Here is a 56,574-nt window from a genome sequence, read left to right on the forward strand (position 1 = left end):
CGGGGTCGAGGAGGGCGTCGATGCGCTCGCGCGCCGTCATCTTGCCCTTGGCGTGCTGTCGTTCGATGGCTCGCTCGGAACCTGCGTTCACTGCCTCGTAGCGGCGGCGCTTCAGGTCGGCGAGCTTGCCCGCGGTGGTGTGGATGTCGATCTGGGCCGCGGGCAGCGGTTCGGGGGCTTCGGTCGCCATAATGCCCCAGGGTAGCCCCGTGCTCGTTGCCGGGGTGAGGCCGACCACCGTTATCCGGGGGTAAGTGCGCATCTTCGGAGAAGACCCGTGCACACGGCGACACCAGGGAGACCCTGCTCCCAAATGGGCTAGACCAATCTGGGTATCGTCTCCCCCATGACACGCGACAGCGCACGCCAGGAGATGCCCGACCAGTTGCGTGGCGACGTCCGCCTGCTCGGCGAGATGCTCGGCACAGTGCTCGCAGAGAACGGCGGGAAAGATCTGCTCGACGACGTCGAACGCCTGCGGCACGCCGTTATCGGAGCCCGCGACGGGTCGGTCACCGGTGAGCAGATCACCGAGCTGGTCGCCTCCTTCCCGCTGGAGCGGGCGAAGCAGGTGGCCCGCGCCTTCACCGTCTACTTCCACCTCGCCAACCTCGCCGAGGAGCACAACCGCATTCGGTCCCTGCGTGAGCGCGACGACGCCGACAACCCGCCGCGCGAGTCGCTGGCCGCTGCCGTGCGCGCGATCCGCGAGAGCAGCGGTGAGGAGCGCCTCGCCGAACTCGTGGACGGCATGGAGTTCCATCCGGTCCTCACCGCGCACCCCACCGAGGCGCGCCGCCGCGCCGTGTCCACCTCTATCCTGCGGGTCAGCGAGCAGTTGGAGAAGCTGCGCGCCGCGCACCCGGGAAGCACCGTGGAGGCCGAGGCACACCGCAGGCTCCTGGAGGAGATCGACCTGCTGTGGCGCACCTCCCAGCTGCGCTACACCAAGATGGACCCATTGGACGAGGTGCGCACCGCGCTCGCGGCCTTCGACGAGACCATCTTCCGCATCATCCCCGAGGTGTACCGCACCCTGGACGCCGCGATCGACGCCGCCGGCAGCGGTCAGCGTCCTTCGCAGGCCCGCCCGTTCGTGCGCTACGGCAGTTGGATCGGCGGCGACCGCGACGGCAACCCCTTCGTCACGCACGAGATCACCCGTGAGGCCATCGCCATCCAGTCCGAGCACGTGCTGCGCGCGCTGGAGAACGCCTGCGGACGCATCAGCCGCACCCACACCGAGTACTCCAATCTCACCCCGGCGAGTGGCGACCTGCGCGACACCCTGGCCACGGCCCAGGCCGGGTATCCCCGGATGATGGGCAAGATCCTCAAGCGCTCGCCCAACGAGCCGCACCGGCAGCTCCTGCTCCTGGCCACGGAGCGGCTGCGCGCCACCCGTGAGCGCAACGCCGACCTCGCCTACCCGGGGCCCGAGGCGTTCCTGTCCGACCTGCGCACCGTGCAGGAGTCGCTGGCCGCTGCCGGCGCCCACCGTCAGGCATACGGTGAGCTTCAGCACCTCATCTGGCAGGCCGAGACCTTCGGTTTCCACCTCGCGGAGCTGGAGGTACGCCAGCACAGCGCCGTGCACGCCGCGGCTCTGGAGCAGTTGCGCGCAGGGGAGGAACTGTCGGAGCAGACCCGGGAGGTCCTGGCCACGCTGCGGGTCATCGCCTGGATCCAGGAGCGGTTCGGTGTCGAGGCGTGCCGCCGCTACATCGTCAGCTTCACCCGTTCCGCCGAGGACGTCGCCGCCGTCTACGAGCTCGCCGAGTACGCGCTGCCCACCGGGAAGGCGCCCGTCCTCGACGTCATCCCGCTGTTCGAGACCGGCGCGGACCTGGAAGCCTCGCCCCAGGTCCTGGACGGCATGCTCGCCCTGCCCGGCATCATCGGCCGCCTCGATGCCACGGGGCGCCGCCTGGAGGTCATGCTCGGCTACAGCGACTCCGCCAAGGACGTCGGCCCGGTCAGTGCGACCCTGCGCCTCTACGACGCCCAGGCGCAGCTGGCGGAGTGGGCCACGCGCAACGACGTCACGCTGACCCTCTTCCACGGCCGCGGCGGCGCGCTGGGCCGCGGCGGCGGCCCCGCCAACCGGGCGGTGCTCGCCCAGGCGCCGGGGTCGGTGGACGGCCGCTTCAAGGTCACCGAGCAGGGCGAGGTCATTTTCGCGAGGTACGGGCAGCCCGCGATCGCCCGCCGTCACATCGAGCAGGTCGGGCACGCCGTGCTCATGGCGTCCACGGCAACCGTGCAGGACCGCGCCAAGGAGGCCGCGACGAAGTTCCGCGAGGTCGCCGACACCGTGGCCAAGGCCGCACACGGGGCCTACCGCGATCTCGTCAACACCCCGGGGTTCGCCGCATGGTTCTCCCAGGTCAGCCCGTTGGAGGAGCTGGGAGAGCTGCGACTGGGGTCGCGTCCCTCGCGCCGCTCGGCGGCCACCGGCCTGGACGACCTGCGCGCGATCCCCTGGGTGTTCGCCTGGACGCAGACCCGGGTCAACCTTCCCGGCTGGTACGGCCTGGGGACGGGCCTGGCCGCGGCCCCCGACGTGGACGCCCTGCGTGCGGCCTACGCCGAATGGCCGCTGTTCGCGTCGCTGCTGGACAACGCGGAGATGAGCCTCGCCAAGACCGACCGGGTGATCGCCGAGCGCTATCTGGCACTGGGTGGTCGGCCCGAGCTCACCGAGCGGGTCCTCGCCGAGTACGACCGCACCCGCGAGATCGTGCTCGGAGTCACCGGCCACACCCGTCTGCTGGAGAACCGCAGCGTGCTCTCGCGCGCGGTGGACCTGCGCAACCCCTACGTGGACGCACTCTCCCACCTGCAACTGCGTGCCCTGGAGGCGTTGCGCACGGGCGAGGCCGAGGCGCTGTCCACCGAGGACCGCAGCCACCTGGAGCGGCTGCTGTTGCTGTCGGTCAACGGCGTCGCCGCCGGGTTGCAGAACACCGGCTGACCGGCGCGGTCGCCGGGCGGGGCGGGCGCTGGTTCGCCCGCCCCGCCCCGAGGGCCGTGCGGAGGCGGTTCAATGGGCACATGACCTCGTTCGACGACTTCTCCTCGCCCTACTCCGACCTCGACCGGCCTCCGTTGAACGAGCGGGGGCTGGTGCGTGCGCTCGTGCGTCCCGGGGCCCTGTGGACCGGGGTCGAGGTGACACCTGCGACGGCCTCCACCAACACCGAGCTCGCAGCCCGGGCCAGGGACGGTCTCGCCGGGGGATCGGTGTTGGTCACCGAGCATCAGACGGCCGGCCGCGGGCGCCTGGACCGCGCGTTCCACACCCCGGCGCGTGCGGCGTTGACCTTCTCGGTACTGCTGCGCCCCGATGCCGTGACCAACGGATACGGCTGGATGTCGCTGCTGATGGGCGTTGCCGCGGTGGGCGCGCTGCGCCGGATCGCCGAGGTCAACGCCGTACTGAAGTGGCCCAACGACGTCCTGTTGGGGGACCGCAAGCTCGCCGGCATCCTCGCCGAAGCGGTGTTCGCTCCGCAGGGCAACGCGATCGTCGTCGGTATGGGCCTCAACGTCTCCCAACGCGCCGAAGAGCTCCCGGTGGACACCGCTGTCTCGCTGGCCCTCGCGCAGGCGCCCTGCACCGACCGCGATCCGCTGCTGCGTGCGGTGCTGCGCGGTTTCGCCGACCGCTACACCGCGTGGGTCGGCCACGGCGGCGACGCCGAGGCCAGTGGGCTCGCCGCTGAGTACCGCGCCTGCTGCGACACAGTGGGCCGCCAGGTCCGGGTCCATCTGCCCGGCGACGTACTCCTGCACGGCACGGCGACCGGAATCGACGCCGAGGGCCGCCTCACCGTGCGCGCCGACGACGGCGTCGAGACGGCGCTCAGCGCGGGCGACGTGGTGCACGTGCGCGGGGAGGGCTGACCGCTGCCGTCCGTATCGGATAGCACCCGGTCATAGGGGGCCGGGCGTGGTCGGGGGGCGTTCCGGGTCGAGCCGGACGAGCCGCAGGGGATGGTCCCCGCAGGCGCGCATCCGGCGAAGCAGGCTGTCAACGCTGCGAAACGATCCCCGCACGCGCGACAGATCGGGGACGACCTCCACCCGGCCGTCGGGGAATTCCTGCCCCCACACGAGAATCGCGGCGTCGTTCTCGGCTTCGTTGACCGCACAGACCGCGAAACGCAGCGGAGCTTCCTCTCGGACCATCGCTTCGGTTTCCCGGTGCAGCCGTGCCGGGCCGGATCGGTCAGCAGCCGTGGGGTTCACTGTCTCGTTCATGGATACGAGCATGTGGCAGCGGATTGACCTGGCGCGATGGCTTTGGCGTCGCGATCGGGAGTGCGACGTCGTGTCCGTGATATCCGACTCCGGTGTGGCGGGCTGTGGCAGACGCGAGAAAAGCGTGGCAACGGGGGCCTCAAGTGCGACGCGAGAAATCCTTGAACGGCCGATCGCGCCCCGCAACCGTGGGTTAGCGTGACAGGCGACCGGCCTCCTCGCGCCGTCGGCGTCTCCCACCAGCCGGTTCCCTCCTCGATTCTCCTCAGTCACCAGGAGTCCGCGATGGTCGATCTCCGTGTGGTCCCGCCGGCCGGTGAACCCGTCCTCGAACCCGGTGCGGCTGCCTACTACGGCACCGAGCTCAAGCGCTACCGCCAGGCAGCCGGTCTCACCCAGGAGCAACTGGCCGCCGAGGTCGGCTACGGCCGCTCCAAGGTGTCCATGATCGAAGGCGGCAGACGCCGCCCCGACGATCGTTTCACCCACGCCTGCGACCGTGTCCTCGATACCGGCGGCGCACTGGGCCGGATCATGCCGCTGCTGAAGAACGCGGACGCCTACGCCGCGTGGTTCAAGCCCTACACCCTGCTGGAGGCCGAGGCCACGGCCATCGACGAGTACCAGACCCAGACCGTGCCGGGACTGTTGCAGACCGCGTCCTATGCCCGCGCGGTCATCGCCTGCGGAGTGCCGGCGGCCACCCCCGAGGAGGTCGAGCGCAAAACCGCCGCCCGGATGGTCCGTCAACGGGTGTTCGAGCGCGACCGCCCGCCGTTCCTGCGGGTGGTGGTGGACGAGGTCGTGGTGCGCCGCCCCATCGGCGGGCGGGCGGTGTTGCGCGGGCAGTTGGCGCACCTGCTGGCGATGGCCGACCGCCACCACGTGACGCTGTCGGTGCTGCCGACCGACAGTCAGGAGCACGCCGGGCTCGACGGTTCGTGGATTCTCTTGGAATTCGCGGTCGAGCCGCCGCTGCTCTATGTCGAGGGACGCGGCAGTGCGACAATGACGGACCAGGCGCGCGACGTCGCCCCGGCCCGAGGCGCCTTCGTGGCGCTGTGCGGTCAGGCGCTCTCCCCGCGGGCCTCCGCCGATCTGGTCACGGCCGTCATGAGGGAGCTATGAACAGCGTGTCGCAGCAGTCCGGTCCGTCCTGGCGCAAGTCCTCCTACAGCGGTTCGCAGGGAGGGGCATGTGTGGAGGTCGCACCGCAGCAGCGTCGGATGAACGTGCGCGACTCCCAGCACCCCGAGCGGCCCCGCCTGGTGTTCGGCGCAGGGGAATGGCGGGCGTTCCTGGCGGGGGCCGTTGCCGGCCGCCTGTAGCCGCTTACCGCGCGGTGCACCGTTGTGCCACTATTCATGCCATGCCTATCGCGGACCGTTATCTCGCCGACGACGAAGAGCTGGTGTACGTCACCCGCCAACACTGGACCCTCCTGGTCGGGGAGTTCATCGCGCTGCTGCTCGTCGCCGGGATCGCGGCGGTCGCGGTGTGGCTGCTGCCCACCGAGGAACAGTGGGGCCAGTGGGCGCTCTACGCGGTGATCGGCCTGGCCGTCGTCGCCGCCCTCGCGTTCTGGCTGGTGCCGCTCCTCAAGTGGTGGAGCACCGTCTACATCCTCACCAACCGCCGCCTGCTCTACCGGCACGGCATCCTCGCCCGGCACGGCCGCGACATGCCGCTGACCCGGATCAACGACGTGTCGTTCTCCATCTCGCTGTGGGAGCGCATCATGCGCTACGGCACGCTCTCGGTGCAGTCGGCCTCCGAACAGGAGGGGCTGCTGCTGACCAAGGTGCCCCGGGTGGAGTGGTTGCAGAGCCAGATCTACCGGCAGGTGGACGAGGAACAGCGCAGGCACCACCGGCCCCCGACACAGGCGCCCTGACCGGCGCGGGGCGCAGGGGCGCGCCGCCGCCGACCGGCCGGTTTCTTGACGGGCCCACCCCCGACGTACTAAACCGGCAGTCAGGCGTGTCCGAGAACGGGCGTGCCCCGCGCTGTCGCACCTCTGGACATCCGGTCCTCGAAGGTGCACCCGAACATGAGAGAAAACATGTCGTCGCGTCCCGACCCCAAGGAGATCGAAGCCGCCCTGTTGGGAGGCGAGGCGCGATACACCCGCGCAGAGGTGGTCCGCCTGTCGGGCGCGTCCCCGGAGTTCGTGAACCGTGTCTGGCGGGCCCTGGGATTCGCGGCCCGCGGCCATGAGGTCCCCGCCTTCACCGACGGCGACGTCGAGGCGCTGAGGGTCACCACGAACCTGCTCGCCACCGGCCTCCTCGACGAGGAGTCGGCCGTGCGGCTGGCCCGGGCGATGGGGCAGACCATGACCCGGCTCGCCGAATGGCAGACCAGCATCCTCACCACGCTGTCCTACTCTCCCGGCAACAACGCCGAGGACAACCAGCTCGGACCGCTGGTCGGACTGACCAAGGAACTGATCCCCGAGGCCGAGAAACTCCTCGTGCACATCTGGCGCCGCCAGTTGGCGGCCTCCGTCACGCGGACCCTGGCCGTCATGGAGCAGAGCGAGGACGCGGCCCCCAACTACTTCCCGCTGGTCGTGGGATTCGCCGACCTCGTCTCCTTCACCACGCTCAGCCGTGAGCTCGACGAGGTGGGGCTGGCCGAGGTCGTCGAGGGCTTCGAGGCGACCTCCGCCGACATCGTCGCCTCCGGCGGCGGCCGGGTGGTCAAGACGCTGGGCGACGAAATCCTCTACGTCACCGACTCCGCCCGCCAAGCGGCCGAGATCGCACTGCAGCTGGCCGATGGAGTGAAGACGCACATCGAGGTTCCCGACGTCCGGGTCGGGCTCGCCTACGGTCCGGTCCTCGCGCTGCTGGGCGACGTGTTCGGCACCACCGTCAACCGCGCCAGTCGCCTCACCTCCTTCGCCCGCCCCGGGACCGTCCTCATCGACGACGCACTGGCCGAGCTGCTCGAAGGCGACTCCGCCTACCAGGTGGTGGGGGCCAGGGCCCGGCACGCCCACGGACTGGGCCAATTGCAGCCCCACGTCCTGCGCCGCAGCTTCGAGGTGGCCGTACCGGGGGTCTGACTCCGGGAATGAACGGGACTCTGGTGGGTAATGCCGGCTGGACGCGACCACCAAGGAGGGCGACCGGCCCGACCAGGTATGTTCACCGGGCTCGGCACACGGCCGAGCGAGGTCCTTTCCCGTGCCGGATCCGTCGGGCATGTTGGAAGGCCACACCCGGTGTCCGAGGACGAAGGAGTTTGCATGCCGCACGAGGTAAAAGCTGTCGTCGCGCGTGAGAAGAAGGCGCCGGTATCGGTTGAGACGATCATCGTCCCCGACCCCGGCCCCGGAGAGGCCGTGGTCGCGATCCAGGCATGCGGGGTCTGTCACACCGACCTGCATTACCGCGAGGGCGGGATCAACGACGACTACCCCTTCCTGCTCGGCCACGAGGCCGCGGGCATCGTCGAGGAGGTCGGTGCCGGGGTCACCGGTCTCGAACCGGGCGACTTCGTGATCTTGAACTGGCGCGCGGTGTGCGGGCAGTGCCGCGCCTGCAACCGGGGCCGCCCGCAGTACTGCTTCAACACCCACAACGCCACCCAGAAGATGACGCTGACCGACGGCACGGAGCTCTCGCCCGCGCTGGGGATCGGTGCCTTCGCTGAGAAGACCCTGGTCGCGGCGGGACAGTGCACCAAGGTCAACCCCGCCGCAGGAGCTGCGGTCGCGGGCCTGCTGGGCTGCGGGGTGATGGCGGGCATCGGCGCGGCCATCAACACCGGCGGCGTGACCCGTGGCGATTCCGTGGCGGTCTTCGGCTGCGGCGGGGTCGGTGACGCCGCCATCGCCGGCGCCCGGCTGGCCGGTGCAGAGAAGATCATCGCCGTGGACCTGTCGGACCGGAAACTGGAGTGGGCCCGCGACTTCGGCGCCACCCACACCGTCAACTCCGGTTCGACCGACCCGATCGAGGCGATCCGCGAACTCACCGGCGGCAACGGCGCCGACGTCGTCATCGACGCAGTGGGCCGCCCCGAGACCTACGAACAGGCGTTCTACGCTCGCGACCTCGCCGGTACGGTGGTCCTGGTGGGGGTCCCCACCCCCGAGATGCGCATCGACCTGCCGCTGCTGGACGTGTTCGGTCGCGGCGGCGCGTTGAAGTCCTCCTGGTACGGCGACTGCCTGCCCTCCAGAGACTTCCCGATGCTCATCAACCTTTATCTTCAGGGTCGGCTCGACCTCGGCCGTTTCGTGACCGAGAAGGTCGGCCTCAACGACGTCGAGGAGGCGTTCGCCAAGATGCACCGCGGTGATGTCCTGCGTTCGGTGGTGGTCTTCTAAATGGCCGACGAAATCGCTGCCGCCCCCATCAAAAAACTCGTCACCTCCGGGGTGTTTCGCCTGGACGGCGGCGAGTGGGAGGTCGACAACAACGTCTGGATCATCGGTGACGAGCGGCAGGCGGTCGTCATCGACGCAGCGCACGACGCCGCGGCGATCGCCCGGGCGCTGGGCGACCGGGAGTTGATGGCGATCGTGTGCACCCACGGGCACAACGACCACATCAACGCCGCCGCCGAACTCGCCGATCTCACCGGAGCCGCGATCCTGCTGCACCCCGATGACGCGGTGCTGTGGGAGATGGTCTACCCCGACCGCCAGCCGGACGCACCGTTGCTCCAGGGGGAGTGGCTGCAAGCGGGCGGTGTCAACCTCGAGGTTCTGCACACGCCGGGCCACGCGCCCGGCGCCGTGTGCCTGCACGCCCCCGAGCTCGGCGTGGTCTTCACCGGCGACACCCTGTTCCAGGGTGGCCCCGGCGCCACGGGGCGGTCCTACTCGGACTTCCCGACGATCGTCTCCTCGATCGGTGAGCGTCTGTTGGGGCTGCCGCCGGAGACCGTGGTGCACACCGGCCACGGCGACTCCACCACCATCGGGGCCGAGGCCCCGCACCTGGACGAGTGGGTGAAGCGGGGGCACTGACCTTTGACGGTGTCCGTTCGCCACGTCGGGGAACGGCACCTGCGGCGATGAACGGGCCGCCGCACACGACAACCGTGTGGCGGCCCGTTCCCGGTCGGCGGCCGACGGGGCGTGGAGGGGACCGGTCGGGCTAGGCCGGGCCGGTCGAGCGGATGAGCCCGCCGCCGCCCACGGGCAGGAACAGGGCGAAGGTCGTGGGGCGGGCCTGGACGAACTCCACGCGCGCCCCTTCCGCCTCGGCGATGTGGCGGGCCAGCGCCAGGCCCAGGCCGGTACCGTTGCCGCCGGTCACCTCGCGTTCGAAGATCCGCGGTGACAGCTCCTCGGGGATTCCGTCGCCCTCGTCGCTGACCTCGATGCGTACGGACTGCCCCGACTCCAGGCGGCGTACGGTGACCGCGCCCGCGCCGTGCTTGAACGCGTTCTCCACCAGCGTTGCCAGGATCTGGGAAAGGTCGGTGGGCACCGTCATCGCGGTGAGTCCGTCCATGCCGGCCAGGCGTAGTTCCCGCCCGGCCTGGGTGAAGACCGGCCGCCACTCCGCCACGAACTGGTCGATGACCTCGTCGATGGAAACGGCCCGGACCTCCGGGTTCTGTGTCTTACGGGCCCGGCCCAGCAGACTTTCCACGATCTGCACGAGTCGTTCGGTCTGGGCCAGTGCCGCTTCGCCCTCCTCGCGGACCACCGCGGGGTCGTCGGCCTCGGCGATGATCTCCTCCAGCCGCATCGTCAACGCCGTGAGCGGGGTGCGCAGCTGGTGGGAGGCGTCGGTGGCGAAGTGGCGTTCGGTGGAGATCAGGCTCGCGATGCGTTCGGCGCTGCGGTCCAGTACCTCCGCGACCGCGTCGGCCTCCGGAATGCCGTAACGGTGCCCCCACGGGGTGGCCACCCCCGACCCCAGACGCTCGGCGGTTGCGGCAAGGTCCACCAGCGGCAGGGTCAACCGGCGGGCCTGGAGCATCGCCAGGCCCACGGCGACGCCGATGGCCAGCAGGGACAGTGAGGCGATCCCGACCCAGGCGCTGATGATGTTCTCGCGGACACGTTCGGTGCCGCGCCAGACGATCACCCGCGTGCCCCGGGCGGAGACGGTTTCCGAGCTCAGTGCGGTGGTGGCTTCGGGGGCGCGCGGGTTGTAGTGCCAGCCCCCCGTCTGCACCGTTTCGCCGTTGCGTGGAGTGATCTCCAGATAGCGCTCGGGATAAGTCGCCGCGAAGTAGGCAGGATCGATCGTGCCGTCGCTCTCCAGCTGAGAGTCGGCCTCGGTGACGATCAGTTCGGCCTCGCGCCGCAACTGTTCGGCGTTGTCGTTGTAGACCTGCTGGTAGGTCAGCGCTCCCAAAGGGAGCCCCAGCAGCATTACCGCGATGATGGCCACCACCAGAGTGGAGAACAGCATCCGCCTGCGCATGTCACCTCATCGCCAGCGTGGCGCCCTCGTTCGTCGGTCGGTTTCGCGGGCGCCACGCCGCGGACCCGGTTTCACTCCCGCTCGAACCGGAAGCCCACGCCGCGCACCGTGGTGATGTAGGAAGGCTGGTTGGCGTCGTCGCCGAGTTTGCGGCGCAGCCAGGAGATGTGCATGTCCAGGGTCTTGGTGGAACCCCACCAGTTGGTGTCCCACACCTCGCGCATGATCTGTTCGCGAGTGACGACTTTACCGGCGTCGCGTACCAGGACACGGAGAAGATCGAATTCCTTGGTGGTCAGTTGGAGTTCCCGGTCGCCGAGCCAGGCGCGTCGGGAGTCGTTGTCGATGCGGACTCCGTGCACGACGGGGACCTCGCCGCCGCCGCGGCGCAGCAGCGCGCGGACTCTGGCCAGGAGTTCGGCCAGTCGGAAGGGCTTGGTGACGTAGTCGTCGGCGCCGGCATCCAGGCCGACCACGGTGTCCACCTCGTCGGCACGAGCGGTCAGGATCAGTATTGGGGTTCCGTGCCCCTCGGCGCGCAGGCGCCGGGCTACCTCCAGTCCGTCCATTTCTGGCAACCCCAAATCGAGGACCAGCAGATCGACGTCGCCCGCACGGGCGCGTTCGAGAGTCTCTATGCCGTTGACGGTGACATCGACCGAGTAGCCTTCCCGGCGGAGCGCACGGGCGAGCGGCTCGGAGATCGAGGTGTCGTCCTCGGCCAGCAAAACGCAGGTCATGGAGCAGATCGTAAGCCGCCGTTCACCGTTTTCCCGGTTATGCGCGCCGATTGACCAGGGGTTGACCAAAAATGCGCAAGCCTCATAGTCAACATACTTCACTTACCGTGCGGGATTCGGGGTGCCGACCCGTCCCCGGGGCGTGCCTGTGTCGGGAGGGCGGCGCTTCGGCATCGGTGTGAAAGGCGTGTTCGACCGGTCCCGGAAAACGCCGATCGGACAGGTTCCTCGGCTACTCCTGATCGGCGCGGACCGGCGGACGATCGGCCGCCCCGGCGTCATGTGATTCCGGTGTGCGAAACACCCATTTGCGGTAGGACCAGAATCGGAACAGCGAGCCCAGTCCGACTCCCACGACGTTGCCCGCGATGTTGCGGGCCAGCGGACCGTCCAGCCCGAGCAGGGACACGGTCGCCCACACGCAGGCCAGCTGGATCAGCAGTCCCACCCCGTTGAGTGCGAAGAACAGGGCGTACTCGCGCAGCAGTCCGCTGCGCGCCCGGTGCCGGAAGGTCCAGAACCGGTTGCCCAGGAACGCCACGACCGTCGCACAAACCGTGCCGACGGTCTGCCCGATCAGTACCGCGAGGACGTCCTGCCGGTCACCGGCGTAGGCGTACCAGTACAGGTTCGTCACGGCGATCTGCACCACGTATGCCAACGCGCCGACAGTGCCGAACTTCGCGAGTTCGTGCACGAGCCAGGAGAAACGCCGGTACAGGGTGGTGAATGGTCGCACGAGCCGGGTCCGATCAGGGTTCAGGGAGGTCACTACACTTTTGCGGGTGCCGCGTTGGCCGCGCGGCGAGAAGTCAACCCTCCCCGCACTGTGAACCAAGATTCGAGGCGCTGTGAGCGAGAGTAACCGTCCTGTCCCCTCCGTCGGAATGGTCGGGGGTGGTCAGCTCGCCCGGATGACCCACCAGGCGGGGATTGGGCTGGGGGTGAACTTCGGAGTGCTGGCCAACACGGCCACCGACAGCGCCGCCCTCGTTGTGGCGGCCACCCAGCTCGGCGACGACCGGGCCCTGCCCGACCTGTTGGCCTTCGCCAAGTCCTGCGACGTGGTGACCTTCGACCACGAGCACGTCCCCGAGCCGGTGCTGCGCGCCCTGGAGGAGGACGGCGTCGTCCTGCGTCCCTCACGCTCGGCGCTGCGCTACGCCCAGGACAAACTGCTGATGAGGGCCAGGCTCACCGAGCTCGGCGCGCCCTGCCCGCGCTGGCGCGCCGTCGCCACGATCGAGGACGTGACCGAGTTCGCCGGAGGCGCCGGGTGGCCGGTCGTGCTCAAGGCCGCCAGCGGCGGCTACGACGGCAAGGGCGTGTGGGTGGTCAACGACGCTGACGACGCGAGCGTCGTGCTGCGCCGCGCGGCCGACTCCGGTGTCGCGCTCCTGGCGGAGGAGCGGGTCGCCTTCACCCGAGAACTCGCCGTCCAGGTCGCCCGCTCCCCCTACGGCCAGGTCGCGGTCTACCCGGTCGTCGAGACGGTGCAGCGCGACGGCATCTGCCATGAGGTCATCGCGCCCGCGCCCGGTCTGGACGAGGAGCGGGCCGGCCGCGCCCAGGAGCTCGCCATCGAGTTGGCGCACGCCCTGGAGGTCGTGGGCATGCTCGCCGTCGAGCTCTTCGAGACCACCGACGGCGTCGTCGTCAACGAGTTGGCGATGCGGCCGCACAACTCCGGGCACTGGACCATCGACGGCGCGTGCACCTCCCAGTTCGAGCAGCACCTGCGGGCCGTCCTGGACCTTCCGTTGGGGTCGCCGCGGGCCGTCGGTCGTTACACGGTGATGGCGAACCTGCTCGGCGGCACGGATCCCGACGTCCACGGCCGCTACATTCATGTGATGGCGAAGGACCCCGAGCTGAAGGTGCACTTCTACGGCAAGGAGGTCCGCCCCGGTCGAAAGATCGGCCATGTCACGGTCGTGGGGGACGACCACGCCGACCTGTTGGCGCGGGCCCGCGACGCAGCCGAATACCTCAAGGGAGACCAGCAGTGACGCAGACCGGACCCGCCGTCGGGATCGTGATGGGCAGCGACTCCGACTGGCCGTTCATGCAGGACGCGGCAACGGCGCTGGACGAGTTCGGTGTCTCGTTCGAGGCCGATGTCGTCTCCGCGCACCGGATGCCGCACGAGATGATCGCCTACGGTGCCGAGGCCGCCGACCGTGGCCTCAAGGCGATCATCGCCGGTGCCGGCGGTGCCGCACACCTGCCCGGCATGTTGGCGTCGGTCACCACCCTCCCGGTCATCGGGGTGCCGGTTCCGCTGAAGTACCTGGACGGCATGGACTCCCTGCTGTCCATCGTGCAGATGCCCGCCGGGGTCCCGGTCGCCACCGTCGCAGTGGGTGCGGCGCGCAACGCCGGGCTGCTCGCGGTGCGCATGCTGGCCGCCCACGACGAGGCGTTGCGCGAGCGGATGGCGCGCTTCCAGGTCGAACTCAAGGAGCAGGCGCACGCCAAGGGTGAGCGTCTGCGCCGTCAGGTTGCCGAGGGGCCGTCCTCGTTCGGGTTTGGAGCGCGGTAGCCCAGGAGGTCGCCGGGCTGGCAGCCCAGGACCTCGCACAGCCGGGCCAGGGTGGAGAACCGTATGGCCTTGGCCCGGCCGTTCTTGAGGATCGAGAGGTTGACCACTGTCACTCCCACGCGATGGGAGAGTTCGACCAGTGTCATTCCCCGCTGGGCCAACAGCGTGTCCAGGTGGACCGAGATGAAATGCCCGGGACCCTCGGCCTCGGGCGCCATCAGACGGTGCCTTCGAGGTCCTCGCGCATGGACAGGCCGTGTCGCACGATCTCGGCGACGGCCAGAACCCCGAGGCCGCACGTCAGTGGAAGCAGGGGCACCGACCAGGACGCGGACAGCCCGGAAGCCAGTGCCTGGGCGCTCAGCGCCAGCGTAGTGACCAGCTCCAGCACGGAGTGCGCTAGCGCCCCGAGCACGGTGAAGACTCCCAGCGTGCGCAGCCCTCGGGACACCTGCTCGGTGAAAGCCCCCTCGCGAAGGGCTGCACCGGCCACCCGGTTCAGCATGATCAGCCCGACCGTGAGCAGCAGCAGTGAAACCACCGGTCCGGTCGCGCCCAGCAGCCGCTGTGTCCAGGTGGGGTCGGTGAACACCAGGTCCACGTCACCGCCCGGCGCCACACCGGTGGCGAGCGCGCCGGGTGCCGTGGCCAGCCCGTCCACCAGCGACGAGGAGACGCGCACGGCGACAGGGGAGTCGAGAAGCCCGAAGGCGCCGCATAGGGCGACCACTACTGTCGCCACGGCGAAGATTCCGGTGATCAGAGCGAGGGCCTGGACAAGGCCGCGCAAGGGGCGCAGCCGCGAATTGATGGGTGTCTCCGGAAACATGAGCCTTGCCTATCGTTTTTCGATAACAACGAAAAACGATAGGCATCGATATTCGATATGTCAATCGGTGCGTCGGGTCTCCGTCCGGCCCCGGGGCGAAACGTCGCTTGCCCACCGGTGACGCCGCTCGGCCGGCGCGCGCCACGAACCGGCCGTTCTTCGAGGGAGCGACGACGCTCAGCCCACCAGGCGCGGCCACTCGATCGCCGGGCAGCGGTCCATGGCCATGGCGCGGCCCGCGGCCAGGACTCGCCCGGCTGCCGCGTCGTCGGTCACCCCGAGCTGGAACCACACGCCGCCCACCTCGGGACGGGCCAGCGCCTCGTCGGCCACGGCACCGGCGTCCGCCGAGCGGCGGAAGACGTCCACCACGTCCACGTCGAAGGGAATGTCAGAGAGGCGCGCATAGCCGGGCTCCCCGTGCACGGCAGCAGCCAACGGGTGGACCGGGACGATTCGCTTGCCCTTGGACGTGAGGAAGCGGGCGACTCCGTACGCCGGGCGGGCCGGGTTGTCACTCAGGCCCACCACGGCCCAGACCTCGCTCTCGGTCAACATGCGGCGCAGTGCGGCTTCGTCGTTGATCAGTTCCATGCGTCCATTGTCGTCCCGCGTCGCCGGGATCGGCTCAGGGGCGTCCCAGCGCCCGGTAGATCCAACCGTGCCCGCGCCAGTGCTCGGGGTCCAGGGCATTGCGCCCGTCCACGATCTTGGTCTGGGAGACCACCTTGGCCAGTTCGTCGGGGTCGGCGTCGCGGAACTCGGCCCACTCGGTCAGCAGCAGCACCACATCGGCGTCGCGGACCGCTTCCAGCATCGAGTGCGCGAAGGTGAGGTCGGGGTGTGCGGCCCGTGCGTTCTCCAACGCCTCGGGGTCATAGACCATGACCTTCGCGCCCAGCGAACTGATGGTCGCGGCGACGTCCAGGGCGGGGGAGTCCCGGATGTCGTCGGAGTTGGGTTTGAACGCCGCACCGAGCACGCCCACGGTGCGTCCGGCGAAGTTGCCGCCGATGAGTCCCCGCGCGATGTCGATGGTGCGTGCGCGGCGGCGCTGGTTGATGGCGTCCACCTCGCGCAGGAAGGACAGCGCGGGCTCCACCCCCAGTTCGTCGGCGCGCGCCATGAACGCCCGGATGTCCTTGGGCAGGCAACCCCCGCCGAAGCCGAGCCCCGGGCCGAGGAACTTGCCGCCGATGCGGTCGTCGTGCGACAGCGCCGCGGCCAGCTGGATCACGTCGGCGCCCGCCGCCTCGCACACCTCGGCCATGGCGTTGATGAACGAGATCTTGGTCGCAAGGAAGGCATTGGCCGACACCTTGACCAGTTCGGCGGTTTGCAGGTCGGTCACCAGGAAGGGGATGCCCGCCGCGATCTGCCTGGCCGACACCTCGCGCATCACGGCCTCCGCCCGCTCCGAGGACGTGCCGAGCACGATCCGATTGGGGTTGAGGGTGTCCTCCACCCCGAACCCCTCGCGCAGGAACTCCGGGCTCCATCCGACGGAGACCTCCTGGCCGGCAGGCGCGGTGCCGTGCAGGCGGGCCATGACCCGGGAGGCGGTGCCCACCGGCACGGTGGACTTGCCGATGACCACGGTGGGCTTGGTCAGGTACGGCGCCAGCGTCTCCACGACCGCGTCAACATAGGTGAGGTCCGCGGCGTTGGAGGTGGCCTGCTGGGGCGTGCCGACACAGATGAAGTGCACGTCGGCGAACGCGCTGACCTCGGCATAGTCGGTGGTGAACCGCAGTCGGCCGGAGGCGAGATTGCGTTTGAGCACCTCTTCCAGCCCGGGCTCGTAGAACGGCACTCGACCGGCCGACAGGCTGTCAACCTTGGCCTGGTTGACGTCCAGGCCGATCACGTCAAATCCCAGCTCGGCCATGCAGGCGGCGTGCGTGGCACCAAGGTATCCGGTACCCAGCACCGAGATCTTCAGGCGCTGCTTCTCGACCAATGGATTTGTCCTTCCTCGCTACGGGCTTTGGCATGGTACCGGCGTGCTCGGGTTGCGGCGCGGGGGGAGGGCCCGGCGCGCATAGGGACACCGCGGATGCGGTGTGGTACCCGGAGTCCGTGCCGGAGACATTGCCAGTCGCGAGCCCGCCAATCCCGAGACGAACCCGAAGAGAAAGATTTCATGATTCGTTCGGAAAGCAGTCGTCCTGTCGCGTTGTGCGGGCGGGCCGTTCAGCGCGGCGGCTCCGGCTCGTCGGTGATCCGCGGGATGGGGCCGGTGCCGTACAAGTGCATCGGCTCGGCCGGAATCTGCGGGATGGGACCGGTGCCGTACAGGTGGGGGACCGGTGCGTCCTGCGGCTGCGCGGCTTCGACGACCTGCTTTTGCTGCCACGGCGGGGTGGGGCTCTGCCACGGCTGCGCGTCGAGGGGGCGGGGTGCCGGTGCGGCAGGTGCCGGCGCAGAGGAGACCGCACGCCAGCGCGAAGGCGTCAGGGAAGCCCCCACCAGCAGCACGCCCAGCACCGGATAGAAGATCACCGCGTACGAGTACTCCAGCGGCAACAGGCGCAGGAACAGCATCGAGGTCATGGGCAAAAAGGCGCACACCCCCCATACCGTCAGTACGACCCCCGGAACCAGTGACCCCAGAGGGGAGAGCCGCGACCCCGCGAGCAACCCGATGAGCAGGCCGGTGGTCGCCAAGGCCAGCAGTCCGGGCAGCGTCACCGCCAGGTCCAGGCTGAACCGCGTCAGGACCTGGGCCAGCTGCATGCTGCCCCATCCCGTTCCGGCGACGATGAGGGGGGTCGCGACAAGGCCAGCGACACCGCCGATCGCATGCCGCAGTGCGTTGGACATGGGTGACCTCCTCGATGATCTGGTGAACCGCGCCCCTGATACGGGGGTGGGCCGAGGGCACCATGATCCCGCGCGGCCGTCACCCGTGCCACACCGATGCGGTACTGGCCCACTGACGCTCGGCGGGCTCAGCCGTCGCGGAAGGTCCGGGTATGTTCCTCGCCCTTGGGCTCCACCGCCTCGAACCCGTCCTCGCTCCGCCGGAACGGCGTGGTGGTCCGGGTCGGATCGTCGGAGCCGGCCGTGTAGCGGTCGTCGGCATAGCGCGGCCGCGCGGGCTTGGGCGTCCACCTGCGCCGCGGAAGCGGCTGGGGCTCTTCTCGTTCGGGCGGCGCGGAGTAGTCGTAGTCGGGGGTTGCCTCTACGACGGGCGGTGCAGCGGGTTCGGGCGCCGGTGCGTAAGGCATCGGTGCCTCCTCGGTCCTGCGTGCGGAGCGCCACCGTGACGGGATCAGGGCAGAGATGAACAGCAGCGTCCCCACCCCCAGGAAGACCGGTAGGCCGGGGCCCAAGGGGTGGAACAGCGAACCCGGCTCGAACCAGGACGGCAGTACCGCGGCCATCGACGGGTAGTTGAGCAGTGCCCAGAGGCTGCCGCCCAGCATGGACACCCCGGGGAGGAAGGCGGCCAGGGGAGAGATTCGTGAGCCGGCGAGCAGGCCGGCGGCCAGACCGACCCCCATCATCGTGGCGCAAGCGGTCAACAGCAGCGGATCACTGAACTGCTGGTTCTGTAGATGCGAGCCGATCTCGGCCGTTGACCACGCGGCGCCGGACCAGAGGAGAGGTGTGATGAACAGCCCGACGAGCAGGCCGAGCGGGTGGCGCAGCAAGGGATCCTCCCGAGGGCAGGTTTGCCCTTCCTCCTACCACTTTGCCGGCTGAACTAACGTCGGCCGGTCGGGGAGCTCCCCGACCGGCCGACGTGCTGCCCGGGCTAGCCGCAGATGTTTTCCGCCGCCGTAGTGGTGTTCACGGAGTCCCGTCCGCCCGATCCCGTTCCGTCCGGCGCGGACGCCTCGGCGCTCGGCTCGGGAACCGAGCCGGCCGCCGGCGCGGCCACCCGCGTGTAGTTGAACCCCACGACCAGCTGTACCCGTGCGGCCAGGGTCGCGTCCTCCTCGAGGCGCGCTCCGGGAACGGCCTCCAGCACGGCCCGTGCCGCGGCCTCCTGCCCCGGCGCGTAGCGCACCAGGGACTCGGCCACGTCCCGGGTCGGCCAGTTCTGTGCCTCCCCGGCGACCGCGAATCCCGCCGTGGTGAGCTCGGTGCGCACGGTGGAGCCCAACCCCGGCGTGCCCACCCCGTTGAAGACCTCCAGAGCGATCTCGCCGGGAGCGATCGCCTCGTCGGCGGTCGGCGCACCGGCCTCCTGTTCCGGGGGCGCGGCCAACGGCTCGTCGCGGCTGATCTTGGTGAACATCTCCCGGGCCCGCTCCTCGTGCCACTTGATGGCGAGGTCGCCGTTGGGCGTCCAGTAGTCCAACTGCCCGATCGGAACCTGGGTGAAGGACACGTCGTCCAGGGTGATGGAACTCAGCTGATTGCCCAGCTGGTTGATGGTGGTGGTGTCCAGACCCTCGTCCACGGTCACCGAGCTCAGTGAACTGTCGAGAAACCGGGTGAACTTGGCGGGGTCGGTGAGGGTCTCGGTGCTCAGCGCCTTGTTCAACAGTGCGGCCAGCACCTGCTGCTGGCGGTCGATGCGGTCCAGGTCGCCGTCGGAGGTCTTGCGGGTCCGCGCGAAGGCCAGCGCCTGGGCGCCGTCCACCTCGTGCGTCCCCGCCGCCATGTCCAGGTGCGCCTTCTCGTCCTGGATCGCCTCGGGCAGGCACACCGTGATCGTGCCGAGGGCGTCCACGACATCGACGAACCCGCTGAAGTTGACCTCGACGTAGTGGTCGATTCGCACCCGGGAGGCCAGCTCCACCGTCTGGATCGCCAATTGCGGGCCGCCGTAGGCGTAAGCGGCGTTGATCTTGTCCCCGCCGTGCCCCGGAATCTGCACCCAGGAGTCGCGCGGGATGCCCACGACCGTGATCTGGTCACGGTCGTTGTTGACGTGCACCAGCATCATCGTGTCCGAGCGCTGTCCGTCGGTGTGGCCGACCCCCAGTTCGTCCTGGCGCTCGCGCTGCATATCGCCGCGACCGTCCGAACCGATCACCAGGATGTTCAGTGCGCCTCGGGGGCCTGCTTCCGGGCGGTCGGCGTCCAGCAGCCCGGCGAACACGTCGTCGCGGTTGAGCCGTCCTGAGACCCAGCCGGTGATCGCCCATGCCGTCCCCGACGCCAGCAGCACCACCATCGACATGACCCCGGCCAACAACAGCGTCAACCGGCGCCGCCTCGCCGCAGCACTGGGCAGCCACGCGGGACTGCCCACGGCTGCTGCTCCCCGACGCGGACCGGAGCCGCTGCCGTCCACAGGAGGGACCGGCCCCGAACGCACCCGGCGAAACTCCGGGGCGCCCCCCGTCGTTGGGTCACCGTCACCGTTCACCAGTTGGCCTCCGCCCCATCGACCATTCCCCCAAGGCCCAATGTGTGCAACCCCTACAGGTTGTCAGGAATCCGGCCAGTGGATCGAAGAAGACACCCGCGGCGTGTTGCCTGCCAATTCGCCACGATGCCGGATGCACAAGACGTTCCCAGCCGCCGCTTACCGGAATCTTTCACCCCCCGCGCTCGGGGGTGTCGAAACCCGCGGGAGCGCGTGCGCGGCCGCGGTCGGCCCGTTCGACGCGCACTGCCTGCGAGCAGGGTGCAGTACCGTTGCGACTGCGCATCCCCCCGTCTCTTTTCTCCCCTGCCGCCCGAACTCTTTGGACATGCCCGTGACCTGGCCGGCCGTCTCGGTAGTAACCCCCATCCTCAACGAGGAACGCCACCTCCAAGCCGCTGTTCGCCACGTGCTCAGCCAGGACTATCCCGGTGAGCTGGAGGTCGTCCTCGCGGTCGGTCCCTCCACGGACCGGACCCAGGAGGTCGCCGACGCCCTGGCCGCGGACGATCCGAGGGTCAAAGTCGTTCCCAACCCCACCGGGCGGACCCCAGCGGGACTCAACGCGGCCATCGCGGCCTCCTCCCATGACATCGTCGCGCGTATCGACGGGCACGCCATGATGCCCGCCGACTACCTCCGCGTGGCCGTGGAAACGCTTGAGGAGACCGGTGCCGACAACGTCGGCGGAATCATGGCCGCCGAGGGCGAGACCGACTGGGAACGGGCCGTCGCCGCCGCCATGACGTCCAAAATCGGAGTGGGCAACGCCCGTTTTCACACCGGTGGCCAGGGCGGCCCCGCCGACACCGTCTACCTGGGGGTCTTCCGTCGTTCCGCGCTCGACCGCGTACAGGGCTACGACGAGGCGTTCCTGCGGGCCCAGGACTGGGAGATGAACCACCGCATCCGCGCCACCGGCGGCACGGTGTGGTTCCAGCCCCGTATGCGGGTCTCCTACCGGCCGCGCCCCAGCGTGAAGGCGCTCGCCAAGCAGTACTTCCACTACGGCCGTTGGCGCCGGGTCGTGGCCCGCCAGCACAAGGGCACCATCAACCTGCGCTACCTCGCCCCACCGATCGCCCTCACCGGGGTCGTCGCCGGTCTCGTCGGGGGTTTCCTCTTCTGGCCGGCCTGGCTGGTCCCGGCCGGTTACGCCGTTGCGATCACCGGCGCATCGGTCCTGCTGGGCGCCGGCCTCCCGGTCAAGGCCCGAATGGCCATCCCGGTCGCCCTGGGCACCATGCACATGGCGTGGGGAGCGGGTTTCATCACCAGTCCGCCCGGTTTGGGCAAGGACTCCCGCACGGCGCGCACCCGTACCCAGAACGCCTGACCGGTGACGGCGGCCGGGCCCCGGCGCAGGCCGTCGTCCCGCTTCCCCCGTGCCTTCGAGGCGCGGCCCCGTCCTAGCGGGTGCCGGACGCGACCCCGGTCCTGCCAAGGGCCTCGATGACACCTGGGACGTCGTCCACGACGACGGCGTCCATCCCCGCCGCGGCGAAACGCGCCGCGTCCGCCGGGCCGGGGCACCACGAAAGAACCTGCAATCCGGCACGGTGCGCGAGTTCCACGGTGTACCCGACCGGGCGCGCACCCGGGCGCGGTGCCTCGCCGAGCAGCCCGAAGGACCGGGCGTCGATCGCCACCAGCCGACATCCCAGGCCCGCCGCTCCGGCGACCGCCTGGTCCAGGGGGCCGCGCACGAAGGGCATCCATGCCGTCGCCACTTCCGGGGCGCCCTCATGGACCGCGGTCAGCACTCCCGGGTCGAACGAGCACACCATCACCCTGCGCCGCGCCGCCTCACGGCGCAGGTGGGGCAGGACCAGGGAGGTCGTGCGACGCGCGGGGGCGTCCACCGCGTCCTCCATGACCGTCTTGACGTCCACGTCCAGCCCGATATCGGTGGGGAGCACCTCCAGGATCTCCTCGAAGGTGGCGAGTCCGGCGGCGCGCGCCTCCCGTGCGGGAAGGTTGACGACGGCCCGCCCGTCGTCGAGGGCCGCGTTGTGGTGGACCAGCAGCACGTCGTCGGCGCTGCGCCGTACGTCCACCTCCACCCAGTCGACTCCCGCGGCCACGGCCGCGGTGAAGGATTCCCGGGTGTTCTCCACCGCGCCGGCGACAATTCCGCGGCCGGCACCGCGATGCCCGATGACCTCGGTCGGAGTGAAGATCACGATGCCCCCTCACGCTCGCGCAGCAGCGACTCCGCCACGGCGACGTCACCCGGATGGGTGACCTTGATATTGGACTCCTCGCCGGCGATCAGCCGCACCGGTTCCCGGGGAAGGTAGCGAAGGACCACCCCGCAGTCGTCGGTGGCCACCAGAGCGGGGTCGGCCAGTGCAAGCGCGTAGGCGCTGCGAATGACGTCCAGCCGGAACCCTTGCGGCGTCTGCATGCGGCGCAAGGACGCGCGCGGCGGGACGTGCCGAATGACCTCCGCACCGTCCGGGCCGAACTCCGCCTCCACCACCGTGTCGCTCGACGGCACCGCGACCCCGACCGCGCCGAACCGTCCCAGTGCCTTCACGCACGCTGCGATGGTGGCGGGGGCGACGAGCGGGCGCACGGCGTCGTGCAGGAGCACCAGGTCGGTGCCGGGACGGTCCTGGAGCAACCGCAGAGCCGCCGCAGAGGTGCCGGTGCGGTCGGTCCCGCCCGCAGCGATCCGGGCGACCTTGGTGTAACCGCCGGAGGCCACGATCTGCTCCACCTCGGTGATCCTGTCGGCGACCATCAGCACGACCACCTCGTCAACCTCGGGGGCCGCGCAGAACGCGGCGATGGAGTGCTCGATGATGGTCCGTCCGGCCAGCCGCATCAACTGCTTGGGGCCGGGGGCGCCCATCCGGACGCCCACCCCGCCCGCGAGCACCGCCGCTGTCACCCGCGGTCGCCCGGCCGGCTGCGGACCGGTCGGTCCCACGTGCCCCTCCATGTGCGGGACTCCCTTCTCAGCTGAGAACAACTGTTGACATTAGCGGACCTCGTCCTCGGTCCCACGTGCCCAAAAGCCAACAATTCCCGAACAACCGCCATGCAATGGGCCGGTCGGTCCGCCGTCCCGGTACCCTGATAGGCGCCCGGCGCGGTGACCGGTTGACGAATTGTGAAAAGATCGGTCGCCGAGACCCGCACCCCCAGCGCGCGACGCCGGCTCAAGGCTCGGCTGGTCAACCGGCGACACAGCCGGGTTTCCGAAAAGTCAGCCGTCATGGCGACGCCCTGTTGCGGCGCACGGCCGCTCGTGCTCGATAGCGCGTCGTGGTCGCCCCCCAGACGCACCCGACATGGTCAGGGCACGCGAGAAGAACGCGACCTCGCCGTGGCATGCACGCGGTGCGATCGACTCAATACGACTGCACACCCCGAGGAGGTGGCGGTGGCGTCTAGGGCGCTGGCCGTCTGGCAGAACCGGAAAGTTGTAGGACTCCTGGTTCGCCGTGACCTGAAGGTCAAATACCAGCAATCGATCCTGGGCTACGCCTGGTCGCTTCTGGAACCGCTGGCCATGGCCAGCATCTACTTCTTCGTCTTTGGTGTCCTCTTCGTGCCAGGGGAGGGCAGTGCCCGCTCGGCACCCGGAGGCCCCGACGCACCAGGCGGTTACGCACTCTTCCTGCTGTCGGGGCTGCTTCCCTGGCTCTGGATGAGCGGCGCCCTCACCGACGCGTGCAAGGCGCTCATCACGCACGCCAAACTCATCACGACCATGAAGGTCCCCCGCGAGATCTTCCCGCTCGCCATCGTGCAGACCAAGTTCGTCGAGTACCTGCTCACCTGGCCGATCCTGCTGGTGTTCGTGTTCGTCCTCGGCGGCCAGACCGGCTGGAGCCTGCTGTGGCTTCCGCTGGCCATCGTCCTGCAGTTCGCCATCACCCTCGGTTTCACGCTGCTGCTGTCCTGCATCAACGTGCTGATGCGCGATGTCGAACGGGTCATCCGCATCCTCACCCGGGTGCTGATGTACAGCTCGCCGATCCTCTATCCGCTCTCCATGGTGCTCAACTCGGGACTGCCCGACTGGTTCAAGCTCGTCTACGAGTTGAACCCGCTGGTCGGTATCTTCCAGTTGCATCACGCCGTGTGGTATCCCAGCGAGGCCCCAGGCACACTGTCCCTGTGCACCACCATCGGTGGGGCCTTCCTTATGCTGTTGATCGGGTACCTCACGTTCCGGCGGCTCGAGAGCGCCGTCCTGAAGGAGTTGTAATGGCCCAGCCGGTCATCGAGGCCAAGGGGCTTGGCGTCAAGTTCGCGATGAACCGCCGACGCAAGCGCAGCATCCGCGAGATGTTCATCCACGGCACCAAGCGCGACCCCAACAAGGCCGCCAGCGACTTCTGGGCGCTGCGCAACGTGTCCTTCGAGGTCGCCAAGGGCGACTGCGTGGGCATCGTCGGCAAGAACGGAACCGGTAAGTCCACGCTTCTCAAAATGATCGCGGGCGTGCTGTTGCCGGACGAGGGCACCGTGACCGTGCGCGGCAAGGTCGCCCCGCTCCTGGAACTGCGTGCCGGCTTCAACGACCAGCTCACCGGCCGGGAGAACGTGCACCTGGTGGGGTCGCTGCACGGGATGACCCCCAAGATGTTGGAGGACCGCTTCGAGGAGATCGTCAACTTCGCCGAGATCAAGCCCGGCTTCATCGACACTCCAGTGCGCCACTACTCCAGCGGCATGAAGGTCCGGCTGGGGTTCGCGCTGATCTCCCAGCTCGAACACCCCATCATGCTTGTCGACGAGGTCCTTGCGGTCGGGGACAAATCCTTCCGCGAGAAGTGCTACAAGGCCATCGAGAAGATGCTCGAGAACGAGCGCACCATGGTCCTGGTCTCGCACAACGAGGGCGACCTCAAGCGGTTCTGCAACCGCGGCCTCTACGTCAAGCAGGGCGACCTCGTGCTGGACAGCGACATCACCGAGGCGTTGAACGCCTACAACGTTGACACCAAGGCCGAGATCGCGGCCCGCAAGAAGAAGGACGGCGGCAAGGCCGCCTGAGTCCGCAGCCCACCCCTCTCCTCCGCGCGTCGATACTTGCCAACCGTCCCCCACTGGGAGACGGTTGCGCAGTGGCGCGCGGAGGGGGACACGGTTGGTGACGGAGACCGGTGTACTCACCCTCCGCGGTTTCGCGCCGCTCGCTGGTCCCGTCGCGCGCTGGTCCCGCCGTAGGGGCGTCACACCTGCGGGCGCGGCGCGAATCGGCCTCTTCATCACCGTTGCGGCCGCCGTCTGGTTCACCGCGCCGGGAGTGCGGAGCAGCCTGGTGGGATCCGTCCTGCTCGCTGCTGTGCTGTTCACCGACGCGGTGGGGTTGCGCCTGGCCCGGAGCCGCCCGTGGGATCCACTGACCGCCTGGGCGGTTCCCCTGCTCGCCCAGCTGCGCGAGTGCGTGCTCTGCGTCGGACTGGCCATCGGCGGCGTCGTGGCCGGAATCGCCGACGCCTGGGCCTGGGCCGCGGGAGCTCTCATCGCCCTGGCGCTGCGCGAGGCGGTCCGTACGGCCCGTGCAGCCGCTCTGGCCTCTGGTCCCTCGCGCGAGGTCCGGCAGGCGCCCGGCCGGGTACCGGGGCAGCGTCGGCCCTCGCCCATCGACGCCGTGGATCCGAGCCGGCACGGACGCGTTCCCGCGGACGCCTCGTTCACCGACGAACTCCTGGGCAAACGGGTATCGAACGACGACCGTCCCGGTGCCGAGGGCAATCCGGTGATCCCCATCCGGACCACGCCGCCCACCCGCGGCGAAGGGCTGCGGCCGTTGGCCGCCGGTCCTGACCGTTCCGTCCCGCCGCGGGCACGGGCGGGGATCGCGCCTTCGACCCCACTGGGTCCTCTGCGTGCCCTGGGGCGCTTCGCGCAGTCCGAGCGCTTCTTCCTCATCGCCGTTACGGTAACGATTTGGGACGTTCGCGTGACCTTTATCGCATTGATCGTAGGGTCCGTCCTGGCTGTCGCCGGTGAGCTCGCGGATCCGGTTCGTCCTACCTCTTGAGGCGGATATGACCTCGAAGCCTTTGGTTGCGCCACGGAATTGTGCAGACCTGCGTTTTCTTCGCGATGACGGCCATCTGAGCAGTGGAATCGGTACCCTCGTCCAGGGGGCGCTTCCTCCGCTGCTTCCCGTTTTGGCGGGTTCCCTCGTGCTGGCGGCACTCCTCGTCGCCGGGTTGGGCGACCTCGCCGGGGCCACCCTGTTCGCACCTGCCGCAGCACTCCTGTTGTCCGGAGTTGCCTCCGGGCACCCCCATGACGGACGATTTGATTGGCTGGTGCCCCCCCTCCTGCGCGCAGCGGAGTACCTATATCTCTTCGCGCTGGGCTACGGTGCAGGCGTACCCGGGCCGCTGGTGTTCGCACTCATGACCGTGGTCGTCGTGCATCACGGTTCGGCCGTGCGCAGAGCGACCTGTGGTGTGCGGCCTTCCCGGCGGACCATGCGCGCCATGCTCGGTTGGGACGGGCGGATGCTGCTCATCGCCATGGGCGGGGTCCTGGGCTGGCTCCCCTTCACCTACGGGCTGCTGGCCGGATACCTGGTGGTCCTGCTCGTGTGGGAGTCCGCTACCAGTTGGCTCGACGCCCCCGTTCCCACGGAGGCCGGCGAGCCGCGCAACGAAGCAGGAGGCATTGACGCCTCCGCGATCTGAAAAACGAAGGAAGGCGTCTCCATGCTCGGTATGGTCCTCGCTGCGGGAGCGGGCCGACGGCTCCGCCCCTACACCGACACCCTGCCCAAGGCCCTCGTCCCCGTCGATGGTGAGACCACCATCATGGACATCTCGCTGCACAACCTCGCGGCCTCGGGTCTCACCGACGTCGTCGTCGTGGTCGGCTACCGCTCCGAAGCGGTGGAGCAGCGCAAGGAGGCGCTGGAGCAGCGCCACGGCGTCAGCATCACCCTCGTCCACAACGACAAGGCAGAGGAGTGGAACAACGCCTACTCCCTGTGGACGGCCCGCGACCACTTCGCCGAGGGCGTCCTCCTCGTCAACGGCGACACCGTGCACCCGGTGAGCGTCGAAGAGACGTTGTTCGCCGCACGCGGACCGGAACTGCTCCTCGCGGTGGACAACGTGAAGACGTTGGCCGAAGAGGAGATGAAGGTGACCCTGGACGAGGCCGGCCACGTCGCGCGGATCACCAAACTCATGGACCCGGCCACCGCCGCCGGCGAGTACATCGGGGCCACCCTCATCGAGGGCTCGCTGGCGGGTCGCCTCGCCGACGCTCTGAAGGCCACCTGGGAGCGCGACCCCGACCTGTACTACGAGGACGGCTACCAGGAGCTCGTCAACCGTGGCGGCAAGGTCGCCGTCGCCCCCATCGGCAAGGTGGACTGGGTCGAGGTCGACAACCACGACGACCTCGCCCGCGCGCGGGAGATCGCATGCCGCTACTAGCCCGGATGGTTTCCTCCCCCCTGGCAATCGACGTGCGTCGCGGCGCGATCGCCGACCTCGGGGTGCTGCTGGCGGACCGCCGCATCGCCAACGAGGGCCGCATCGCCGTGGCGGTCGGTCCGGGCCAGGGGGCCCAGATCGCCGCCGACCTCGATCTCCCGCACTGCGAGATCTTCCAGGTCGAGGGCGGCAGCGTCAACGTCGCCAACGAACTGGGCAAGAAACTGCGCGCCGGCGCGTTCGAGGCGGTGGCGGGGATCGGCGGCGGCAAGACCATCGACGTCGCCAAGTTCGCCGCCTCCATGGCCGGGATCCCCATGGTGGCCGTGGCCACCAACCTCTCCCACGACGGCATCGCCTCACCGGTCAGTTCGCTGGAGCACGAGAGCGGAAAGGGCTCCTACGGCGTCGTCATGCCCATCGCGGTCATCGTCAACGTCAACTACGTGCGTGCGGCGCCCCCGCGCCTGGTCCGCTCCGGTATCGGTGACGTGGTCAGCAACCTCTCGGCCATCGCCGACTGGGAACTGGCCGGACGCGAGCAGGGCGAGCCGGTGGACGGCATGGCCGTCACCTTCGCCCGGGTCGCGGCCGAGGCCATCCTGCACCGCCCCGACTCCATCGAGTCCCAGGAGTTCCTCACCGTCCTGGCGGAGGCACTGGTGCTCTCGGGTATGGCGATGTCGGTCGCCGGGTCGAGCCGGCCCGCCAGTGGCGCCTGCCATGAGATCCTGCACGCCATCGACCAGCTCTACCCCGGCACCAGCAACCACGGCGAGCTCGCCGGTCTGGGCGCGCTGTTCGCCACCTTCCTGTGCACCACCCGCCTGGACGAAGGCCACCAGCGTTTCGCCGACGTGCGCGCCTGCCTGCTGCGCCACGACCTCCCCACCACCCCCGCTGACGTCGGTCTGGGAGAGGAGGACTTCGCGCGCGCGATCGCCTTGGCACCCGCCACCCGCCCGGGACGCTTCACGGTCCTGGAGCACCTCAACCTGACCGAAGACGAGATCGCCCGGAGCGTCCGTGACTATGTCCAAGCCCTCAGTCGCTGAGGTCCGCTCCGGCGGCCAGCCGGAAGGGATCAAGGAGCGCGTCAACGAGGAGCACTGGGCCGGTCGGCTCTACATGCGCGACCTCTCGCCCTACCTGAGCACCGTCTTCGTGCGCATGGGTGTTCCGCCGAACCCCATCACCTACCTGATGATGGCGTTCGGCGTCCTGGCCGGGGTCGCCCTGGCCTTCGGTGGCCTGTGGTCGGCGATCCTCGCCGCCGTGCTGATCCAGATCTACCTGCTGCTCGACTGCTCTGACGGCGAGGTGGCCCGTTACACCGGGCGCACCAGCGTCGCGGGCATCTACCTGGACCGTATCGGTCACTACCTGTCCGAGATCGCGCTGCTCATCGGGCTTGGCATCCGTGCCCAGGGCGGGTTCGAGGCGGGGATCTGGGTCATCGCCGGCATGGCTGCCGCCATTGGTGCCGCGCTGATCAAGGTCGAGACCGACAACGTGGTGGTGGCCCGCGCCAAGGCCGGACTTCCGGAGAAGATCGCCGACTCCGCGATGCAACCGCGTTCGGCCGGACTGGGCCTGGCCCGCAAGATCGCCTCCGCGCTGCTCTTCCACCGCGTGATCCAGGCCGTCGAACTGTCGCTGCTGGTGGTGGTCGTGGCCGTCGTGGACCAGTTCCGCGGCGACCTGCTCGCCACCCAGGTGCTGGTCGTGGTGTGTGTCGCCGTGGCGGCCCTGCAGACGGTGCTGCACCTGGTCAGCGTGCTCGCTTCGCGCCGACTGCACTAGAACGCGCCGATGTGCCCGCAAAAGCCGAAAGTCAATCCTCGATTTATTCGATCGTTACCCGCTGTGTGCGAGCGTAGACTCCCTCTATCTCGCTACCCTTGGCCATCCAACTCGACGAACGGTTGCAGATGAGCAGTTCTGTCCCCTCGAGCGCCCCTCGGCAGACCGACGAGTCCGTCGTGGCGGGAGTGTCCATCCAGGACGCCGCAGAGGTTTCGCATCCGGTCGCAGGAGAACAGGCCGGTTCGGGGGATCGTGAAGGTGTGCAGCGGTTGAAGATCTCGGTGATCCTGCTGACCATGGGAAATCGCCCGGCGGAGTTGCGCCGGGCGATCCAGAGCGTCTTCGAGCAGGAGGACGTTGACACCGAGGTCATCGTCGTCGGCAACGGCTCGGACCTCCCCGAACTCGGAGAGGGCGTTGTCACGCTGCGCCTGCCCGAGAACATCGGAATCCCGGCGGGGCGCAACGAGGGCGTCAAGATCAGTACCGGCGACATCGTGGTCTTCCTCGACGACGACGGCTGGTACCGATCGCGTGATCTCGCCCGTCACGTGCACGACCGTTTCGCCGCCGACCCCGAGCTGGGGGCGCTGTCGTTCCGTATCGCCGACCCCGACGGCGGGCCCGACCAGCGCAGGCACGTCCCCCGGCTGCGCGTGGGCGACCCCCGGCGTTCCAGCAGGGTCACCACCTTCCTGGGCGGCGCCTCAGCGGTTCGACGCACCGCCTTCGACATGGGCGGGGGGCTGCCCGGAGCGTTCTTCTACGCCCATGAGGAGACCGACCTCGCCTGGCGCATCCTCGATGCCGGTTTCCACATCGAGTACGACGCCGAAGCGGTCATGTACCACCCTGCGGTCGCCCCCACCCGGCACGCAGACTTCTACCGCCTCAACGCCCGCAACCGGGTATGGCTGGCACGGCGCAACCTCCCCTGGCCGCTGGCACTGGCCTACCTGGGCACGTGGGTGGGGATGACGGTGCTGCGCGAGCGTTCCCGCCCCGCGCTGCGCTCCTGGTTCTCAGGGTTCGGCGAGGGCTGGCGCAGCGATGCCGGACCCCGTACCCCCATTCGATGGTCAACCGCCTGGCGCATGACCAAGGACGGCCGGCCCCCCGTCATCTGATCCGGCTCGGCTCCTCGACGCCTCAAAGCTCGGCGACGATCTCGTCGTATTCCAAGCGGGGAGCCGTGCCTGCCAGGCGTTGGGGCCGGGGCGGCCGATGTTCACCACGACCAGGTTCCGCAGCCGTTTGTCGGGATGGAACTCCGCGTCCACGCCGGCAAAATCGGAGCCGGTCATCGGGCCTGCGGCCAGACCTGCGGCCCGTACTTCACCAGCTCGTAGATCGCGCGCACCTGCCCGTCGGTGACCGGTTCACCGGTGAACGTCTTGGCGCTGTGGGCTTCACCGAACAGCGGGTCCTGGGCTTCTCCGGCGAGTTCCAGGGGGGGCGGGGTGGAACACGACCACCTCATCGGACGGGAAAGCGAAATCTTCTGCTTCCCGATTCACAAATCGCTGTCCGAGGCGGTGATTCCGGCCCCGCGGCGTGGCCCCCGCCATTGTTGTGTCCCCGCCTGCTGTGGCAACCCGGGAACCTCCGGGCCTTCGGGCTCGCCCGCCGACTCGCCGCGTTCCCGGCGCACGAACACCTGGGGCTGCGTCGGACGTTCGCACCCCGCCCACTCCTCCAGCGTCCGCACGAACGCCTCGGCCTGCACCGGCCAGTGGAACCGGTCCCGCGCGATCGTGTGCCCGGTACGGGCGTAGTCGCCGCGCAGTCGGGCGTCCTTGCGAAGCCGCAACACCGCCTCGACCGCGGCATCCGCGTCGTTGAACGGAACCACGATCCCGCACTCGCCCTGCGGCTGGTCCGTCACCAGTGCCGCGGCCGCGGGATTGGGCGAAGTCACCACGGGCAGGCCGTGCGCCATGTACTCCACGACCTTCGTCGGCAGGGAGTGGCGGTAATTGGGGGTGTCGTGCAGCAGGGACAGTCCCGCCAACGCGCCCCCGACCAACCGCAGCGCCTGGTCGTTGGGGACGAACCCGTACCAGCGGATCGCATCCTCCAGCTGCGCCTGACGCAGCATCGGCCTGACCTCGGCGTCGGCCGCGCCGATCACCTCCACCGAAACCCCGTGCGGGCGCAGCCGCCGCCCCAGCTCGACCAGCTCGGCCGCGCCGCGCGCCATGGAAAGCTGCCCCAGGTAGACGACCCGATCGGCACCTGGCTCGCGTCCGGGCTGCCCCGGCACGTAGGTCGTGTTGGGTACCACCGGGTGCTCACCGCGGAACCGCCCCCGGTAGCCCTCCTCGGCCAACAGCAGCCGCATCCTGCGCTCCGCCCGGCGTTCGAAACCGCGCACCACCGGCCCCAGTGGTTGACGCAGCCAGCGCGGTACCCATGGTTTCGTCAGCAGGGCAGCGGCCGGGTCCTCGTGCACGTCCCACACCGTCACCGGTCGGTTCGACGGCAGGGCGAGCAGGAGCTCCGGATCATGGAAGAGCAGGACGTCGGCCTCCGGGGTGTGTTCGGCCAGCACCCGCCGCGCCGCGCGCAGCGCGGCCAACCGCCGCCGCCCGGCCGCCCTGGGCACGTCCACCGCGACCAGCTCCGGCCAGGGCGTCACACCCCGAGCCCGAAACGGAGCGACGTAGGTGACCGTGTGTCCCGCGTCCAGCAGCGCCCTGATCTGGCGGTGCAGAATGCGGGCGTCCTCCGGGTGGTGCACCACCGTTGCCACGAGCACGTGCATATCCGTCGCCTGCCTCTCTGCCAGCCCGTCGTGCGGCCCCACGCTAAGGAATGGGGGAAACAGCCGGTGAAAAGCAGGGTTACGGGGGGGCGTTGGCTGAGTGAACCTCGGACCGGTCCACCGCGAGGGGCCCACCACGACCATCCGTTGTGGTGGGCCCCTCCCGGCAGGCACTGCTCAGGTCACAGGACCTGGATGCCCTCGCGCGCGATCGGCGTCGTGATCCGGTGGTCCAGCTGCGCGTCCGGTCCCAGCCGGCGCAGCACGCCCCGGGTGTCCAGGAGCAGCTTGGCGTTCCGGGTCAACAGCTCCGCCGAGTACTCGGAGTGGTCGGTGAGCAAAATGGTGAGATCGGCCTCGGCCAACGCCCGCTCCAGGTCCTCGGTGCGGGGCACCGCTGCACCGTTCACCGTCCACTCCGCGACCCGGGGGTCGTGGTAGCTCACCGTGGCGCCCTTGCCGGCGAGCTTGGCCGCCACCGGGCGCGCCGGCGACTCGCGCTGGTCGGCGATATCGGCCTTGTAGGTCACGCCCAGGAGCAGCACCGTGGAGCGCGACAGCGCGAGACCGGCGTCGTTGAGCATCTCCTGGGCCCGCTGCAACACGTAGGAGGGCATCCGCGCGTTGATCTCCTGCGCGAGCTCGACGAACCGGAACGGGTACCCCAGCGTCTTGACCTTGTAGGACAGGTAGTTCGGGTCGATCGGGATGCAGTGCCCGCCCACCCCGGGGCCGGGATAGAACGCCTGGAAGCCGAACGGCTTGGTCCCCGCGCACGCGATCGCGTCCCACAGGTTGACCCCGAGCTCCTGGCAGAAGATCGCCATCTCGTTGACCAGCGCGATGTTGACGTGCCGGTAGGTGTTCTCCAGCAGCTTGGCCATCTCGGCCTCGCGCGTCCCGTGCGCCTGGACCACCGTCTGCACGAACTTGCCGTAGAAGGCGCCGGCGGCGGCGCCGCAGCTTTCGGTGTGCCCCCCGACGACCTTGGGGGTGTTGGCCACACCGTAGACCGGGTTGCCCGGGTCGATACGCTCCGGTGAGAACGCCAGGGAGAAGTCCTCACCGGCCACCAGGCCCGACTGCTCCAGGATCGGTCGCACGATCTCGTCGGTGGTGCCCGGGTAGGTGGTCGACTCCAGGACCACGAGCGTGCCGGGCTTCAGCTCCGCGCGGATCGCCTCGGCGGCGGCGGTGACCGCGCCAAGGTCCGGTCCGCCCTCCGCCGACAACGGCGTGGGAACGCAGATCACGATCGTCTGGGTCGATCCCAGAACGGTCGGGTCGGACGTGGCCTGGAAGCCCGCGGCGCGCATGACGGCGATGTCGGCCTCGGAGAGGTCGTTGACGTGCGACCGGCCGGCGTTCAACCCCTCGATCACCCGTGGGCTCACGTCGAGTCCGGTGACCTTCAAACCGACCTTGCTGGCCTCGTGCGCCAGAGGCAGCCCCACGTAACCGAGGCCGATGACGACCAGATCTGATGGTGCGGTCGAGACGCCCACAGTTCTCTCCCTTGTGGTGAATTCGCGATTGCCGGAGAGGTCGAAACGGCAATTCAGTGAACTAGACGTCTGAGGTTAGTTCTGCGTTGCCGGTGTCCAGGAGGTATGGCCTGGTTCGGACAATCCACGATTGACCGTGGTGTACACATCGATGTAGATGTATGCGGCCGCACGCCATGTGCGATGCGCGCCCACACTCTCACGTGCTGCTAAGCCGTACGCCTCTCGTACATCAGGACTGTAAAACAGTCTTTCCAGGCAATTCGACAGGGTTTCCGAGTCGCCTGCGGGAATTAACTCTCCCGTCACTCCGGGTTTCACAATTTCACTGAGCGCCAAAAGATCACTTGCGACGACAGGAAGCCCACTCGCCATCGCCTCCACCGGTTTCAACGGCGTCACCAAGCGGCACACCCGGTCGTCCCGGCGGGGGACGGCGAACACGTCCAACGCCGCGTGGTGGACCCGAACCTGCTCGGCCGGGACCCGGCCCGGGAAGTGCGCGTATCCGTTTAGCCCCGCTGCCGCGGCCCGCTCGCGCAGCGCACCCAACTCCGGGCCGTCCCCCACCACCAGGGCATGTGCGGGCACCCCGCGCTTGCGCAGCAGCGCGGTGGCGTCCACCAGCGACTCCAGTCCCTCGTAGCCGTAGCAACTGGTCGTCGTGCCCACCACGAAGTCGTCGGGCCCGATACCCAGCTCCCGTCGCAGGTCCGCCCCATCGGGGAGCGGGGCCAGGAACGCCTCGTCCACTGCGTTGGCCACGACGGCCACCTTGGCCGGATCGATCCCACGGGACACGATCTCGGCGCGCATGGCCTCGCCCAGCGTCACCACCGTGTCGGCTTCACGCATGCAGGCGGTCTCGCGTTCCCGCTCCGCCACGAAGAACGCGTCGTCGGGGCTGCGCGAGGGGTCCCGGGACAGCCACGACTCCTCCAGGAACCCCCGCACCTCGTAGATCACCGGCAGACCGAATCTGCGGCCCAACTCCAAGGCCAGCCGCGCGTTGCGGTAGTCGCTCGCCGCGTGCAGCACCCCCGGGCGCAACCGCCGCACCAAGGGCTCCGCCAGCCGCAGACCGGCGGCCAGCGCCTCGGCGTCGTCGGCCGGGGCCCGCCACGGCAACAGCCGATGGTAGGGGATCCCGTCCACCTCCACCGTGGTCCGCGCGTCCAGCACCCCCTTGGTGAGAGGAAAACCCACCCGCGTGACCACGTGCGGATCCAGCCCGGCCGCGCGCTGGCCCAGCACGATCCGGTGCGTGCGCTGGGTGTAACCCGCGTTCGTGTGCGGTAGGGCATTGCTGACGATATGCAGTACCCGAGCGTTCACCGGTTGGTAGCTCGGAGTTCTCCGCACCCGGTCTACGCTGGCGTTGACCCACCGGCTAGGTGTTTGGACAGGAATGGTCCGTCCTGTCCGGACGCTCAACCGGTGCGCCAGCGCGGCGCGGCGCGGCCCCTCCGGGAGCCGGGCCAACAGGAGGTCCGCCAGACCGGGGCGCTCCACCGCGATCGCGAAGGCGGTCAGGCGCGCCAGCCGGCGAGGCCCGGCCGACTCCGCGGCGTCGCGCACCACGGCCTCGGCATCGGTGCGGCGGCCCGCGTCCCACAGGGCGTAGGCCCTGGGCAGCGGTCCCAGCCCCGAACCGGTACGGCGCGCACCGCGCCGCATCGGCCCGGGGAGCAGCCGCAGGGCCAGGAGCGGCAGCCGGGCGGGTTCGTCCCGCAGGTGGCGCAGGGTCAGGGACGCGGTGAAGGTGGCCGCTTTCACGATGTCGTACACGGTCCGGAATGAAAGCACCCGATGATGACCACCCGGTGACGCACAAGCGTCGTGCACGGGACGGTCGGATTCACTTCCTGAGAGGCGAGATCCCGCATGTCCAACGAGGTCGTGCATATCGTCGGCGCCCGCCCGAACTTCGTCAAAGCCGCCCCCGTGGTGGCCGCACTGCGGGAGAGGGGTGTGCGCCAGGCAGTGGTGCACACCGGTCAGCACTACGACGACCGCATGTCGGCGGTGTTCTTCCGCGAACTGGGTCTGCCACGGCCCGACGTTGACCTCGGAGTGGGCTCGGGATCGCACGCCGAGCAGACGGCAGCACTGCTGGTAGGGCTGGAAGCGGAGTTCATCTCCCGTTCACCCGCCTTCGTCATCGTCTACGGCGACGTCAACTCCACGCTCGCCGCGGCCCTGGTCGCCGCCAAGCTGCACATCCCGGTCGCCCACGTGGAGGCGGGACTGCGCTCGTTCGACATGACCATGCCCGAGGAGGTCAACCGCCGGGTCACCGACCAGCTGAGCGACCTCGCCTTCGCAACCAGCCCCGAAGCGGTCGGCCACCTGGTCAACGAGGGCGTGGCGGTCGACCGGGTGCATCTCGTGGGCAACCCGATGATCGACACCCTGCTGGGCAACCTCGACCGCTTCGACACCGCGGCCCTGCGCGAGAGCCTGGGGCTGCCCGACGTCTACGCCGCGGCGACCCTGCACCGCCCCGCCAACGTTGACGACCCCGCGATCGTCGCGCGCCTGGTGGCGCGCCTGCACGAGGTCGCCGACGGGGTTGACGTGGTCATGCCGGTCCACCCGCGCGGCCAGGCGGCGTTCGAGGCGGCCGGCCTGGCCGACCACCCGCGCGTACGCCTGCTGCCCCCTCTGGGCTACCTGGACTTCGTCACCCTGGTCCGCGGTTCCACCGCCGTCATCACCGACTCCGGCGGCGTCCAGGAGGAGACCACCATCCTGGGGGTGCCCTGCCTCACGCTGCGCCCCAACACCGAGCGGCCCATCACCATCACCCACGGGACCAACCGGCTGGTGACCGACACCGAACTCCCCGGTCTCATGGCCAAGATCCTCGCCGGGGACCGCCCCAACGGGGCGGTCAACTCGATCCCGCCGCTGTGGGACGGCCGCGCCGGCGAGCGCATCGCCGCGGTCATGGTGGGCGAACTGGACCGCCGTGGCTGAGCCGGACGCGCGCCGAGGCGGCGCGGTTTTCGCGACACTCGCAGGAGAAGCACCCCCGGTTGTGGACACCACCCCCGTCCGGAGCACGAGGATGGACCGGCCAGGGCCGGACCGTATCTCTCAGTGGCACGTGAAAGGAGGTTCGGCGCCAGCACCCCGCCGCTGCGGGCGGGACGCGCGCCGACAACGCTATGAAACGACGTGACCAGAGCCAGACCGAGCAGCTGCGCAAGGCACTCGCCGACCGGGAGGCACAGCTCCACGAGGCCCAGACCCGACTCGCCGCACTGGAGGGGTTGACTTCGCTCCAGGTGGGGCGGGCGCTCACCGGGGCCGCCAAGCGGCCCGCGCGCGGGCTCGTCCGGCTGCCCCGCGAGCTCTACCGTCTGTGGCGCGGCAGCACCCGGACCAACCAGATCGGTGCGCGTCGCCGTCGGACCGCAGAACCGTCGCGGTCCTACGACGCCGAGCGCCAGGAGGCGCGGCTGCTCTCGGGAACGCCCGGCACTCACGACAGCCGCATCGTGGTCGCCGGAGTGCTCTCGCCCGAAGCACGCGCGGCCATCGAGCCCTACGCGCGCATCGTCCCGCTCCGCCCGCACGACGCCCAGGTCGTCTTCGACTCCGTGGACGTCAACCTCGTACTGGTCACGGCTTCCGCAGCCGAGCCGGGAACCGCGTGGGCGCACATAGGAGACCCGGCCGCGGCCGACCGCACCCGCGCGCTGCGCTGGGTGATCGATGCGGCCGCCTCCCGAGGGGTTCCCTCGGTCCTGGTCCAGGACGCGCCGGCTCCGCCCGCGCTCGCCACACTCGGGTTCGACCACGTCCACGACGACGACCTCGGCGTGCCGCTGCACCGTTTCAACCCGGTTGCGGCCGAGCCCGAACGCGTGCCCACGCCCGTGCACGTGCCCTCCGCGGGCCGTCCCGTCCCGCTGCCGCCGGCGCTCGCCGAGCAGGACCTCACCCGCGCGACGGTGCGCTGGGACGGTCTGCCCGAGACGCTGCGTACGGCCTCCACGGCAGTCGTCGGCACCGCGTGGCTGGCCGATCGCGCACTGGCGTGCGGAGCGCGCGCCCTGCTTGTGGGAGCCCGCCCCGAATCCGGTCTGCCCGAACAGGCGACCCGAACGGGGGCCACCCCACAGGACCTGGCCGGCGTGGTCGCCGACGGACCGCTCACCCCGGGCGAGACCCGCCGGGCACTGCGCGCGATCTTCCTGGCAAGGGCCACGCCGGTACGCCTGGCCGAGATCCTCGGCCAGGTGCACCTGGCACCCGGCTCCGGAGCCGACACCCTGCCGTTGACCGGACGTGCGGTGGCCGTGCTGGCCGCCCCCGCCGACGACATCGCCTCGCTGGCCTTCGCCGACGACGTGCTCCGCCAACTGCATGCACCCACCGAGGTCGTGGTGCCCGAGGCGTGCACGGAGTTCGCCGGGGTCAAGCGGTTGCAGGCCCGCGGTCTGACCGTGCGGACCGTGGCCGACGCGACCGTGGGCCGCTCCCGTGCGGACTGGGCCCGGCTCGCCGAAACGGCCACCACTCCGTGGGTGGCACTGTGGACCGGACCGGTCGGCGAGGCGTTCCTCGCTGACGCGCTGTGCGCGGCAGAATGCTCTGGAGCCGACGCCGTGGGCCCGGCGGTCACCCCCGGAGGAGCGGTCGAGGACGGGGCGCGCCCCGACGACCTCGATTGGGCGGTCGCCGGACAGGAGTACGTGTTCGTCAGCGAGATCAGACCCGACGTCGCCCGGCGTGAACTGGTGCGCAAGGCCCTGCACCCCGGGGTGTGGAACCGCCACGGCGCCAGACTGCTGGCCCTTGGTCGGCTGCGCAGTGCAGGCCGCGACAACGAACCCGACCACGCCCACGCGGCCTGAGCGGGCTAGAGAGCAGGGGGTAGGGGCACACGCCCCTAGCCCCGGAGCGCCCCGGGGGTAGGGGGAGGTTTTCTGCCCCCACTCACAATCAGATCAGATTTCGCCAGGCCCGCACGGCGGGACAACTCCTCTTGTGGAGAACCCGCCGCCCCGACCCTCTCGAAGGTCGGCAGGCCAGTACCGGCCCCGTGGGCCGCCCCGACCGGGGAGGGCACACACGGGAAAGACCGAAGGGAACCACGTGAGTATCCGCGCACTCGTCTACGGCGATGTCAACCTCAACATCATCGACGGGTCGGCCATCTGGGCGCAGTCCATGACCCAGGCCCTGGCCGCGGCCGGATGTGACACCACGCTGCTGCTCAAGTCCCCGGTCAGGACCGACCGCCTGGTCGCGCCCCTGGTGGGGCTGCCCGACGTCACGGTGCGCCGCCCCTACGAGGAATCGCTGGCCCGCGACCTCGGCCCGCGGGGGCTCACCCCCGAACAGGCGATCGAACTGATCACCACCCTGGACGGCCGGCAGCGCTTCGACCTGATCGTGGTGCGCGGCAAGCGCCTGGCCTCGGTCGCAGCCCACACCGACGCCCTCAAGGGCCGGCTGTGGACCTACCTGACCGACGTCCCCCAAAACGTCCCCGACCTCTCGGTCACGGCCGTCACCGAGCTGACCGATATCGCCCTGGCCTCCCGGTTCCTGCTCTGCCAGACCGAGGAGCTGCGCGGTTTCCTCGAATCGGCGGTTCCCGCTGCCTGTGGCAAGAGCGTGCTGTTCCCGCCGACCGTGGTCGTGCCCGACGGGCTCACCGCCTCAGGGACCGCGCACGCCCCGCTCAAGCTCGTCTACACCGGCAAGTTCGCCCAGGCGTGGAACACCCTGGAGATGACCGAGCTGCCCGCCGCCCTCGCAGCCCGTGGCATCCCCGCCGAACTGCACATGATCGGCGACAAGATCCACCGCGATTCGCCCGAGTGGGCCAAGCAGATGGGCAAAGCGCTGGAGAACACGCCCGGGGTGGTGTGGCACGGCGGGCGCCCGCGCGCCGAAGCCCTGGAGTTGTCGGCCCAGTGCGACATCGGGTTGTCCTGGCGCGCCCCCGAACTCGACGCCAGCCTGGAGCTGTCCACCAAGGTGCTGGAACTGGGAGCCTTGGGGCTGCCCGTCGTCCTCAACCGGACCCCCATGCACGAGTCGTTGCTGGGCGCCGACTACCCCCTCTTCGCAGACGGGGACCTCGACGCCGTCGCCGACACGATCGCCCTGGCCGCGGACCCCGACACCTACCGCACGGCCGCGCGACGCTGCGCGGAGGCCTCGGCCCGCTTCACCCTGGACCGCGCGGCCGAGCGACTGCGCTCCTACCTGGGCCTTGCCTTCCCGCCCCGGCCCGAGGGCACCGACGCCGCGCTTCCGTTGAAAGTGGTCATCGCCGGCCACGACCTCAAGTTCTTCACCCGCCTCGCCGACCACCTGATCTCCCTGCCCGGCCTGGAGGTCCGGCTCGACGAATGGGAGGGACTGCGCACCCACGACCAGTACCGCAGCCGAGAGCTCGCGGCCTGGGCCGACGTGGTGATCTGCGAGTGGTGCGGACCCAACGCGCTGTTCTACGCCCAGCACAAGCGCCCCGGGCAGCGACTGCTCGTCCGGCTGCACCGGTTCGAGCTGTACGCGGAGTGGCCGCGCAAGCTCGACATCGACAAGGTCAACGCGATCATCTGTGTCAGCCCCTACTACGCCGACCTCACCCGCGAGCTCGCTGGCTGGCCCGCGGACAAGGTGGTGGTGGTCCCCAACTGGGTGGACGTGGAGCAGTTGGCGCGTCCCAAACTGCCCGGAGCCGAGTACACCCTGGGGATGATCGGGATCGCCCCCTCCCGCAAGCGCCTCGACCGGGGGCTGGACGTGCTCGCCGAACTGCGCAAGCGCGACCCCCGCTACACGCTGGCGATCAAGACCAAGCAGCCGTGGGATTACTGGTGGATCTGGAACCGGCCCGAGGAGCGTGACTACTACGAGCGCGCCTACCGTCGGATCCAGCGCTCGGAGGCCCTTTCCGAAGGTGTGGTGTTCGACCCGTTCGGCCCCGATGTCGCCGTTTGGCTGCGCAGGGTCGGGTTCATGCTCTCCACCAGTGATGACGAGAGTTTCCACCTGGCGCCCGCCGAGTGCGCCGCGTCCGGCGGGGTCCCCGTGGTGCTGGGCTGGCCGGGCGCGGACACCATCTACTCGCGCCGTTGGGTGCACGAGAGCACCGAGGCGATGGCCGACGCCGTACACGCGATCGTCACCGAGGGCCGGTTCGACGCGGCCAGGGACGCGGCCCGTGCCGAGATCACCGAGAACTACTCGCTGCGCGGGGTGAGCCATGCGTGGACCCGCCTGATCGTCGCGGGCGAGCACCCCGAGCCGGTGCGCCTGGCGAACGTGGGCGGCGCGCTCACCCAGCCCTGACCCCAAAGCCCCGGCCGATGCGGCCCGCGCGTCGTACCGACGCGCGGGCCGCGTGCGTTGGGTGGGGCTTCGGTCCGTCCACGGTGGTTCGGCGGCCGTTCGGGGCCAGCTGGACAACAAGTGCCGTGTGCCTTGAGGGCCCGTGCGGGCCCGGGGCGCGCTGGGCCCGCCGCCCTGTTGCGCGCCCTTCGGCTCTCGCCCGGCCAGGTCGGGCGGGGCGGCTCCGTAGCGGCCGGCGAGCGTGTCGGATCGCGCAGCGACGCCGTTGTGGTGTTCGGGCCGGTTGATGCCGTGCCCGAGGGTGTGACGCCGCCGGTGGCCGATCGCGCAGAACTCCGGTGGCGGTCCACCCGGGTCCGCGGCGACGGCCGGTAACGGTACGGGCCGTGCCCACTGCTCATCGGCCGGGTCGAACCGTCCAGTCGCCGCCAGGGCGGCCACGAGGTCCCCGGGACCCAGGTTCTTCCTGGCCGATGAACCCTCTACCGGAGACCTCGCCGCTCAGCGGGAACGACGCCCCGTCACGCAGCGGACCTGGGAACAGGTCCTAGCCGCAGACGTCCTCCGTCGCTTCGGCGGTCTTGCCCTCGACCGACGAGGGGAGCGCGCCGCCCCCGCCCTTGATGCCGTCCCAGTCGGCTGCGATGACCAGCTGTACCGTCGTTGAACCGGCCAGCAGCGGGTTCTCCTCGACGATGGCGGTCTTGAGTTCCGCGGCGACCGACTTGGCGTGGCTCTCCTGGCCGGAACCGTAGTAGACGGTGGTCTTCGCGGGGACCGTTCCCTCGGCGGGATTGCCGGTCCCGGTGATCTGGAAGCCCTTGGCGCCCAGGGCGTCGGCGACCTCGCTGCCGCGTCCGTTGACGCCGCTGCCGTTGAGGACCTCGACCGCGACCTGTTCGGCGGGGACCGCGCTCACCGAGTCGTCCGCGGCGCTGTCGTCCTTCTCTTCCTTCTCCTTGTCGTCGTCCTTCTCCGCGATCTCGGTGTCGTTGGCGATCGCCTGGAAGAGACGGTCGGCGTCGGGCTGGGTCCAGGCGACCCGGTTGGGGTCGGCGGGGTCCTGGCCGTTGGGAACGGTCACGAACTGGATGTTGCCCATGTCAACCTCGCGCATGGAGATGGCGATGTCGGTCATCTTGTCCAGGGTGAGCTCGTCATCGGTGGTGATGGAGTCGGTGACGGAGCCGAGGAAACCGTAGATACTGGCGGGACTGCTCATGATCTCGCCGCTGGTGACCTTGCGCAGCATCGCGCCGAGGAAGTCCTGCTGGCGATCGATGCGGCTGAGGTCGCTGCCGTCGCCCTGGCCGTAGCGCGAGCGCATGTAGCCCAGGGACTGCTCACCGTCGAGGACCTGCTTGCCGGCCTCCAGGACCAGGTGGGCCTTGTCGTCGTCCACCGCGCTGGGGATGCACATCTCCACGCCGCCGATCGAGTCCACCATGCCCTTGAAGCCGGTGAAGTCGAGGCTGATGAAGTGGTCGATGTGGATACCGGTGGTCTGCTCGACTGCCTTCCACTGGCACTGCACGCCGCCGAAGGTCATCGCGGAGTTGACCATCCCGTACTGCGCGGCCATCCCGGGCTTGTCGCCGTTGGCCTCGCAGGCCGGCAGGTTCACCATGGAGTCGCGGGGCAGGTTGATCAGGGTCGCGCCGTCCTGGTTGGGCGAGATGTGCGCGATGATCAGCGAGTCCGGGCGCTCGCCCTCGGCCTTGCCGTAGTCGCCGTTGTCGCCGCTGCGGACGTCGGAACCGATGATCATGATGTTGAGCGCGCCCTCGACCTTGCCGGGGCGGTCGCCGAAGGCATCGGTGTCGATGTTCTCCTGGCTGATGTTGCCGTAGATGTCGTAGTAGGCGCCGTAGGCGGTCAGGCTACTGCCGATGACGAGGGCTGTCGTGGCTACGGCCACCCATCCGCCGGCGGTGAGTCCACGCTGCGCAGCCCGGGCTCTGGAGGATCGGCGGGAGGAAGATCGTGTCGGCATCGAACACCAAAGGGGGTAGGCGTCAGGTCAGTGACTTGAGAGGGGAGCCGGAGGGGAACCGGCGGCCGACAACGGCCGTGACACGCTCCATGCCCAGTCGCGATTGCAGGCTAGCCGAATCGAGGTCTGGGGTGAGCACGACCGCCGCCGCACCGGCCAGCACGGCGGAAAAGCGGGACAGATCGGGGCCAAGCGCCAAAAGGGGGTCTGTCGTGGAAGCGATGATAGCCACTCGGTCAACTGCTGTCAGCTCCCACTCCTCGGCTCGGATGCGGGCCGCCTGTGCGATCTCGGCACCGGTGAAACGTGCCGCGCCGTGTTCCAGGGCGCTTCCGGCGGGATCCACCGGGCCGGCGAAGAACTGGTCGCCGTACCCCCGGACCTCGACCGAGTAGTCAACTGCCGCGGGCGGGCAGTCGGCCAGCGGCAACCCCAGCGGGTGCAGGGACGATCCGACGACCTCACGCGCCCCGGTCGCCAGTGCTGCCTCCAGCCGGGCGGCGTCGGCGACGACGATGTCGGCCTCGGGGACGGTCCCCGGCTCGGCCGCGACCACGGTCAGCCCGGTTGACCAGCAGGCCAGTACCCAGGCGAGACTCTGCCAGTGCAGGGGCAACGCGATCGCCACCCGGTCGCCGGGTTCGGCGGCCAGTCCGTCCACCAGCATGTTCGCGGTCTTGGACACCCAGTTGTCGAAGGTGGCGTAGGACAGCTCCACCCGACCGCCGGTCGCCTCGTCGTAGGCGGTGATGAACGGGCGCGCGGAGTCCGCGGCCTTTGCGGTGCGCCACAACTCCAGCGGGGTCTGAGCTGACACGGCTGCCTTCCTGCCAGGTGGTGGAGAAGAGGGATTCGGCCACATGTTACCGACCCTGCGTCGTGGACCGGTTCTCCGCTCGGCCCGCTGGACCCGAGGTAACGGGCGTCGAGTGGCACAGCCCTCCCTGTTTCGGTCACCTCGTGCGATCGCGGTGGCATCTCCGCGCCACACGCGGGGCGTCCAACTGACATCGTTACCCCATGCGCCTGACTCCTGGACGCCTCCTCTCCCGCGTCACCCTCGCCCCCGTCGTCGCGCTCTGTGCATGGCTGTCAGTGGCGTTCCCGCTGCTCCTGCTGGGTGTCTTCACCCCCGTCACCGGACTGGTACTGGGGCTGCCCGCGGTCGTGGCGGCGCTGGCGCTGGCACCCAGGCTCGTCCCGGAACCCGAATCCGACGACACCCCCTGGTGGCCCGTAGTCCTGGTCCTGGTGATCGTCGTCGCGTTCGCCGTGGTGCAGATCGTCTACCACTCCGAACAGTTCGTGATCAGACGCGACGCGGCGTCCTACGCGCAGTACACGGCGTGGATCGCCCAGAACGGGTTCCTGCCGATCCCGCAGCACCGCGAGCTCATCGCGGGCGACTACCCCGGCCTCAGCTACAACAGCCTCGCCTATTACCAGGTGGACGACGTCGTGTGGCCGCAGTTCCTGGCCGGGGCCCCACTGGTCTACGCGCTCGGCTACTGGGCGGGCGGTCTCAACGGCATGGTGGTCGTCCCCCCGATCATCGGGGCGCTGGGCGTGCTCACGCTGGCCGGCCTGACCGCCCGTCTCGTGGGCGCCCGGTGGGCGCCGTTGGCCGCGCTCCTGCTCGCCGTGACCCTGCCCCAGCAGTGGGTCAGCCGCTCCACCTACTCCGAGCCCGTCGCCCAGGTCCTGCTGTTCGGCGCGCTCGTCCTCGCCTACGAGGCCCTGGCCCGCCGCACCCCGGCGCGCGGGCGTTGGGGTTCCCCCCATGCGCTCGCCCTGGCGGCGGGGCTGGCCTTCGGGCTCGCGCTGCTCGTCCGCATCGACGGGATACGCGACATCCTGCCGGTGATCGGTTTCCTGGGTCTTCTCCTGCTCGCCCGCCGGGGACAGGCCCTGCCCATGGCGATCGGCCTTGCCGTGGGAGCGGGGTACGGACTCGTCGCCGGGTTCGTCCTGTCCCGTCCCTACCTGGAGTACCTGTCGGCGTCGCTCGACCCGCTCCTGCTCCTCGCAGGGGGTGTCATCGCGCTGACCGTCCTGGCCACGATCGTGCTGTGGCGTAGAGGGGTGCCCCGATTCGACCGTCCGGGATGGCTGCCCACCGGCCTCGCGGTGGCGGTCATCGTGGTCATGACCGGTTTCGCGGTGCGCCCGCTGCTGTTCACCCAGCGCGGGCACGGCGACGACGCCACGGGCCTCTACATCGGCCAGGTCCAGGAGATCGAGGGGCTGCTCGTGGACCCCCACCGCACCTATGAGGAAATGAGCCTGTACTGGGTGGGGTGGTACGTCGGCCTGGCCGCGGTCCTGCTCGCCACCCTGGGGGTCGCCCTGCTGCTGCGCCGGGTCGCCATGCGCGGGCAACCGCAGTGGGTTCTACCGCTCATGGTGTTGCTCTGGACGGTGGCCACGACGCTCGCGCGTCCGGCCATCACTCCGGACCACCCCTGGGCCAGCCGCCGCCTGATCGTCCTGGTGATCCCCGCGTTCATCCTGTTCGCCGTGTGGTTCCTGTCCTGGGCGACGCGCTACCTGCGCGAGCACCCCGCGCGGGTGCCGGAGTGGGCGGTCAGCGGTGTCGCGGCGGTGGGCGCGATCGCGCTTCTCGTGCCCACCGCCGTCACCGCCGGCGGGATCATGACCTACCGGACGGACGTGGGCTCGGTCGCCGCCACCGAGCGGACCTGCGCCGCCATCGGCCCCGATTCCAGCGTGGTCATCGTCAACCCCTCGACCGCCAGCAAGTTCATGCAGCTCATCAGGGGAATGTGCGGGGTGCCCACCGCTCACCTCAACGATCCCGACCCCGTGTCCGTGCGCGAGGTCGTCGAGCAGATCCATTCCAGGAACCGGACCGCTGTGCTCGCCGCGGCCGGCCCGGAACTCATCGAGCCCTACCTTCCGGCGGGGACGGTGCCCACCCACCCCTTCGACGTGCACACGGAGCAGGACCCCAGCACCCTCATGGAGCCGCCCACGGGCGCCTGGGCGTTCAACGGCGACGTCTGGGTCGCCGTCCTGCCCGTGCCGGAGTCATGACGCAGTACCGCCATCATCGCTATCCTTTGCCTACCGTGAGCGAAATCAGCCCTGAACCCGACGCCGACCCCTACGTCACGATCGTGCTGCCCTGCTACAACGAGCAGGACCACGTGGTGGCCGAGGTCGAGCGGATCTGCGCGGCGATGGACACCAGCGGCTACCCCTACGAGCTGCTGGCCGTTGACGACGCCTCCACCGATGCCACCCTGGCCAGACTCCAGGGGGTCGAGCACCTGTTCCCCCGCATGCGCATCATCCCGTTCCGCACCAACGGCGGTTCCGGGACCGTGCGGCGGATCGGGACCCAGCGGGCGCGTGGCGAGATCGTGGTGTGGACCGACGCCGACATGTCCTACCCCAACGAGCGCATCCCCGAGTTCGTCTCGATCCTGGAGAAGGACGAAGAGGTTGACCAGGTAGTAGGTGCGCGCCACCAGGAAATGGGCAGCCACAAGTTCCTGCGGGTGCCCACCAAGTGGCTGATCCGCAAGATCGCCGAGCGCCTCAGCAACACCAAGATCCCCGACCTCAACTCAGGGCTCCGGGCGTTTCGTCGTGAGGTCTCGCTGCCCTACCTGCGGCTGCTGCCGCCGGGGTTCTCCTGCGTCACCACGATCACCTTGGCCTTCCTGTCCAACCAGCACCACGTCCACTACGAGCCGATCACCTACGCCAAGCGGGCCGGCACGTCCAAGTTCCACTTCGTGCACGACGCCTACCGCTACATCCTCCAGGTGCTGCGAATGGTCATGTACTTCAACCCGTTGAAGGTGCTGATGCCGCCCGCGCTGTGGTTGATCGGCATCGGCGCGGTCAAGGTCGTCTACGACGTCGTCACCGACCCCGTCTACATCCGCAACAACACGATCATGCTGCTCATGACCGGATTCATGGTCGCGTCGATGGCGCTGCTGGCCGACCTGATCGTCCGCTCCCGCAACGGCGTCTGACGAGGGGTCCATGCGCATCGCCCTGGTTGGTCCGGCCTACCCCTACAAGGGCGGGGGCGCCCGCCACACCACCGAGCTCGCGCACCGGTTGACCGCAGCGGGCCACGACGTGGTCATCGAGTCGTGGCACGCGCAGTACCCGGCCGCCCTCTACCCGGGGCGCCAGACCATCGACGTCCCCGAGGGCGCCCTGTTCCCGGGCACCCGGCACCGGCTCGCCTGGTATCGGCCGGACGGCTGGTGGCGCGTGGGTCGCGCTCTCAGCCGGGAGGTGGACCTGGTCGTGGTGACCGTCCTCTCGCCGGTCCAGGTGCCGCCCTACCTCACCCTGTTGGCCGGGGCGAGCCGTGACGCCGAGACGGTGGCGCTGTGCCACAACGTCCTCCCGCACGAGCGAGGGCGGATCGACACGCTCCTGATGCGCAGTCTGCTGGCCCGGGTGGACGCCGTGCTCACCCACTCGCCGGAACAGCAGGAACTGGCCAGGGAGCTGCGACCGGGAGCCATCGCCTCGGTCCGGTTGGCCGAGCTCCCGCCCCACCTGCCCGACACGCCGCCCCCCAGTGCCGTGGAGCCGCGCGGTGTACGCCACCGGCTGCTGTTCTTCGGGATCGTGCGGCCCTACAAGGGCGTGGACGTCCTGCTGCGTGCCTTGGCGGCCGGCCCCCCGCAGGTGTCGTTGACCGTGGCGGGAGAGTTCTGGGGCGGCTCGGAGGAGTTGCGCGCCCTGGCCGCCGAACTGGGGGTGGGCGAGCGCGTCCGCTGGCACGAGGGCTATGTTCCGGCCGCGCAGCTCGCCGCCCTGTTCGCCGACGCCGACGCCGCCGTGCTGCCTTACCGTTCCGCGACGGCCACCCAGAACGTCTGGCTGGCGCAGGAGCACGGACTGCCGGTGATCGCCACCCGTGCGGGCACCATCCCCGGCCACGTCACCGAGGGGGCGGACGGCCTCCTGTGCGAACCCGGCGATCCCGCTGACCTCGCCCGCGCCATCACCGACTTCTACCGTTCCGGCGAGCCCGAGCGACTGCGCGCGGGTGTGCGCCCGGTTGACCCCGGCCCCTACTGGAAGCGCTACCTGACGGCGCTGCTGCCCAACTGAGCCGCCCGGCTCACGGCCGGGGCCGGGCGGGAGAACGCGTCGTCGCCAGGGCGGTCAGGGCCCAAAGGATGTCCGCTGCCGTCATCACGACCCGCGACAGGGCCGCGACCACCAGGGCGGCCCCCGGAGCCAGGACCGGAGCCAGCGCCACCACCAGTACGAGCTCGCGGACCCCCAGCCCGGCCGGTGCGAAGACGACGAGCAGGCCCAGCGTCCAGGCCAGTGCGTAGGCGCCCGCGGCCACCGGAAGCGACTCGGCCCCGCCGCCGCCCACCCCCGCTACCAGGGTCCACACGTGCAGCCCCAACGGAATCCAGGACAGCGCGGACCAGCCCACCGCCGCGGTCATTCCGCGCCCGCTGATCCGTTCCAGCTCCGACTCGGGGACGTCCTTGCCCCGGCCGGTCAGGCGCAGGACCCGATGCAGCAACCAGGTCACCACCCGCGGGTGCAGCGCCGCCAACAGCACCGGTGCGCAGGCCAATACCCACCACCAGCGGGCCGCCGCCTCGGCCGAGGCCAACGGCAGAGTCACCGCGGCCACCAGCAGGTTCACCGTCAGTGTCACTCCCACGGCGAGCACGGTCGCGCTCACGCCGCGCCGACGGGGGACCGCGTAGTCCTTGGCGAGTTCCACCTGGGCCACGAACGCCCAGACCGACCCCGGCAGGTACTTGCCGAGCTGCCCCACGAACATGACGCGTGCGGCCACGGGAAGGGGGAGCGGCGATCCGAGGTCGCCCAGCAGCGCGCGCCAGGCCAGCATCTGCGCGCCGAGGCCGGCCAGTGCGGCGACCAGCGATCCCGCGATCACCCAGGTCGGGAGTGCGGCCAGTGCCTGACTCGCCTCGTCCCAACGCGCGTACAGCGCCAGCCCCGCACATCCGAGGACGAGCAGGACGATCCCGGTGCGCACCCAGGGGTTTGCGCGAAGGCGGCTCAGCACCCGGTCAGGTTAGCCCCGCCCGCGCCGTCCACGGACCGTTTCGGGGCCGGCAGCCGCGCCCGACCGAGACGAAGACGTATGACTGACGCACTAGGGTGTTGGCGTGCTCTTGCCTGATGTCGTCGCCTTCGCCGGCCACCAGATCCACGTCTGCCGCTATCGCGAGGCAGGGACCCTGCTCCGTTGGCTCGGTCCCGACCTCACCGGTCAGGTCGTCCTCGACGTCGCCGGTGGAGACGGCTACTGGGCTGCCCAGGCCCGCAAACGCGGCGCGCGCGCGATCTCGGTGGACCTCGCGCGCGCCAAGATGGTGCGGGGGAGCCGGCTCGGCCACGCCCCCGCGCTCATCGAGGGCGATGCCCTGCGCCTGCCCATGGGCGACGCCACCGTTGACAAGGTGATGTCGATCTGCGCCATCGAGCACTTCGACGACGGTCCGGCCGCACTGCGCGAGATGGCCCGGGTGCTCAAGCCGGGCGGCGAGCTGGTGATGTCGGCCGACTGCTTGTCCCGGCGCGAATCCTGGCCGAAACTGTTCGACGCCCACCGCCGTCGCTACCACGTTCAGCGCACCTACACACACGAGGACCTGGGCGTGCTGCTGGCCGAGTGCGGACTGGACGTGGCCGAGCACAGCTACCAGTTCCGCGGCAAGGCGGCAGAACGCACCTACCTCGGTCTCTCGGCGCACGGCGGCCGGGTCGGCTTCAACCTCGCCGCACCCCTCATCCCCTTCGTGTCGTTGAGCGACCGCCGCGAACCCAATACCCGTGGAAGCATCGTCCTGCTGCGTGCCCGGCGCCGTTCGGACTGACGCCCCACCCCACCCCCTGCCCGCGCATCCTCCGCGCGTCAAAGGACGCGCCCCGGTACGTCTCCCCCAACGATCGGAGTACCTCCCCCATGGCGCGCACGACGCCGGCCATCGCCCTGTTGCTGTCGGGAGCGTTGCTCCTCAGCGGGTGCAGCCTCTTCGAAGACTCGGGCCCGCCGCAGGTCCGGGAGAACTTCCCCTACGTCAAGGAAGGGACCATCTTCCAGGACACCGGCCAGGACGAGGTGATGCGTTTCTCCATCACCGGCCTGGAGCGCACCCCCGACTACACGGTCATGCACTACGAGGTGGACTATCCCGACGGGTTCACCGGCAGCAACCGCAACCTCAGCATGGCCCACACCCTCGTTGACCCGATGACCGGCCGGGTCTACCGCCAGTACCACGACGGCGACGGGTTCAAGTACGGCTCGGTCAGCCCCGGCCCGCCCGGGCTGTACCCGGTGCACGACGGCGCGGTCAACGAGTACCGCAGGTACTTCCCGCCGATCCCCGAACGGGTCGAGCAGGTCACCTTCATCGGCAGCGGACTGGGCGCCATGACGGGCATCCCGATCCAAGACGTCGAGGAGGAGCGCCCCGACCCCGAGGCGCCCAACGGAGCCGACCATCTCTCGCTCGCCGAACCGCCCCCGGCACGGGAGAACCTCACCTTCGAGAACCGCCGCCCCGACGACGACGCGGTGGCCGACGAGGGGTGGGTGGAGAGCTTCGTGGACTCCGAGATCGCCTCGATCACCCGTGACGGGGACACCGAGACGATCTCGCTGCACTCCGACGTGATGTTCGAGTTCGACGAATCCGACCTCACCGAGGAGGCCGCCGATGTCGTGCGCCAGGCGGCGAAGTCGCTGGTGCGCAACGTTGACCCCGACGACCCGAAGATCACCGTGATCGGGCACACCGACGGACTGGGCAGCGACTCCTACAACAAGGCGCTTTCGGTCCGGCGCGCCGAGACGGTGCGCGACCTGCTGGCCGAGGAGATCGGTCCGGGTTACGACTACGAGGTGCAGGGGCGCGGCAGCACCGAGCCGGTCGCGCGGGAGGGCGGCCCCGACGACGAGCAGGCACGCGCCCGCAACCGGCGGGTGGAGTTCGCCTACAAGCTCGGTGGAGCACCCGACGTGGAGGAGGAGTCCGACGACGACGGACTGGGCGTCGCCCAGCGCACCGTCGGCTGGCCCGCGCCCTTCACCGACGACAACGGCGACATCGTGGCGAGTGTGGAACGCGAGGGGGTGCGCCTGGACGTCTACCCGCTGCGCCGCGACGGTTCCTACCTGATCGGGACCGTGGCCCTGACCAACACCACGAATGAGCCGGCCGACCCCGACATGGGCGGGCTTGAGTCCCTCCAGGCGGGCGGCCCGGAGAAGTTCAGCAAGGGCACCCTGGGCGGTTTCCAGCTCCTGGAGCCCGACACCGGCCTGGTGCGCTACGTCGCACAGATGAACTTCGGCAACGGCAAGTACGACGGTTTCGCCGAAGAGGTGCACGAACTCCAGCCCGGTAACACCTACGAGCTGGTGGCGGTCTTCCCCGCACCCGGTGAGGGAGTCGAGGAGCTCACCCTGCGGGCCGGTCCCTTCGGGGAGATCCCGGAGATCCCCGTCGGCGAGTGATCCCGCTGTTCGGGTCGGCCCCCGCGCGGGGGCCGACCCGAACCGGCCTGTCGTTAACGGCGGGCCTGCTCCACCGCCTGGACGAGGATCCGCTCCATGTCCTCCTGGGTGGCGTCGGAGGACACCGCGATGACCGACACGTGGAACTCGCCGGGCAGCGACAGGTGCAGCTGCCGGTTGGAGCCGTCCACGGTCGAGACGGACTTCAGTTCCCCGCCCAGGGTGTCGGTGTCATCGGTGCGGTAGGTGTCCACGTCCACGTTGACGTTGACCTCCCAGTTCATTTCCTCCTCGCCGCCGGCTGCCTGCACCACTTCGGCCCGGTCGCTGGGGTTGACGTTGATGGTGAAGACGAGCGCGATGGACTCGACACGGGTCACCGCCGCCTCGTCGCCGGGTTCTTCCTCCGCCGCTCCCGACGGGTCGGCCGCCTGGCCGCCGGACCACACGCACGACAGTTGCCGCGCTTCGTCCGCGCCGGACACCTCGCCCGCCTCCTCCTCGACGGTCGTGTTCTCCGGCACCAGCGAGCCGACCAGTTCCGTGGCGCCGACATCGGCGCAGGACTCGGGTACCGCGTACGGGGCCTCCTCTGCGCTGGGTTCCGTGGAGGGCGCGGCGGCCTCGCCGGAGGGCTCCGCTGATGCGCCGTCGAAGAAGTCCAGGTCGAAGGGCATCGTGCTGCATCCGGTGAGCAGCGAGCCGGCCACCATGAAGGCACCGGCGGCCAGGGCGCACCGGGCGGCGGGGGAGGGGGGATGAGATCGCATGGGCGGCTTTCGGATTCGGGGGTGGGAGCGGGCGCCGGGTACGACTGGGCGTCGGCGCGCACGACACACGAAACCGTAGCAAGGGCGGCGGGTTCCGGCGGTGCCCGTCGATCCCCGGTTGAGCGGGTCACCGCGACCCGGTGGCCGCGGTGCCGCTTCACGCGCTCGGCCGACTACCGTTTGGAGGTGGCCGGATCGCCGTCCGGCTGACACTACGTCGTGTACGGAGAACCTGGTGACCGCACGCTCCACCCCTGCCCCCGACCCCGACCGGAGTTGGGGCGGGGCCGACCTCGACCTCGACGCCTACCTGGCCAGGATCGGCTACCGGGGCCCGCTCGCCCCGACCGAGGAGACGCTGCGCGGGCTGCACCGCGCCCACCTGGCCGCCATTCCGTTCGAGAACGTCTCGGTGCTCCTGGGTGAGCAGCCCCGCCTCGACCTGAAGTCGGTGCAGGACAAGTTGGTGCGCAGGGAGCGCGGGGGCTACTGCTACGAGCACAACGGCCTCTTCGCCGCCGTCGCCGAGCGGGTCGGGTTCGGTGTGGCCTGCCTCGCCGCGCGGGTGAGCGTGGGCGCGCACGGGCTGCGTCCTGCCACGCACGTGGTACTCGCGGTCGTGGACCTCCAGGGCATGGCCTGGGTCGCGGACGTCGGTTTCGGCGGCACCGGGCTGCTGGAGCCGATCAGGCTCGCGGACGGTGCCCGGGAGCAGCAGGGCGATCGGGGCTTCTCGGTGCACCGCGTGGACGCCGGGGAGTGGGTGCTGCGCACCACCACGGACGAGCAGACGACCGATCTCTACTCCTTCACGCTGGAGCCGCGCTACCGCGTTGACCACGAGGTCGGCAACTACTACACCGCCACCCACCCCGACTCGCCGTTCGTGCGCGGCCTCACGGCGCAGCGCACCAGCGCCGGGGAACGCAGCGTCCTGCGCGGAACGCGGTTGGTGACGTCGCGCGCCGGTGGCGAGGAGGCCGTCGAGCTCGCGCCGGCCGAGGTGTTGACGGTCCTGGCCGACGTCTTCGGGATCGTCCTGGAGCCTGCCGAGGCCGCGGCCCTGGCCGGGAAGGTCGAGGCCGCGGCGCAGGACTGAGGGCAGGTTGGGCGGCGGCCCCCCGCGACCGCCGCCTGCACGCGGGGGGCGGGCCGGCTCCACCGGCCCCCGGCGGCCCCGAACGAACCGCCCGCGGTCGATCGGCGCCCCGCCCGGGCCCGGGGCGTCGGTGTGGGCAATCAGGCGTCCGGGAGATGGGGTTGCGGCGCGCGTCGTCGGCCCCTGCCACGTATCGTGCGCCTATGAGTGGTGCTGGAAACGCCAAAATCGAAGACGCCCCGTCCCCTTCGGCCATGCGGCGCGCGCTGGCCCGGGCGAGAGACGGAAAGGCACTGGACCGTGCCGAGGCGGAGGTCCTGCTGCACGCCAGGGGAGCGGATCTGGAGACGCTGCTGGGGCACGCCGCACGTGTCCGGGACGCCGGACTGGAGGCTGTGGGGCGTCCCGGGATCGTCACCTACAGCCGCAAGGTGTTCATCCCCTTGACCCGCCTGTGCCGTGACCGCTGCCACTACTGCACCTTCGCCACCGTCCCGGGACGGCTGCCCGCCCCGTACCTCTCCCCGGACGAGGTCCTGGACATCGCCCGCCAGGGCGCGGCCATGGGGTGCAAGGAGGCCCTGTTCACTCTGGGGGACCGCCCCGAGGACCGGTGGTCCCAGGCTCGCCAGTGGCTCGACGAGCAGGGTTACGACGACACGCTCTCCTACGTGCGCGCCATGTCCATCATGGTGCTGGAGGAGACCGGTCTCCTTCCCCACCTCAACCCGGGCGTGCTCAGCTGGAGCGACTTCCAGCGCCTCAAGCCCGTCGCCCCCTCCATGGGGATGATGCTGGAGACCACTTCCGAGCGTCTGTTCACCGAGCGGGGACAGGCCCACTACGGCAGCCCCGACAAGGACCCGGCGGTGCGGCTGCGCGTACTGGAGGACGCGGGCCGCTCCACCGTCCCCTTCACCACCGGGATCCTGATCGGGATCGGCGAGACCGTGGCGGAGCGCGCCGACGCGATCTTCGCCATGCGCGCCACCGCCCGCGAGTACGGCGCCGTCCAGGAGGTGATCGTCCAGAATTTCCGGGCCAAACCCGACACCGCGATGATGCACCGGCCGGACGCCGAGCTGGCCGAGCTGGCCGCGACCATCGCCGTCACCCGCGTCGTCATGGGGCCGAAGGCCCGGATCCAGGCCCCGCCCAACCTGATCGGCGACGAGTTCGCCCTGATGCTGCGCGCCGGTATCGACGACTGGGGCGGGGTCTCCCCCCTCACCCCCGACCACGTCAACCCCGAGCGGCCCTGGCCCCAGATCGAATCACTGGCCCAGCGCACCGCGGAAGCGGGCTTCGACCTGCGCGAGCGTCTCACGATCTATCCCGAGTACGTGCTCCAGGGCGAGCCGTGGCTGGACCCGCGGCTCTTCGCCCACGTCGCGGCGCTGGCCGACCCCTCCACCGGTCTTGCCCGCGAGGACGCGCAGGTCCAGGGCCGCCCCTGGCAGGAGCCGGAGAGCGGGATGACCGCGACCGGCCGCACCGAACTCCACGTCCAAGTGGACACCGAAGGGCGCACCGGCGACCGTCGCGGCGACTTCGACGCGGTCTACGGCGACTGGGACCAGTTGCGCGGGCGCATCGCGCGGCCCGCGCTGGGGGTGGGCGAGCCGCGCCGCTTCGACCCCGAGATCAAAGCCGCGCTCAGCCGGGCCGAGACCGATCCGGCCGGGCTGACCGACACCGAGGCGCTGGCCCTGTTGTACGCCCACGGCCCCGAACTGGAGGCGTTGGCGGGTCTGGCCGACCAGGTGCGCCGCGACACCGTCGGCGACGACGTGACCTTCGTGGTCACCCGCAACATCAATTTCACCAACGTCTGCTACACCGGTTGTCGATTCTGTGCCTTCGCCCAGCGCCGCACCGACGCCGACGCTTACACGCTCTCGCTGGACCAGGTCGCCGACCGTGCGGCGGAGGCGTGGCAGGCGGGTGCGACCGAGGTCTGCATGCAGGGCGGAATCCATCCGGACCTGCCGGGGACCGCGTATTTCGACATCGCCGGCGCGGTTCGTGATCGTGTACCCGATATGCACGTCCACGCCTTCAGCCCCATGGAGGTGATGAACGGCGCGGCCAGGACGAACCTGCCCGTGGCGGAATGGCTGACCCGCGCCCGTGCGGCCGGACTGGGCTCCATCCCCGGCACCGCCGCCGAGATCCTCGACGATGACGTCCGCTGGGTGTTGACCAAGGGCAAGCTGCCCACCCGGGAATGGGTCGAGGTGATCACCACCGCCCACGACCTGGGCATCCCCACCACCTCCACGATGATGTACGGGCACGTGGACACGCCCGAGCACTGGGTGGCCCATATCAAGCTGATCCGTTCCCTACAGGAACGCGCGGTCCAGCGCAACGGCCGACGCGGCTTCACGGAGTTCGTGCTGCTGCCGTTCGTGCACACCAACGCACCGATCTACCTCGCCGGGCTGGCCCGGACCGGACCCACCGAGCGGGAGAACCGCGCGGTGCACGCACTGGCCAGGCTGCTGCTGCACGGCCACATCGACAATATCCAGTGCTCGTGGGTCAAGCTCGACGACGACGGCTGCCGTCGCCTGCTCGGCGGCGGTGTCAACGACATCGGCGGCACGTTGATGGAGGAGACCATCAGCAGGATGGCGGGCTCCGACAACGGTTCGTTCAAGACCATCAGCGACATCCGCGCTCTGGTCGAACCGACCGGGCGTCCGCTGCGCCAGCGCGACACCCTGTACGGCGAGGTTGACGCGGAGCGGCAGGCCGTCGCAGCGGCCAGTGACGGCGTCGCCGCCAGTGTGCGCAGGACCCGCCTGCCCGTGGTGTGAGTCCACGAAGAACCCCTGGACTCCTCAAGGGCCATTGAGGAGTCCAGGGGCCGATCAAGGCGACCCCGCCGCGCGGGCCCACCCCGGGAGGAGGGGGGCGCGTTCGCCGAGCCGCTGGGCCCTAGGGGCTCGGCGCGCCACGGCGGGGTCTCATCCGGTTCGGACCTGGATGGCAGGCCGGGTCCGAACCGGGGTTTCGGCGGCCTCTGGTCAGCAGGCGCCGAGGTCCTTCCAGACGCCCCACTCGCTGGGGGCGGGGGAGTCGCCCTGGGTCCACCAACGGGCTTCCCAGGTCTTGCCGCCGTGGGAGACACGGTCGCCGCCGACATAGATGGTTCCGGCGCTCCACGCGGGGGCGGTGCAGTCGCCGGGCTCAGGCTCAGGCTCGGGGCTGGGCTCGGGGTCCGGGCCGGGTCCGGGGTTGGGCTGTCCGCCGCCGGTGCTCAGGCGCTGGCCGACCGTCGTGG

Annotated in this window: 52 protein-coding genes and 1 pseudogene (2 of these 53 cut by a window edge); 29 read left to right on the forward strand and 24 right to left on the reverse strand. The window is 69.9% G+C overall.

Annotation, left to right across the window (positions count from 1 at the left end; translation table 11 throughout):
* A protein-coding gene (locus AC0VYP_RS03175; protein WP_475472389.1) for an acyl-CoA carboxylase subunit beta crosses the window boundary here: on the reverse strand, positions 1-190 show its beginning. The gene continues 1,415 nt to the left of window position 1, outside the view; 190 of the gene's 1,605 nt are visible here — the first part of the coding sequence; the start codon lies at positions 188-190; its stop codon lies beyond the left edge, outside the window.
* A gap of 183 nt (positions 191-373) precedes the next feature.
* Between AC0VYP_RS03175 and AC0VYP_RS03180 the strand changes: the two genes are divergently transcribed.
* Both AC0VYP_RS03180 and AC0VYP_RS03185 read left to right on the forward strand, forming a co-directional pair.
* On the forward strand, positions 374-2,974 hold the full coding sequence (locus tag AC0VYP_RS03180; protein WP_475474145.1) for a phosphoenolpyruvate carboxylase: 2,601 nt from the start codon (positions 374-376) through the stop codon (positions 2,972-2,974).
* A gap of 80 nt (positions 2,975-3,054) precedes the next feature.
* Positions 3,055-3,906 (forward strand): biotin--[acetyl-CoA-carboxylase] ligase, encoded by an 852-nt coding sequence (locus AC0VYP_RS03185; RefSeq protein ID WP_475472391.1) that lies wholly within the window; start codon positions 3,055-3,057, stop codon positions 3,904-3,906.
* Between the two features lie 30 nt (positions 3,907-3,936).
* On the opposite strand, the gene AC0VYP_RS03190 is transcribed toward AC0VYP_RS03185, so the two are convergent.
* On the reverse strand, positions 3,937-4,263 hold the full coding sequence (locus tag AC0VYP_RS03190; RefSeq protein ID WP_475472392.1) for a hypothetical protein: 327 nt from the start codon (positions 4,261-4,263) through the stop codon (positions 3,937-3,939).
* 285 nt (positions 4,264-4,548) lie between these two features.
* Here AC0VYP_RS03190 and AC0VYP_RS03195 point away from each other — a divergent pair, with 285 nt between their 5' ends.
* From AC0VYP_RS03195 to AC0VYP_RS03220, 6 genes are all read left to right on the forward strand, one after another.
* On the forward strand, positions 4,549-5,391 hold the full coding sequence (locus AC0VYP_RS03195; protein ID WP_475472394.1) for a helix-turn-helix domain-containing protein: 843 nt from the start codon (positions 4,549-4,551) through the stop codon (positions 5,389-5,391).
* Positions 5,388-5,591 carry a DUF397 domain-containing protein gene (locus tag AC0VYP_RS03200; RefSeq protein WP_285761136.1) on the forward strand — a complete coding sequence of 68 codons (204 nt, stop codon included), beginning with the start codon at positions 5,388-5,390 and terminating at the stop codon, positions 5,589-5,591. Before AC0VYP_RS03195 ends, AC0VYP_RS03200 begins: the two co-directional genes overlap by 4 nt.
* Before the next feature lie 41 nt (positions 5,592-5,632).
* Entirely contained in the window at positions 5,633-6,157 is a 525-nt protein-coding gene (locus tag AC0VYP_RS03205; protein WP_285761137.1) for a PH domain-containing protein, read from the forward strand.
* 168 nt (positions 6,158-6,325) lie between these two features.
* Positions 6,326-7,333 carry an adenylate/guanylate cyclase domain-containing protein gene (locus AC0VYP_RS03210; RefSeq protein WP_285761267.1) on the forward strand — a complete coding sequence of 336 codons (1,008 nt, stop codon included), beginning with the start codon at positions 6,326-6,328 and terminating at the stop codon, positions 7,331-7,333.
* A gap of 183 nt (positions 7,334-7,516) precedes the next feature.
* Positions 7,517-8,602: an S-(hydroxymethyl)mycothiol dehydrogenase gene (locus tag AC0VYP_RS03215; RefSeq protein ID WP_475472396.1), complete on the forward strand. Its 1,086-nt coding sequence runs from the start codon at positions 7,517-7,519 to the stop codon at positions 8,600-8,602.
* Positions 8,603-9,247 carry an MBL fold metallo-hydrolase gene (locus AC0VYP_RS03220; RefSeq protein ID WP_475472398.1) on the forward strand — a complete coding sequence of 215 codons (645 nt, stop codon included), beginning with the start codon at positions 8,603-8,605 and terminating at the stop codon, positions 9,245-9,247.
* A gap of 130 nt (positions 9,248-9,377) precedes the next feature.
* On the opposite strand, the gene AC0VYP_RS03225 is transcribed toward AC0VYP_RS03220, so the two are convergent.
* The 3 genes from AC0VYP_RS03225 to AC0VYP_RS03235 all read right to left on the reverse strand — a co-directional run bounded on the left by AC0VYP_RS03225 (position 9,378) and on the right by AC0VYP_RS03235 (position 12,140).
* The gene (locus AC0VYP_RS03225; RefSeq protein WP_285761140.1) at positions 9,378-10,661 is read right to left on the reverse strand and encodes a sensor histidine kinase; all 1,284 of its coding nucleotides are present in this window, start codon (positions 10,659-10,661) and stop codon (positions 9,378-9,380) included.
* Between the two features lie 71 nt (positions 10,662-10,732).
* Entirely contained in the window at positions 10,733-11,401 is a 669-nt protein-coding gene (locus AC0VYP_RS03230) for a response regulator transcription factor (RefSeq protein ID WP_475472400.1), read from the reverse strand.
* A gap of 232 nt (positions 11,402-11,633) precedes the next feature.
* The gene (locus AC0VYP_RS03235) at positions 11,634-12,140 is read right to left on the reverse strand and encodes a GtrA family protein (protein WP_285761142.1); all 507 of its coding nucleotides are present in this window, start codon (positions 12,138-12,140) and stop codon (positions 11,634-11,636) included.
* Positions 12,141-12,288: 148 nt separating this feature from the next.
* On the opposite strand from AC0VYP_RS03235, the gene AC0VYP_RS03240 reads away from it, so the two are divergent.
* Positions 12,289-13,410 (forward strand): 5-(carboxyamino)imidazole ribonucleotide synthase, encoded by a 1,122-nt coding sequence (locus tag AC0VYP_RS03240; RefSeq protein WP_475474147.1) that lies wholly within the window; start codon positions 12,289-12,291, stop codon positions 13,408-13,410.
* On the forward strand, positions 13,407-13,943 hold the full coding sequence (gene purE / locus AC0VYP_RS03245) for a 5-(carboxyamino)imidazole ribonucleotide mutase (RefSeq protein WP_285761144.1): 537 nt from the start codon (positions 13,407-13,409) through the stop codon (positions 13,941-13,943). The genes AC0VYP_RS03240 and purE overlap by 4 nt, the downstream gene beginning before the upstream one ends.
* Here purE and AC0VYP_RS03250 read toward each other — a convergent pair.
* The 7 genes from AC0VYP_RS03250 to AC0VYP_RS03280 all read right to left on the reverse strand — a co-directional run bounded on the left by AC0VYP_RS03250 (position 13,898) and on the right by AC0VYP_RS03280 (position 20,098).
* Positions 13,898-14,161, reverse strand: coding sequence for a helix-turn-helix domain-containing protein (locus tag AC0VYP_RS03250; protein WP_285761145.1), 264 nt, complete (start codon positions 14,159-14,161; stop codon positions 13,898-13,900). The genes purE and AC0VYP_RS03250 overlap by 46 nt on opposite strands.
* Complete coding sequence (locus tag AC0VYP_RS03255) at positions 14,161-14,772, reverse strand: hypothetical protein (protein ID WP_475472403.1); 612 nt, start codon at positions 14,770-14,772, stop codon at positions 14,161-14,163. The genes AC0VYP_RS03250 and AC0VYP_RS03255 overlap by 1 nt, the downstream gene beginning before the upstream one ends.
* Before the next feature lie 177 nt (positions 14,773-14,949).
* Positions 14,950-15,366, reverse strand: a complete 417-nt coding sequence (locus AC0VYP_RS03260) for a CoA-binding protein (protein WP_475472405.1) — start codon at positions 15,364-15,366, stop codon at positions 14,950-14,952.
* 34 nt (positions 15,367-15,400) lie between these two features.
* On the reverse strand, positions 15,401-16,732 hold the full coding sequence (locus tag AC0VYP_RS03265; protein WP_475472407.1) for a UDP-glucose dehydrogenase family protein: 1,332 nt from the start codon (positions 16,730-16,732) through the stop codon (positions 15,401-15,403).
* A 233-nt stretch (positions 16,733-16,965) separates the two neighbouring features.
* A complete protein-coding gene (locus AC0VYP_RS03270) occupies positions 16,966-17,595 on the reverse strand; it encodes a hypothetical protein (protein WP_285761149.1) in 630 nt (209 codons plus the stop codon).
* Positions 17,596-17,723: 128 nt separating this feature from the next.
* Complete coding sequence (locus AC0VYP_RS03275) at positions 17,724-18,428, reverse strand: hypothetical protein (RefSeq protein ID WP_285761150.1); 705 nt, start codon at positions 18,426-18,428, stop codon at positions 17,724-17,726.
* 104 nt (positions 18,429-18,532) lie between these two features.
* Positions 18,533-20,098: an LCP family protein gene (locus AC0VYP_RS03280; RefSeq protein ID WP_432707509.1), complete on the reverse strand. Its 1,566-nt coding sequence runs from the start codon at positions 20,096-20,098 to the stop codon at positions 18,533-18,535.
* Positions 20,099-20,432: 334 nt separating this feature from the next.
* Between AC0VYP_RS03280 and AC0VYP_RS03285 the strand changes: the two genes are divergently transcribed.
* Positions 20,433-21,434, forward strand: coding sequence for a glycosyltransferase family 2 protein (locus tag AC0VYP_RS03285; protein WP_285761269.1), 1,002 nt, complete (start codon positions 20,433-20,435; stop codon positions 21,432-21,434).
* Between the two features lie 73 nt (positions 21,435-21,507).
* On the opposite strand, the gene AC0VYP_RS03290 is transcribed toward AC0VYP_RS03285, so the two are convergent.
* Complete coding sequence (locus tag AC0VYP_RS03290) at positions 21,508-22,281, reverse strand: glycerophosphodiester phosphodiesterase (protein WP_475472410.1); 774 nt, start codon at positions 22,279-22,281, stop codon at positions 21,508-21,510.
* Positions 22,278-23,045 (reverse strand): IspD/TarI family cytidylyltransferase, encoded by a 768-nt coding sequence (locus tag AC0VYP_RS03295; RefSeq protein ID WP_285761152.1) that lies wholly within the window; start codon positions 23,043-23,045, stop codon positions 22,278-22,280. Before AC0VYP_RS03295 ends, AC0VYP_RS03290 begins: the two co-directional genes overlap by 4 nt.
* A gap of 444 nt (positions 23,046-23,489) precedes the next feature.
* Between AC0VYP_RS03295 and AC0VYP_RS03300 the strand changes: the two genes are divergently transcribed.
* The 8 genes from AC0VYP_RS03300 (at position 23,490) to AC0VYP_RS03335 (ending at position 30,446) form a co-directional block, all read left to right on the forward strand.
* Entirely contained in the window at positions 23,490-24,320 is an 831-nt protein-coding gene (locus AC0VYP_RS03300) for an ABC transporter permease (protein WP_285761153.1), read from the forward strand.
* A complete protein-coding gene (locus AC0VYP_RS03305; RefSeq protein ID WP_475472412.1) occupies positions 24,320-25,111 on the forward strand; it encodes an ABC transporter ATP-binding protein in 792 nt (263 codons plus the stop codon). The genes AC0VYP_RS03300 and AC0VYP_RS03305 overlap by 1 nt, the downstream gene beginning before the upstream one ends.
* A gap of 97 nt (positions 25,112-25,208) precedes the next feature.
* Positions 25,209-26,105: a hypothetical protein gene (locus AC0VYP_RS03310; protein WP_475472414.1), complete on the forward strand. Its 897-nt coding sequence runs from the start codon at positions 25,209-25,211 to the stop codon at positions 26,103-26,105.
* A gap of 7 nt (positions 26,106-26,112) precedes the next feature.
* On the forward strand, positions 26,113-26,760 hold the full coding sequence (locus tag AC0VYP_RS03315; protein WP_285761156.1) for a DUF5941 domain-containing protein: 648 nt from the start codon (positions 26,113-26,115) through the stop codon (positions 26,758-26,760).
* A gap of 21 nt (positions 26,761-26,781) precedes the next feature.
* On the forward strand, positions 26,782-27,513 hold the full coding sequence (locus AC0VYP_RS03320; RefSeq protein ID WP_285761157.1) for a phosphocholine cytidylyltransferase family protein: 732 nt from the start codon (positions 26,782-26,784) through the stop codon (positions 27,511-27,513).
* A 5-nt stretch (positions 27,514-27,518) separates the two neighbouring features.
* On the forward strand, positions 27,519-28,568 hold the full coding sequence (locus AC0VYP_RS03325; RefSeq protein ID WP_475474148.1) for an iron-containing alcohol dehydrogenase family protein: 1,050 nt from the start codon (positions 27,519-27,521) through the stop codon (positions 28,566-28,568).
* Positions 28,546-29,316 carry a CDP-alcohol phosphatidyltransferase family protein gene (locus AC0VYP_RS03330; RefSeq protein WP_285761159.1) on the forward strand — a complete coding sequence of 257 codons (771 nt, stop codon included), beginning with the start codon at positions 28,546-28,548 and terminating at the stop codon, positions 29,314-29,316. Before AC0VYP_RS03325 ends, AC0VYP_RS03330 begins: the two co-directional genes overlap by 23 nt.
* Positions 29,317-29,615: 299 nt before the next feature.
* Positions 29,616-30,446, forward strand: coding sequence for a glycosyltransferase family 2 protein (locus tag AC0VYP_RS03335; protein WP_285761270.1), 831 nt, complete (start codon positions 29,616-29,618; stop codon positions 30,444-30,446).
* 22 nt (positions 30,447-30,468) lie between these two features.
* Here AC0VYP_RS03335 and AC0VYP_RS03340 read toward each other — a convergent pair.
* The 5 genes and pseudogenes from AC0VYP_RS03340 to AC0VYP_RS03360 form a co-directional block, all read right to left on the reverse strand.
* A pseudogene (locus AC0VYP_RS03340) lies at positions 30,469-30,653 on the reverse strand (malonic semialdehyde reductase); the annotation flags it as partial.
* Positions 30,620-30,799 (reverse strand): hypothetical protein, encoded by a 180-nt coding sequence (locus AC0VYP_RS03345; protein ID WP_475472416.1) that lies wholly within the window; start codon positions 30,797-30,799, stop codon positions 30,620-30,622. The pseudogene AC0VYP_RS03340 and the gene AC0VYP_RS03345, both read right to left, overlap by 34 nt.
* Before the next feature lie 33 nt (positions 30,800-30,832).
* The gene (locus AC0VYP_RS03350; protein WP_475472418.1) at positions 30,833-32,083 is read right to left on the reverse strand and encodes a glycosyltransferase family 4 protein; all 1,251 of its coding nucleotides are present in this window, start codon (positions 32,081-32,083) and stop codon (positions 30,833-30,835) included.
* A gap of 182 nt (positions 32,084-32,265) precedes the next feature.
* Positions 32,266-33,588, reverse strand: a complete 1,323-nt coding sequence (locus tag AC0VYP_RS03355) for a nucleotide sugar dehydrogenase (protein WP_475472420.1) — start codon at positions 33,586-33,588, stop codon at positions 32,266-32,268.
* Between the two features lie 75 nt (positions 33,589-33,663).
* Positions 33,664-35,394 carry a glycosyltransferase family 4 protein gene (locus AC0VYP_RS03360; RefSeq protein ID WP_475472422.1) on the reverse strand — a complete coding sequence of 577 codons (1,731 nt, stop codon included), beginning with the start codon at positions 35,392-35,394 and terminating at the stop codon, positions 33,664-33,666.
* A gap of 78 nt (positions 35,395-35,472) precedes the next feature.
* On the opposite strand from AC0VYP_RS03360, the gene wecB reads away from it, so the two are divergent.
* From wecB to AC0VYP_RS03375, 3 genes are all read left to right on the forward strand, one after another.
* On the forward strand, positions 35,473-36,567 hold the full coding sequence (gene wecB, locus AC0VYP_RS03365; protein WP_475472423.1) for a non-hydrolyzing UDP-N-acetylglucosamine 2-epimerase: 1,095 nt from the start codon (positions 35,473-35,475) through the stop codon (positions 36,565-36,567).
* Positions 36,568-36,758: 191 nt separating this feature from the next.
* Positions 36,759-38,453 (forward strand): hypothetical protein, encoded by a 1,695-nt coding sequence (locus AC0VYP_RS03370; protein ID WP_475472424.1) that lies wholly within the window; start codon positions 36,759-36,761, stop codon positions 38,451-38,453.
* A gap of 316 nt (positions 38,454-38,769) precedes the next feature.
* Complete coding sequence (locus tag AC0VYP_RS03375) at positions 38,770-40,908, forward strand: glycosyltransferase family protein (RefSeq protein ID WP_475474150.1); 2,139 nt, start codon at positions 38,770-38,772, stop codon at positions 40,906-40,908.
* Between the two features lie 547 nt (positions 40,909-41,455).
* Here AC0VYP_RS03375 and AC0VYP_RS03380 read toward each other — a convergent pair.
* Together AC0VYP_RS03380 and AC0VYP_RS03385 are read right to left on the reverse strand one after the other, a co-directional pair.
* The gene (locus AC0VYP_RS03380) at positions 41,456-42,901 is read right to left on the reverse strand and encodes an LCP family protein (RefSeq protein WP_475472425.1); all 1,446 of its coding nucleotides are present in this window, start codon (positions 42,899-42,901) and stop codon (positions 41,456-41,458) included.
* A 22-nt stretch (positions 42,902-42,923) separates the two neighbouring features.
* Positions 42,924-43,718, reverse strand: a complete 795-nt coding sequence (locus tag AC0VYP_RS03385; protein WP_475472426.1) for a TIGR03089 family protein — start codon at positions 43,716-43,718, stop codon at positions 42,924-42,926.
* Between the two features lie 203 nt (positions 43,719-43,921).
* On the opposite strand from AC0VYP_RS03385, the gene AC0VYP_RS03390 reads away from it, so the two are divergent.
* The 3 genes from AC0VYP_RS03390 to AC0VYP_RS03400 are packed head-to-tail and all read left to right on the forward strand — an operon-like array spanning position 43,922 to position 48,010.
* The gene (locus AC0VYP_RS03390) at positions 43,922-45,955 is read left to right on the forward strand and encodes a hypothetical protein (RefSeq protein WP_475472428.1); all 2,034 of its coding nucleotides are present in this window, start codon (positions 43,922-43,924) and stop codon (positions 45,953-45,955) included.
* On the forward strand, positions 45,952-46,908 hold the full coding sequence (locus AC0VYP_RS03395) for a glycosyltransferase family 2 protein (RefSeq protein ID WP_432707511.1): 957 nt from the start codon (positions 45,952-45,954) through the stop codon (positions 46,906-46,908). The genes AC0VYP_RS03390 and AC0VYP_RS03395 overlap by 4 nt, the downstream gene beginning before the upstream one ends.
* Positions 46,909-46,918: 10 nt before the next feature.
* On the forward strand, positions 46,919-48,010 hold the full coding sequence (locus tag AC0VYP_RS03400; protein ID WP_285761169.1) for a glycosyltransferase family 4 protein: 1,092 nt from the start codon (positions 46,919-46,921) through the stop codon (positions 48,008-48,010).
* A 10-nt stretch (positions 48,011-48,020) separates the two neighbouring features.
* Here the strand turns inward: AC0VYP_RS03400 and AC0VYP_RS03405 are convergent, their stop codons facing one another.
* Positions 48,021-48,926 (reverse strand): lysylphosphatidylglycerol synthase domain-containing protein, encoded by a 906-nt coding sequence (locus tag AC0VYP_RS03405; RefSeq protein ID WP_475472429.1) that lies wholly within the window; start codon positions 48,924-48,926, stop codon positions 48,021-48,023.
* Positions 48,927-49,059: 133 nt separating this feature from the next.
* Here AC0VYP_RS03405 and AC0VYP_RS03410 point away from each other — a divergent pair, with 133 nt between their 5' ends.
* Both AC0VYP_RS03410 and AC0VYP_RS03415 read left to right on the forward strand, forming a co-directional pair.
* Entirely contained in the window at positions 49,060-49,770 is a 711-nt protein-coding gene (locus tag AC0VYP_RS03410) for a class I SAM-dependent methyltransferase (RefSeq protein ID WP_285761171.1), read from the forward strand.
* Between the two features lie 89 nt (positions 49,771-49,859).
* On the forward strand, positions 49,860-51,416 hold the full coding sequence (locus tag AC0VYP_RS03415) for an OmpA family protein (RefSeq protein WP_285761172.1): 1,557 nt from the start codon (positions 49,860-49,862) through the stop codon (positions 51,414-51,416).
* 53 nt (positions 51,417-51,469) lie between these two features.
* Here AC0VYP_RS03415 and AC0VYP_RS03420 read toward each other — a convergent pair whose 3' ends face one another.
* Positions 51,470-52,186, reverse strand: a complete 717-nt coding sequence (locus tag AC0VYP_RS03420) for a hypothetical protein (RefSeq protein WP_475472431.1) — start codon at positions 52,184-52,186, stop codon at positions 51,470-51,472.
* 235 nt (positions 52,187-52,421) lie between these two features.
* Between AC0VYP_RS03420 and AC0VYP_RS03425 the strand changes: the two genes are divergently transcribed.
* Positions 52,422-53,285, forward strand: a complete 864-nt coding sequence (locus AC0VYP_RS03425) for an arylamine N-acetyltransferase family protein (RefSeq protein WP_475472433.1) — start codon at positions 52,422-52,424, stop codon at positions 53,283-53,285.
* A gap of 203 nt (positions 53,286-53,488) precedes the next feature.
* A complete protein-coding gene (locus tag AC0VYP_RS03430; RefSeq protein WP_285761175.1) occupies positions 53,489-56,107 on the forward strand; it encodes a bifunctional FO biosynthesis protein CofGH in 2,619 nt (872 codons plus the stop codon).
* 210 nt (positions 56,108-56,317) lie between these two features.
* Here AC0VYP_RS03430 and AC0VYP_RS03435 read toward each other — a convergent pair whose 3' ends face one another.
* Positions 56,318-56,574, reverse strand: the final stretch of a protein-coding gene (locus AC0VYP_RS03435) for a glycosyl hydrolase family 18 protein (RefSeq protein ID WP_475472434.1). The gene runs 928 nt beyond the window's last position; the window shows 257 of its 1,185 coding nt (coding positions 929-1,185); the start codon falls outside the window, past its right edge; its stop codon occupies positions 56,318-56,320.

Source organism: Nocardiopsis sp. iso_186, assembly GCF_056173365.1.

What these genes read in the sequence shown, in the direction of transcription:
- AC0VYP_RS03180 (WP_475474145.1), top strand. Translation starts at nt 374, where the DNA reads ATGCCCGACCAGTTGCGTGGCGACGTCCGCCTGCTCGGCGAGATGCTC.
- AC0VYP_RS03185 (WP_475472391.1), top strand. Translation starts at nt 3,055, where the DNA reads ATGACCTCGTTCGACGACTTCTCCTCGCCCTACTCCGACCTCGACCGG.
- AC0VYP_RS03190 (WP_475472392.1), bottom strand. Translation starts at nt 4,263, where the DNA reads ATGAACGAGACAGTGAACCCCACGGCTGCTGACCGATCCGGCCCGGCA.
- AC0VYP_RS03195 (WP_475472394.1), top strand. Translation starts at nt 4,549, where the DNA reads ATGGTCGATCTCCGTGTGGTCCCGCCGGCCGGTGAACCCGTCCTCGAA.
- AC0VYP_RS03200 (WP_285761136.1), top strand. Translation starts at nt 5,388, where the DNA reads ATGAACAGCGTGTCGCAGCAGTCCGGTCCGTCCTGGCGCAAGTCCTCC.
- AC0VYP_RS03205 (WP_285761137.1), top strand. Translation starts at nt 5,633, where the DNA reads ATGCCTATCGCGGACCGTTATCTCGCCGACGACGAAGAGCTGGTGTAC.
- AC0VYP_RS03210 (WP_285761267.1), top strand. Translation starts at nt 6,326, where the DNA reads ATGTCGTCGCGTCCCGACCCCAAGGAGATCGAAGCCGCCCTGTTGGGA.
- AC0VYP_RS03215 (WP_475472396.1), top strand. Translation starts at nt 7,517, where the DNA reads ATGCCGCACGAGGTAAAAGCTGTCGTCGCGCGTGAGAAGAAGGCGCCG.
- AC0VYP_RS03220 (WP_475472398.1), top strand. Translation starts at nt 8,603, where the DNA reads ATGGCCGACGAAATCGCTGCCGCCCCCATCAAAAAACTCGTCACCTCC.
- AC0VYP_RS03225 (WP_285761140.1), bottom strand. Translation starts at nt 10,661, where the DNA reads ATGCGCAGGCGGATGCTGTTCTCCACTCTGGTGGTGGCCATCATCGCG.
- AC0VYP_RS03230 (WP_475472400.1), bottom strand. Translation starts at nt 11,401, where the DNA reads ATGACCTGCGTTTTGCTGGCCGAGGACGACACCTCGATCTCCGAGCCG.
- AC0VYP_RS03240 (WP_475474147.1), top strand. Translation starts at nt 12,289, where the DNA reads ATGGTCGGGGGTGGTCAGCTCGCCCGGATGACCCACCAGGCGGGGATT.
- AC0VYP_RS03250 (WP_285761145.1), bottom strand. Translation starts at nt 14,161, where the DNA reads ATGGCGCCCGAGGCCGAGGGTCCCGGGCATTTCATCTCGGTCCACCTG.
- AC0VYP_RS03255 (WP_475472403.1), bottom strand. Translation starts at nt 14,772, where the DNA reads ATGTTTCCGGAGACACCCATCAATTCGCGGCTGCGCCCCTTGCGCGGC.
- AC0VYP_RS03260 (WP_475472405.1), bottom strand. Translation starts at nt 15,366, where the DNA reads ATGGAACTGATCAACGACGAAGCCGCACTGCGCCGCATGTTGACCGAG.
- AC0VYP_RS03270 (WP_285761149.1), bottom strand. Translation starts at nt 17,595, where the DNA reads ATGTCCAACGCACTGCGGCATGCGATCGGCGGTGTCGCTGGCCTTGTC.
- AC0VYP_RS03295 (WP_285761152.1), bottom strand. Translation starts at nt 23,045, where the DNA reads ATGGAGGGGCACGTGGGACCGACCGGTCCGCAGCCGGCCGGGCGACCG.
- AC0VYP_RS03305 (WP_475472412.1), top strand. Translation starts at nt 24,320, where the DNA reads ATGGCCCAGCCGGTCATCGAGGCCAAGGGGCTTGGCGTCAAGTTCGCG.
- AC0VYP_RS03315 (WP_285761156.1), top strand. Translation starts at nt 26,113, where the DNA reads ATGACCTCGAAGCCTTTGGTTGCGCCACGGAATTGTGCAGACCTGCGT.
- AC0VYP_RS03320 (WP_285761157.1), top strand. Translation starts at nt 26,782, where the DNA reads ATGCTCGGTATGGTCCTCGCTGCGGGAGCGGGCCGACGGCTCCGCCCC.
- AC0VYP_RS03325 (WP_475474148.1), top strand. Translation starts at nt 27,519, where the DNA reads ATGGTTTCCTCCCCCCTGGCAATCGACGTGCGTCGCGGCGCGATCGCC.
- AC0VYP_RS03330 (WP_285761159.1), top strand. Translation starts at nt 28,546, where the DNA reads ATGTCCAAGCCCTCAGTCGCTGAGGTCCGCTCCGGCGGCCAGCCGGAA.
- AC0VYP_RS03335 (WP_285761270.1), top strand. Translation starts at nt 29,616, where the DNA reads ATGGGAAATCGCCCGGCGGAGTTGCGCCGGGCGATCCAGAGCGTCTTC.
- AC0VYP_RS03345 (WP_475472416.1), bottom strand. Translation starts at nt 30,799, where the DNA reads ATGAGGTGGTCGTGTTCCACCCCGCCCCCCCTGGAACTCGCCGGAGAA.
- AC0VYP_RS03350 (WP_475472418.1), bottom strand. Translation starts at nt 32,083, where the DNA reads ATGCACGTGCTCGTGGCAACGGTGGTGCACCACCCGGAGGACGCCCGC.
- wecB (WP_475472423.1), top strand. Translation starts at nt 35,473, where the DNA reads ATGTCCAACGAGGTCGTGCATATCGTCGGCGCCCGCCCGAACTTCGTC.
- AC0VYP_RS03370 (WP_475472424.1), top strand. Translation starts at nt 36,759, where the DNA reads ATGAAACGACGTGACCAGAGCCAGACCGAGCAGCTGCGCAAGGCACTC.
- AC0VYP_RS03375 (WP_475474150.1), top strand. Translation starts at nt 38,770, where the DNA reads ATGACCCAGGCCCTGGCCGCGGCCGGATGTGACACCACGCTGCTGCTC.
- AC0VYP_RS03380 (WP_475472425.1), bottom strand. Translation starts at nt 42,901, where the DNA reads ATGCCGACACGATCTTCCTCCCGCCGATCCTCCAGAGCCCGGGCTGCG.
- AC0VYP_RS03390 (WP_475472428.1), top strand. Translation starts at nt 43,922, where the DNA reads ATGCGCCTGACTCCTGGACGCCTCCTCTCCCGCGTCACCCTCGCCCCC.
- AC0VYP_RS03395 (WP_432707511.1), top strand. Translation starts at nt 45,952, where the DNA reads ATGACGCAGTACCGCCATCATCGCTATCCTTTGCCTACCGTGAGCGAA.
- AC0VYP_RS03400 (WP_285761169.1), top strand. Translation starts at nt 46,919, where the DNA reads ATGCGCATCGCCCTGGTTGGTCCGGCCTACCCCTACAAGGGCGGGGGC.
- AC0VYP_RS03415 (WP_285761172.1), top strand. Translation starts at nt 49,860, where the DNA reads ATGGCGCGCACGACGCCGGCCATCGCCCTGTTGCTGTCGGGAGCGTTG.
- AC0VYP_RS03420 (WP_475472431.1), bottom strand. Translation starts at nt 52,186, where the DNA reads ATGCGATCTCATCCCCCCTCCCCCGCCGCCCGGTGCGCCCTGGCCGCC.
- AC0VYP_RS03430 (WP_285761175.1), top strand. Translation starts at nt 53,489, where the DNA reads ATGAGTGGTGCTGGAAACGCCAAAATCGAAGACGCCCCGTCCCCTTCG.